45 protein-coding genes and 1 pseudogene (1 of these 46 running past the window's edge) are annotated in these 57,671 nt (G+C 52.3%); 22 read left to right on the top strand and 24 right to left on the bottom strand.

Annotation, left to right across the window (positions count from 1 at the left end):
• The 3 genes from LZ463_RS20240 to paeA form a co-directional block, all read right to left on the bottom strand.
• On the bottom strand, positions 1-430 hold the 5' end (the start) of the coding sequence (locus LZ463_RS20240; RefSeq protein WP_241457816.1) for a GGDEF/EAL domain-containing response regulator. Its footprint begins 1,802 nt before the window's first position; 430 of the gene's 2,232 nt are visible here — the first part of the coding sequence; it begins with the start codon at positions 428-430; its stop codon lies off the left edge, out of view.
• A 153-nt stretch (positions 431-583) separates the two neighbouring features.
• Positions 584-1,858, bottom strand: a complete 1,275-nt coding sequence (locus LZ463_RS20235) for an Hsp70 family protein (protein WP_241457814.1) — start codon at positions 1,856-1,858, stop codon at positions 584-586.
• Between the two features lie 48 nt (positions 1,859-1,906).
• Positions 1,907-3,253: a polyamine export protein PaeA gene (gene paeA / locus LZ463_RS20230; protein WP_241457812.1), complete on the bottom strand. Its 1,347-nt coding sequence runs from the start codon at positions 3,251-3,253 to the stop codon at positions 1,907-1,909.
• 42 nt (positions 3,254-3,295) lie between these two features.
• On the opposite strand from paeA, the gene LZ463_RS20225 reads away from it, so the two are divergent.
• Positions 3,296-4,534: an MFS transporter gene (locus LZ463_RS20225; protein ID WP_241457810.1), complete on the top strand. Its 1,239-nt coding sequence runs from the start codon at positions 3,296-3,298 to the stop codon at positions 4,532-4,534.
• Between the two features lie 71 nt (positions 4,535-4,605).
• Here LZ463_RS20225 and LZ463_RS20220 read toward each other — a convergent pair whose 3' ends face one another.
• Complete coding sequence (locus tag LZ463_RS20220) at positions 4,606-5,931, bottom strand: dicarboxylate/amino acid:cation symporter (RefSeq protein ID WP_241457808.1); 1,326 nt, start codon at positions 5,929-5,931, stop codon at positions 4,606-4,608.
• Between the two features lie 145 nt (positions 5,932-6,076).
• On the bottom strand, positions 6,077-7,546 hold the full coding sequence (locus LZ463_RS20215) for an aminotransferase-like domain-containing protein (protein WP_241457806.1): 1,470 nt from the start codon (positions 7,544-7,546) through the stop codon (positions 6,077-6,079).
• A 219-nt stretch (positions 7,547-7,765) separates the two neighbouring features.
• Here LZ463_RS20215 and LZ463_RS20210 point away from each other — a divergent pair, with 219 nt between their 5' ends.
• Positions 7,766-8,083: a hypothetical protein gene (locus LZ463_RS20210; protein WP_241457804.1), complete on the top strand. Its 318-nt coding sequence runs from the start codon at positions 7,766-7,768 to the stop codon at positions 8,081-8,083.
• Here the strand turns inward: LZ463_RS20210 and LZ463_RS20205 are convergent, their stop codons facing one another.
• Positions 8,084-8,938: a hypothetical protein gene (locus LZ463_RS20205; protein WP_241457802.1), complete on the bottom strand. Its 855-nt coding sequence runs from the start codon at positions 8,936-8,938 to the stop codon at positions 8,084-8,086.
• Between the two features lie 353 nt (positions 8,939-9,291).
• Between LZ463_RS20205 and LZ463_RS20200 the strand changes: the two genes are divergently transcribed.
• Positions 9,292-11,019: a DUF1800 domain-containing protein gene (locus tag LZ463_RS20200; RefSeq protein ID WP_241457800.1), complete on the top strand. Its 1,728-nt coding sequence runs from the start codon at positions 9,292-9,294 to the stop codon at positions 11,017-11,019.
• Positions 11,020-11,086: 67 nt separating this feature from the next.
• The gene (locus LZ463_RS20195) at positions 11,087-12,487 is read left to right on the top strand and encodes a DUF1501 domain-containing protein (RefSeq protein WP_241457798.1); all 1,401 of its coding nucleotides are present in this window, start codon (positions 11,087-11,089) and stop codon (positions 12,485-12,487) included.
• An 8-nt stretch (positions 12,488-12,495) separates the two neighbouring features.
• Here the strand turns inward: LZ463_RS20195 and LZ463_RS20190 are convergent, their stop codons facing one another.
• Positions 12,496-13,095 carry a chromate transporter gene (locus tag LZ463_RS20190; protein WP_241457796.1) on the bottom strand — a complete coding sequence of 200 codons (600 nt, stop codon included), beginning with the start codon at positions 13,093-13,095 and terminating at the stop codon, positions 12,496-12,498.
• Positions 13,092-13,658, bottom strand: coding sequence for a chromate transporter (locus LZ463_RS20185; RefSeq protein ID WP_241457794.1), 567 nt, complete (start codon positions 13,656-13,658; stop codon positions 13,092-13,094). The genes LZ463_RS20190 and LZ463_RS20185 overlap by 4 nt, the downstream gene beginning before the upstream one ends.
• 303 nt (positions 13,659-13,961) lie before the next feature.
• On the opposite strand from LZ463_RS20185, the gene LZ463_RS20180 reads away from it, so the two are divergent.
• A complete protein-coding gene (locus LZ463_RS20180) occupies positions 13,962-14,789 on the top strand; it encodes a DUF2314 domain-containing protein (protein ID WP_241457792.1) in 828 nt (275 codons plus the stop codon).
• Here the strand turns inward: LZ463_RS20180 and LZ463_RS20175 are convergent.
• On the bottom strand, positions 14,786-15,274 hold the full coding sequence (locus tag LZ463_RS20175; protein WP_241457790.1) for a phage regulatory CII family protein: 489 nt from the start codon (positions 15,272-15,274) through the stop codon (positions 14,786-14,788). The two genes, LZ463_RS20180 and LZ463_RS20175, sit on opposite strands and share 4 nt — an antisense overlap.
• Before the next feature lie 115 nt (positions 15,275-15,389).
• Here LZ463_RS20175 and LZ463_RS20170 point away from each other — a divergent pair, with 115 nt between their 5' ends.
• The 3 genes from LZ463_RS20170 (at position 15,390) to LZ463_RS20160 (ending at position 18,042) form a co-directional block, all read left to right on the top strand.
• Complete coding sequence (locus LZ463_RS20170) at positions 15,390-16,322, top strand: hypothetical protein (RefSeq protein ID WP_241457788.1); 933 nt, start codon at positions 15,390-15,392, stop codon at positions 16,320-16,322.
• Between the two features lie 4 nt (positions 16,323-16,326).
• On the top strand, positions 16,327-17,142 hold the full coding sequence (locus tag LZ463_RS20165; RefSeq protein WP_241457786.1) for a DUF2491 family protein: 816 nt from the start codon (positions 16,327-16,329) through the stop codon (positions 17,140-17,142).
• A 93-nt stretch (positions 17,143-17,235) separates the two neighbouring features.
• A complete protein-coding gene (locus LZ463_RS20160; protein WP_241457784.1) occupies positions 17,236-18,042 on the top strand; it encodes a hypothetical protein in 807 nt (268 codons plus the stop codon).
• Between the two features lie 4 nt (positions 18,043-18,046).
• Here the strand turns inward: LZ463_RS20160 and LZ463_RS20155 are convergent, their stop codons facing one another.
• Positions 18,047-18,949, bottom strand: a complete 903-nt coding sequence (locus tag LZ463_RS20155) for a methylglyoxal synthase (protein WP_241457782.1) — start codon at positions 18,947-18,949, stop codon at positions 18,047-18,049.
• A gap of 188 nt (positions 18,950-19,137) precedes the next feature.
• On the opposite strand from LZ463_RS20155, the gene LZ463_RS20150 reads away from it, so the two are divergent.
• Positions 19,138-19,899, top strand: coding sequence for a tetratricopeptide repeat protein (locus LZ463_RS20150; RefSeq protein WP_241457780.1), 762 nt, complete (start codon positions 19,138-19,140; stop codon positions 19,897-19,899).
• Positions 19,900-20,317: 418 nt separating this feature from the next.
• On the top strand, positions 20,318-21,226 hold the full coding sequence (locus LZ463_RS20145) for a proline dehydrogenase family protein (RefSeq protein WP_241457778.1): 909 nt from the start codon (positions 20,318-20,320) through the stop codon (positions 21,224-21,226).
• 84 nt (positions 21,227-21,310) lie between these two features.
• Here LZ463_RS20145 and LZ463_RS20140 read toward each other — a convergent pair whose 3' ends face one another.
• The 6 genes from LZ463_RS20140 to LZ463_RS20115 all read right to left on the bottom strand — a co-directional run bounded on the left by LZ463_RS20140 (position 21,311) and on the right by LZ463_RS20115 (position 28,508).
• Positions 21,311-23,707, bottom strand: coding sequence for a sensor domain-containing protein (locus LZ463_RS20140; RefSeq protein ID WP_241457776.1), 2,397 nt, complete (start codon positions 23,705-23,707; stop codon positions 21,311-21,313).
• A complete protein-coding gene (locus tag LZ463_RS20135) occupies positions 23,704-24,987 on the bottom strand; it encodes an HD-GYP domain-containing protein (protein ID WP_241457774.1) in 1,284 nt (427 codons plus the stop codon). Before LZ463_RS20135 ends, LZ463_RS20140 begins: the two co-directional genes overlap by 4 nt.
• A gap of 222 nt (positions 24,988-25,209) precedes the next feature.
• Positions 25,210-25,665 carry a YybH family protein gene (locus LZ463_RS20130; RefSeq protein ID WP_241457772.1) on the bottom strand — a complete coding sequence of 152 codons (456 nt, stop codon included), beginning with the start codon at positions 25,663-25,665 and terminating at the stop codon, positions 25,210-25,212.
• A 33-nt stretch (positions 25,666-25,698) separates the two neighbouring features.
• On the bottom strand, positions 25,699-26,388 hold the full coding sequence (locus LZ463_RS20125) for a nitroreductase family protein (protein WP_241457770.1): 690 nt from the start codon (positions 26,386-26,388) through the stop codon (positions 25,699-25,701).
• A 44-nt stretch (positions 26,389-26,432) separates the two neighbouring features.
• Entirely contained in the window at positions 26,433-27,452 is a 1,020-nt protein-coding gene (locus LZ463_RS20120; protein WP_241457768.1) for a transporter, read from the bottom strand.
• A gap of 96 nt (positions 27,453-27,548) precedes the next feature.
• Positions 27,549-28,508, bottom strand: a complete 960-nt coding sequence (locus tag LZ463_RS20115) for a LysR family transcriptional regulator (RefSeq protein WP_241457766.1) — start codon at positions 28,506-28,508, stop codon at positions 27,549-27,551.
• Between the two features lie 268 nt (positions 28,509-28,776).
• Between LZ463_RS20115 and LZ463_RS20110 the strand changes: the two genes are divergently transcribed.
• The 3 genes from LZ463_RS20110 to LZ463_RS20100 all read left to right on the top strand — a co-directional run bounded on the left by LZ463_RS20110 (position 28,777) and on the right by LZ463_RS20100 (position 32,942).
• Positions 28,777-31,659, top strand: coding sequence for a TonB-dependent receptor plug domain-containing protein (locus tag LZ463_RS20110; protein WP_241457765.1), 2,883 nt, complete (start codon positions 28,777-28,779; stop codon positions 31,657-31,659).
• Between the two features lie 285 nt (positions 31,660-31,944).
• Complete coding sequence (locus tag LZ463_RS20105) at positions 31,945-32,244, top strand: hypothetical protein (RefSeq protein WP_241457763.1); 300 nt, start codon at positions 31,945-31,947, stop codon at positions 32,242-32,244.
• Between the two features lie 266 nt (positions 32,245-32,510).
• Positions 32,511-32,942: a helix-turn-helix domain-containing protein gene (locus LZ463_RS20100; RefSeq protein ID WP_241457761.1), complete on the top strand. Its 432-nt coding sequence runs from the start codon at positions 32,511-32,513 to the stop codon at positions 32,940-32,942.
• Positions 32,943-33,017: 75 nt separating this feature from the next.
• Here the strand turns inward: LZ463_RS20100 and metH are convergent, their stop codons facing one another.
• Entirely contained in the window at positions 33,018-36,767 is a 3,750-nt protein-coding gene (metH, locus tag LZ463_RS20095; RefSeq protein ID WP_241457759.1) for a methionine synthase, read from the bottom strand.
• A gap of 428 nt (positions 36,768-37,195) precedes the next feature.
• On the opposite strand from metH, the gene LZ463_RS20090 reads away from it, so the two are divergent.
• From LZ463_RS20090 to LZ463_RS20085, 3 genes and pseudogenes are all read left to right on the top strand, one after another.
• Positions 37,196-37,834 (top strand): response regulator, encoded by a 639-nt coding sequence (locus tag LZ463_RS20090; RefSeq protein WP_241457757.1) that lies wholly within the window; start codon positions 37,196-37,198, stop codon positions 37,832-37,834.
• A gap of 226 nt (positions 37,835-38,060) precedes the next feature.
• Positions 38,061-38,333: pseudogene (locus tag LZ463_RS29300) on the top strand (DUF4214 domain-containing protein); the annotation flags it as partial.
• Positions 38,334-38,504: 171 nt separating this feature from the next.
• A complete protein-coding gene (locus LZ463_RS20085) occupies positions 38,505-41,492 on the top strand; it encodes an autotransporter outer membrane beta-barrel domain-containing protein (RefSeq protein WP_241457755.1) in 2,988 nt (995 codons plus the stop codon).
• A 327-nt stretch (positions 41,493-41,819) separates the two neighbouring features.
• Here the strand turns inward: LZ463_RS20085 and LZ463_RS20080 are convergent, their stop codons facing one another.
• Together LZ463_RS20080 and LZ463_RS20075 are read right to left on the bottom strand one after the other, a co-directional pair.
• Entirely contained in the window at positions 41,820-42,776 is a 957-nt protein-coding gene (locus tag LZ463_RS20080) for a TerC family protein (RefSeq protein WP_277624117.1), read from the bottom strand.
• 3 nt (positions 42,777-42,779) lie between these two features.
• On the bottom strand, positions 42,780-43,472 hold the full coding sequence (locus LZ463_RS20075) for a Bax inhibitor-1/YccA family protein (RefSeq protein WP_241457753.1): 693 nt from the start codon (positions 43,470-43,472) through the stop codon (positions 42,780-42,782).
• A gap of 164 nt (positions 43,473-43,636) precedes the next feature.
• Here LZ463_RS20075 and nhaR point away from each other — a divergent pair, with 164 nt between their 5' ends.
• Entirely contained in the window at positions 43,637-44,548 is a 912-nt protein-coding gene (nhaR, locus tag LZ463_RS20070; protein ID WP_241457751.1) for a transcriptional activator NhaR, read from the top strand.
• Between the two features lie 78 nt (positions 44,549-44,626).
• Here nhaR and LZ463_RS20065 read toward each other — a convergent pair whose 3' ends face one another.
• The 4 genes from LZ463_RS20065 to def form a co-directional block, all read right to left on the bottom strand.
• Entirely contained in the window at positions 44,627-45,199 is a 573-nt protein-coding gene (locus LZ463_RS20065) for a FlgO family outer membrane protein (RefSeq protein ID WP_241457749.1), read from the bottom strand.
• Positions 45,199-45,876, bottom strand: coding sequence for a hypothetical protein (locus tag LZ463_RS20060; RefSeq protein WP_241457747.1), 678 nt, complete (start codon positions 45,874-45,876; stop codon positions 45,199-45,201). Before LZ463_RS20060 ends, LZ463_RS20065 begins: the two co-directional genes overlap by 1 nt.
• Before the next feature lie 208 nt (positions 45,877-46,084).
• Positions 46,085-47,041, bottom strand: coding sequence for a methionyl-tRNA formyltransferase (gene fmt / locus LZ463_RS20055; protein ID WP_241457745.1), 957 nt, complete (start codon positions 47,039-47,041; stop codon positions 46,085-46,087).
• Positions 47,041-47,565, bottom strand: a complete 525-nt coding sequence (gene def, locus LZ463_RS20050) for a peptide deformylase (RefSeq protein ID WP_241457743.1) — start codon at positions 47,563-47,565, stop codon at positions 47,041-47,043. The genes fmt and def overlap by 1 nt, the downstream gene beginning before the upstream one ends.
• Before the next feature lie 161 nt (positions 47,566-47,726).
• Between def and LZ463_RS20045 the strand changes: the two genes are divergently transcribed.
• From LZ463_RS20045 to LZ463_RS20025, 5 genes are all read left to right on the top strand, one after another.
• Complete coding sequence (locus LZ463_RS20045; protein ID WP_241457741.1) at positions 47,727-48,824, top strand: LysM peptidoglycan-binding domain-containing protein; 1,098 nt, start codon at positions 47,727-47,729, stop codon at positions 48,822-48,824.
• Positions 48,825-48,865: 41 nt separating this feature from the next.
• Positions 48,866-49,939: a DNA-processing protein DprA gene (gene dprA / locus LZ463_RS20040; RefSeq protein WP_241457739.1), complete on the top strand. Its 1,074-nt coding sequence runs from the start codon at positions 48,866-48,868 to the stop codon at positions 49,937-49,939.
• A gap of 88 nt (positions 49,940-50,027) precedes the next feature.
• Complete coding sequence (locus tag LZ463_RS20035) at positions 50,028-50,492, top strand: Smg family protein (protein ID WP_241457737.1); 465 nt, start codon at positions 50,028-50,030, stop codon at positions 50,490-50,492.
• Between the two features lie 167 nt (positions 50,493-50,659).
• Entirely contained in the window at positions 50,660-53,278 is a 2,619-nt protein-coding gene (locus LZ463_RS20030; RefSeq protein ID WP_241457735.1) for a DNA topoisomerase III, read from the top strand.
• A 123-nt stretch (positions 53,279-53,401) separates the two neighbouring features.
• Positions 53,402-56,173: a DUF1631 family protein gene (locus tag LZ463_RS20025; protein ID WP_241457733.1), complete on the top strand. Its 2,772-nt coding sequence runs from the start codon at positions 53,402-53,404 to the stop codon at positions 56,171-56,173.
• A gap of 50 nt (positions 56,174-56,223) precedes the next feature.
• On the opposite strand, the gene LZ463_RS20020 is transcribed toward LZ463_RS20025, so the two are convergent.
• Positions 56,224-57,144, bottom strand: a complete 921-nt coding sequence (locus LZ463_RS20020) for a cation diffusion facilitator family transporter (protein WP_241457732.1) — start codon at positions 57,142-57,144, stop codon at positions 56,224-56,226.
• Between the last annotated feature and the right edge of the window lie 527 nt (positions 57,145-57,671).

Raw genomic sequence — 57,671 nt, 5'->3', positions numbered from 1 at the left:
GTGTCAGTTCGTTCTTGGTTTTATAGTCATTGATGTCGTAGTCGCGTATCGCCTCTTCTTCGGGCGCATAGCCGGGCTGGCCGGTGCGCAGGATGATACGGGTGTCGCCCCAGCCAAGTTCATCACGGATGTAACTGACCAGTTCCAGGCCGGCATGTTCGGTTTCCATGACGACATCGAGCAGGATGACAGCGATATCACTTTCGGTGGCAAAGACCCGGCGTGTCTCGTCTTTGGAATAAGTGTGGATGAATTCCAGGGGACGGTTCAGTATCTGGACGTACTGCAATGCAAAACGGGTGGTCTTGTGCACATCATCGTCATCGTCAACGATGGCGATCTTCCAGCTACGGGCATGTTGACTGGCCGTCGATACATCTTCGGTATCTTCAACGATAAAAAGCTCATCCTCATCGTGTTCACTTGACATGCCTTCTCCGGTTAGAAAAGCCTGCAATTGCTGCCATCAGTATAGTTTAAGTTTAGTGTCCGTAAGCCCGCCTGCCCGCAGCGCGGGCAAAAACATTGTGACTTTAAGTGAAATATATTAGTCCGTCTTTACAGCAGGCTTACAACTTGGCAATCAGGCAAAGCGGCGGCTGGCATCCATGCCCAGGCCTGCGCCTATGCTGCCAAACAGATCGCCTTCCACTTTGGCAGCGGCTGGCACGATGCTGGCGATCTGCTGGCGCAGACCACGCACGCCGCTGGAGCCGCCGGTAAAAAACACGGTATCGACCTGCTCCGGGCGAACACTGGCCGCTTGCAGTACGGCTTTGACGGTTTCGCCGATCTGGCCGGTCAGGTGGTTGATGGAGGTTTGCATGCCATCCTGGTCCAGCTCTAGCTGACAGACTGCACTTGGCTGTTTGCTACGCAGTCGCTCGAGCGGCAGACTGATGGCCGCCTGATCAGACAAGAGGATTTTTGCTTCTTCCGACTTGATGGCCAGCCAGTGGCCGTCGCGTTCTTCCACCAGGTTGAGCAGGCGCTCGAAGCGCTGGCGCAAGTCGGGTGTATTGATGTCGCGATAGACTTCTTGTAATTCGCGCCAGATTTTCTGGGTATACACCAGGTTGATCGTATGCCAGGTAGCCAGGTTGAAGTAATAGCTTGATGGCACTTCGATTTGCGAGCCCAGTCTGCCGCCCAGGCCCAGTAAGGGCATGACATGGGTAAGACTGAGGTATTTGTCGAAATCGGTACCGCCTATATGGACGCCGCCATTACCGAGGATATCGTCCTTGCGGTCCAGGCGGTTGATGCGCTGGGGTGACAGTCGCACCAGGGAAAAATCCGAAGTACCGCCGCCAATATCGGCGATCAGTACCAGTTCTTCCTTGCTGATACGTGATTCATAATCAAAGGCGGCGGCAATGGGCTCGAACTGGAAGTGCACTTCCTTGAACCCGGCCGCATGGGCGATTTCTTCCAGTGTGTTTTGCGCCAGTTGATCAGCCTTGCTGTCATCATCAATGAAATGTACAGGGCGGCCCAGCACTGCCTGGCTGAAATGACAGCCCGCAGATTTTTCTGCCCGGCGTTTCAGTTCACTGATGAATTGCGCCAGCAGTTGGCGAAATGATATGGCCTTGCCCTGCACTTCTGTCTGGCCATCCATCAGGCTGGTGCCAAGCAGGCTTTTCATCGAGCGCATCAGGCGGCCTTCATAGCCGGCCAGGTAATTGCTCAGAGCAGCCCTGCCGTAAGTGATTTCATCATCTTCCGCATTGAAGAACACCACGGACGGCAAAGTGACTTTGTCCCCTTCCAGGGCTAATAGCGCGGGACGATCTGGCGTATGCCAGCCCACAGTTGAGTTCGAGGTGCCAAAATCTACTCCACAAGCATGCAACATGAAAATCCTGAAAAACAAAAGCGCGAACAGCTGGTTCGCTGATAAAAATTAGGCCGATGTGGTATCCGTGACATCGGTACGGACCACCAGCAATTGATCAATCCGGTAATGGTCGATATCGACCACTTCGAATTTATAGTGTCCGACCATGACAAAATCCGTGCGCTTGGGGATTCTCTTCAACATGGTCATCATGAAACCGGCAATGGTCTCATAGCTGTCCTGCTCAGGCAAGCTGTCTATGTCAAGCGCACGGCAAACATCTTCTATGGTCGTGGCCCCGTCTATCAGCCAGGAGTTGGCGTCACGCTGGACTATCTGGTCTTCGAGGAAGGGATGCACCAGGTTGCCCATCAGGGTACTCAGCACATCATTGAGGGTGATGACACCGACAACCAGCGCATATTCATTGAAGATCACGGCAAAGTCTTCACGGGTGCCCTTGAACTGTTCCAGCATTTCCGACAGGGTCAGTGAATCCGGCACGGCCAGGGCGGTACGTATCGATAATTCCTGTACCTTGGTGAAAGCCTGGTTGGTCAATACCCGCTTCAGGATATCCTTGGATTCCACGTAGCCAACGACATTGTCGATGTTGCCATCACAGACCAGGAACTTGGTATGTGGATGTTCGGCAATCTTTTGCCTGATGACGACATCGCTGTCCTGCAGGGTAAAGTAGACAATGCTATCACGCTGCGACATGGCCGAGGGCACGGTGCGACTTTCCAGCTCAAACACATTGCCTATCATGTGGTGTTCACTTTCCAGCAATACGCCGGCTTGTGCACCGGCGTCGACCATGGCATAGATTTCATCCGAGGTGATCTGTTCATTCCGGGCGGTGGGCAGGTTCAGCAGGCGCAGGATCAGGTTGGACAGACCATTGAAGACCCAGACCAGAGGTTTGAACAGACGCACACACAAGAGTATCGGGCTGACTACCAGCATGGCCACGGTTTCTGGTGAAATCATGGCAATTTTTTTTGGCAGCAAATCGGCAAACAGGATGAACAGGGAGGTGACAAACAGGAAGGAGGTGACAAAACTGACCGTTTCTACCCAGCCGACGAGTCCAAAGACAGAGACAAACACTTTTGAAATATACGGCGTCAGCGCCTGTTCACCGAGAATACCGCCGAGTATGGCAACGGCATTGAGGGCAATCTGCACGACGGTAAAAAAATGCCCCGGCTCCTGTTGCAGGGCCAATACCCTGGTGGCGCGCAGTTCCCCCTCGCCTTCCAGTATCTGAAGCTTGACCTTGCGCGCGGCGGCCAGGGAAATCTCGGACATGGAAAAGAAAGCGCTGATGGCGACCAGCAAGGCTAGGATCAGGAAATGGTCAAACAGGGCCATATTATTCTCGTTGCGGATGTGCTTAGCTGTAATCATATACTATTGGGCTTTGATCTTTTCGCAAGAAAGTGTCCAGATATGAGTAGTTCTGAGCAGCTGGCCCCGGCAGCACCGGTATTGCCTACCAACGTACGTTTTGTACTGATCACGGTTTTTCTCGACATCCTTGGCATAGGCCTGATCATTCCCGTCCTGCCCAGACTGGTGGCCAGCTATACCCTGCAGGCAGACAGTCAGGCCTACTGGTATGGGGCTATCGTGGCAGTGTACGGGGTGATGCAATTCATCTTTGCCCCCATGATAGGAGCGCTCAGCGATCGCTATGGCCGCCGGCCTGTATTGCTGACTTGCGTATTTGGCCTGGGCCTGAATTTTTTATTGCTCACGCAGGTGAGCAATATCTACTGGATGCTGGTCGTGCGGGCTATCGGCGGTATTACTGCCGGCAACCTGTCGGTGGCGAATGCTTATATCGCTGATGTCTCCAGTCCGGAAAACCGCAGCCGGGCGCTGGGCAAGATAGGCGCCATGTTCGGCCTGGGTTTTATTTGTGGCCCTGTCATCGGTGGTGTGCTGGGTGAGGCGCATATTCATTATCCGTTTTATCTGGCGGCTGCGGTGTCGCTCGGTAATGTCATGTACGGATATTTTTCTTTGCCGGAATCACTGCCTGCCAATCATCGCAAGAATTTCCATCTGGCAGCAGCCAACCCTTTTGCCGGTCTCAAGGGCCTGGCCCATCTGCGCGATGTTGGTTCCCTGGTCTGGGTGTATGCATTGACGATGTTTGCCCAATTCACTTTGCAGACAACCTGGGTATTGTCGACAGAGCTCAGGTTTGGCTGGACACCGATGCAAAATGGCCTGTCCCTGTTCATGGTCGGTGTCTCCAGTGTGATCATGCAAGGGGTTTTCCTGGGCCGTTATATCAAGCGTGTCGGTGACGCCAACGCGGTACTGATAGGCCTGGCATCGTCGACCGTGGCCCTGACCATGTACGGTCTGGCCAGCCAGGGCTGGATGATGTATGTACTGATACTGTGTAATGTACTGGCATTCGCCACCGGCCCTACCTTGCAGGGATTTTTTTCGCGTGCTGTTGATGCCCGTTCACAGGGGCTGGCAATGGGTTCGCTGACTGCACTGGCCAGTATCATGAGCGTATGCGCGACATTGATAGGCACGTCCCTGGTCGGACAGGTCAGCCATATTCCGAAAGGCAGTATCCTGCTGGGCGCGCCTTTCTTCCTGGCGGCGACGGTACAACTGACGTCCCTGATGCTGGCACTGCGTTACCTGAAGCGCGTTGATCAATAAGTCAGGCCGTTAGTGGCAAGCAAAAAAAAGCGGACATCAGTCCGCTTTTTTTTTCAAGACATAGTGGCAGCTTACTGACGTACTGCGACATGCAATGGCGCCTGATCGAGCACCATTTCCGGTTTTTCTGCTTCTTCTATTGATTCATTGTTCAGGCGTTTCTGCATTTTGACGATATCAAGGTCATTGCCCCATTTGCCAACCACGATGGTAGCAACACCGTTACCGATCAGGTTGGTCAGTGCCCGTGCTTCTGACATGAAACGGTCTATGCCAAGGATCAGGGCCAGGCCCGCAACCGGTACACCACCGACGGCAGACAGCGTGGCTGCCAGCACGATGAAGCCGCTGCCGGTGATACCTGCTGCCCCCTTCGATGTCAGCAGCAATACTGCCAGCAGTGTGACTTGCTGCATCAGTGTCATCGGTGTGTCGGTTGCCTGGGCGATGAAGACCGCAGCCATGGTCAGGTAAATTGACGTGCCGTCAAGATTGAAAGAGTACCCGGTAGGAATCACCAGGCCGACCACGGATTTTTTCACACCGAGATTTTCCAGTTTTGCCATCATGCGTGGCAGCACCGATTCAGATGAAGAAGTACCGAGTACGATCAGCAATTCTTCCTTGATGTACTTGATGAACTTCCAGATGCTGAAACCGTGGAATTTGGCAATCGTCCCCAGCACGACAAAGATGAAGATCAGGCAGGTGGCATAGAAGGTTCCCATCAGAAAGCCTAGTTGAACAAGGGAACCTACGCCGTATTTGCCAATGGTGAAAGCCATCGCACCAAAGGCGCCGACAGGGGCTGCTTTCATGATGTAACCGACGATGACAAACAGCACGTGAGAGAATTTTTCCACCAGATCAAACACCAGGGTGCCGCGACCGCCAAAACGATGCAGGGCAAAACCAAAGAAGATGGAGATCAGCAAGACTTGCAGGATTTCACCTTTGGCAAAGGCATCGGTAAACGTGGTCGGGATGATAGCCATCAGGAATTCTGTCGTGGTCTGCATCTTGCCAGGACCGGCAAAGGCAGCTACACCCTTGGTATCAAGCGTGGTGACGTCGACATGCATGCCGGCACCTGGTTGCACCACATTGACAATGATCAGGCCGATGATCAGCGCCAGTGTACTGACAACTTCAAAATAGAGCAGCGCCATGCCACCGGTCTTGCCGACTTTTTTCATGTCTTCCATACCGGCGATACCAACCACGACGGTACAGAAAATAATCGGTGCGATCATCATCTTGATCAGCTTGATGAAGGCATCACCAAGCGGCTTCATGGCTGCGCCGGATTCAGGGTAGAAATGGCCGAGTATCACACCGCAGATAATGGCGGTGATGACTTGAAAATACAGGGACTTGTAGAAGGCTTGAGCTTTCATCCTTGGTCTCCATTGGATGGTGGGGAATCTCGCTCATTTGAAAAATCAGGCTGGCGAGCACATTGCGGAATTTGTTTCCGTCATGTGCCCATTATGGAAAATGCCTGAGACACTCACAATTGTGGCTTTCCACAGTGCCTAATATTTATGCAGCAATATGCTGGGCTACGGATGGTTTTATTGCCGCCTGGTGATGGATGATACGGCCCAGCAAACGCATGGCGTCGTCGATATCCTGTGAATATGGCATGCCGCAATTCAAGCGCAGGAAATGATCAAAACGATTTGAATTGGAGTACAAAAGCCCTGGTGAAATCAGTATGCTGTGCTCCAGCGCAGCAGTAAAAACAGCCTTGGAAGAAGTCTGTGGCGGCATTTCTATCCACAATGAAACACCACCGGCTGGCATGGTCACACGCGTGCCTTCAGGGAAATAAGTGGCGATTGCTTCAGCCATCTTCTCTCTTTGCGCTGCCAGGGTAGTACGTAGTTTCCGCAGGTGTCTGTCGTAGGCTGAAGACAACAAAAAATTTGCCGTGACGATTTGCGATAATTCTTCGTTGTAACGCGTGTGCGCATATTTCAGCATGTTCACCCTCTCCTGCCAGCGACCCGCCAGTATCCAGCCCACCCGCATGCCGGGTGCCAGGATCTTGTGGACCGAGGCGCAAAAAATCACGTTGCCGCTATGATCCCAATGCTTCAATGCGGTAGGTATCTTGTCACCATCGGCCAGTGCACTATACGAGTCATCTTCGATCAGCGGGATATGTTGTGCTTCACATAAGGCAACCAGTTTTTGCTTGTGCTGGTCAGGCATGATGCTGCCCAGCGGATTCTGCAGATGTGGCACTACCACCACGGCCTTGATATTGTCATAGGTGCGCATGGCCAGTTCCAGTGCTTCGACAGAAATGCCGGTACTGGGGCTGGTCGGTATTTCCAGTGCCTTCATGCCCAGGCTTTCCAGCACTTGTAGCAGGCCATAAAAGGTTGGCGATTCCACCGCAATCACATCACCTGCCTGGGCAACTGCGCGTAGTGCCAGGTTCAGCGCTTCTATGCAGCCATTGGTGACGATCACTTGTTCGGGGGCGGCGCTGATACCGGAGTCGAGGGCACGTTTGGCCAGTGCCGCTTTTAATTCGCGGTTGCCGCCGGGCGAAATAGGCTTGGTCAGTAATTCCGGGTAGCGACGCAAGGTGGCAACCGTCAGGCTGCGCAATTGCTCATGCGGATACAAAGCCTGCGCACCAGTGGCCCGCGCCAGGTTGCATTTGATGAGTCTTTGGCCCTGGGCAATGATTTCCGAGACACGCTCATGGATGCCGACAAACTGGGCCGGATCGATGATCTTGCCTATCGCCGGCTCCTGTGCCGGTACCAGTCTGACGCGGCGTGGCTGGCGGACGAAATAGCCTGAGCGTGGCCGTGCTTCCAGCCACCCTTCGGTTTCCAGCTGGCGGCATAACTGCAAGGCCGTTGACAGGCTGACACCGTGAACCTGCATCAGTTTGCGTACGGAAGGCATGCGGTCGCCTAGCTTGAGCGTACCGCAGCGGATGGCATTGAGGTAGTGGTCGGCCAGTTGCCGGTAAAGAGGTTGGGTTTGCATAATCTATATTGTCAGGCTGGCAGGGATTGGCAAATCTTTCAGGCTTATCTGAACGATAGGCCAAGACCCCCTTGACTGCACAGATACAGTTGAGCAGCAAACGTACAGTAACAGATAATAATTGACTTGTCTGATGCGATACAGATAGCTTTTTTCTGTGTCTGTGCGGAGTTGTGCTGGCGATTTATCCTGAAAACTACTTTTTTCAGGAGCCAAGTCATGTATGTCAGCAGATTCAACAAGGACCAGAACCTGCAATATCTGTTACGGGCGGGCAGCAGCCTGTACCTGAAAAGCGGCTGTCTGCAATTGATGATCGCACCGCAATTTCTGGAAGGTGTGGCATGGCAGGCCGACACCACCCTGACTGCCGGCACGGTGCATCAGGTGGAGTATGGTGGCTGGATACAGTTGCATGCCTTGCAAGCGGGTGAGTTGCATATCAAGCAGGCAAGCACCAGATTGTGGCCGCAGGCAGTGACAGCCATCTGGGGGTTTTTGTCCCGGGGTTTGCGGGGGCAGACCTGGGTTCGCTGATTACTTGAAAAATTCTTTCAGCAAGAAATTTTCCAGTTCGGCACTATCGGCAACGCGGGCCGACAGGCGCACGACGCGGCCCAGGCGTTGTGATTCCCAGTTGAAATCGCCCTGGTATTCCATACGTATGATTTCTATCATGCGGCGCACCACGGCGAGATGGACATCGCCACCCAGTCCGGCGTCTACTTCAAAGAACTGCTTCCTGCCAGAGGCAATGGCACGGGTATTCCAGCCATGGAAGGAGAAAGTTGCCATACGGGTACTGGTGCTGATCAACTGAAAGACACCGCTGCCGCCACGTCCATTGGCCTGTTGCATGCTACGGCGCACATTTGCTTCGGCGATCTCTTGTGGTGACATGCCGCGACCCGCCTGACGGGCACCCTCATTTTCCTGTGCGGCGGCTTCATCCGCAGCACGGCGGCGTTCGCGTGCCGCGTTCACCGAGGCCATCATGTCCATTTCGGGCGGCGCATTGACTTGTGGCGGCGGTTCGGGTGGCGGGACCGGTGATTTGCTTTCAACCAGAGGAGGCAATTTCGGTTGCGTGATCGCATTTCTTGAAGGTGGAATGCGCACGGGCGTTGATTTTGTCGGCTGCTTTTTGGGAGCAGTCGCCTGTTTGGGCTGTGCAGTCCTGTCCATCAGCAGGACCAGCGGCGCATTGGCGCCAGCGTTCTCACCTTTTTTCTTGTTGACCACGTGCATGCTTAACAGAAAATACAGCAGGACCGCATGTACAAGCAACGCCAGCAAAATGCCAAACATATTCGCAGGGCGAAACCGGATATGCAAATGAACCTCACCCGGCAGGGTAGCTTCATTTTCTGGTGCTTCTATGCTCAACTTCATGGACTTTATGAACCGGTGTGCTCAATTTCAAGGTGGCAAGCATACCTCAACTAAGGTGCCTCCCTGTAACAAAGATTGTCTGGAGAGGAAATTCACCTGCACAGGCGATTCCCGTAAAACCGAAAGTGTAACAAATGATGCCCGCTTATTCGCTTTCCGCATGCTGATAACTCAGCATTTTTGAAGAAAATGTAAGGAAAATCTTCACATATCATGACAACTACTTACAAATCGGTAATGGTAGCGATACATGCCTGTCCTATTGTGGGAACTTGAACGCAGCCGCAAAAGCAAATACCGGCTGCGATTGATGACGGTCACTCGTTCACACTCATTCACACTAGGGGGTTGATATGGAAGAACAATTGCTTGATCTGGACAATCCAGACGGCGGCGATACCGATGTACTTGATAAACCAGCCGGCCTGACTGCAGCCGCCCTGGCATCTGCAACTTTGCTCAGTGCCTGTGGCGGCAGTGGTAGCAACCAGTCGGCAGATAATGCAGTGACCAGTCCTGCTGCAGCCCCTCCTGCCCCAGCACCGGCTGCCAGTATATCGGATGTCGAAGCTGCGCGCTTTCTGGCGCAGGCTTCCATGGGCGCAAACCGCGCTGCCATCGCCCGCGTGCAGGCCCTGGGTTATGCCGGCTGGCTGGACGAGCAATTCAGCTTGCCCGGCAATGGCAGTCGCTGGGACTGGCTGGTGTCCAAGGGACTCAATGCCAGCACCTATCGCAATACCCAGGCTGGTTTTGATTCAACAGCCTGGCGCAAGCTGATCAGCTCCCCGGATACCCTGCGCCAACGCGTCACGCTGGCGCTGTCAGAAATCATCGTGATTTCTGTTGATGGCCTGATCGGTGGTGGCTGGAAGGCTTTTGCTGCGGCTGCTTATCTGGACATGCTTGAAGCCAACTGCTTTGGTAATTACCGTGATCTCCTGTACAAGGTATCGACCAGTCCGGCCATGGGTGAATACCTGACCTTCCGTGGCAACACCAGGTATGACGTTTTGTCGGGTGCTTATCCTGATGAAAACTATGCCCGTGAAATCATGCAATTGTTCAGCATAGGCCTGATCAAACTCAATCTTGATGCTACACCGCAAATGGTCGATGGCAAACCGGCCGAGACTTATGGTCTGGATGACATCACTGGTCTGGCCAGGATATTTACCGGTTGGGATTTCGACCTGGCCGGTGGCAAGGCTGATAACCCTGATTTCATGCGTCGTCCCATGACGCAGGTTGCCATCAAGCATGAGACCGGTGCGTCAACATTTTTAGGCAAGACTGTGCCGGCCGGCCTGAATGGACCTGACTCCCTTAATGCGGCGCTCGATATCATCTATGCCCACGCGAATGTTGCGCCTTTCATCAGCCGCCAGTTGATACAACGACTGGTGACCAGCAATCCCTCCCCGGCTTATGTAGCCAGAGTGGCGACGGTTTTCAATAATGACGGCAGTGGCAGCAAGGGTAACCTGAAGGCTGTCGTCAAAGCCATCCTGCTCGATGATGAGGCACGTATCGGCAGCAATCCTGCTGCCGCTGCATTTGGCAAACTGCGTGAACCCATGCTGCGTTTTCTTGGCTGGGCCAGGGCTTTCAATGCAACTGCCTCCAGTGATTTATGGAATATCGGCACGACCAGCGACCCGGCCACCAGATTGGGACAGAGCCCGCTGCGTTCACCATCGGTCTTCAATTATTTCCGCCCTGGTTATGTGCCGCCGAACAGTGCCATTGCACAGGCCAATCTGGTCGCTCCTGAATTCCAGATCACCAATGAATCGTCAGTCGTTGGTTATGTCAATTACATGCAGAAAGCCGTCAGTAACGGCATCAGCGATGTAAGCGCTGATTACAGCAGCCTGATGCCGCTGGCAGATAACGCAGCAGCTTTGCTGGCGGAACTGAACCTGGTGCTGGCCGCAGGCCAGATAGGCAGCAGCAATCTGCAAAACCTGGTGAATGCGGTCAACAGCATGCCTTCAGGCACCGACAATCGCCGCAAGCAGCGTATTTATGCTGCGCTGACCCTGGTGCTGGCTGCACCGGAATTCATTGTGCTCAAATAAATAAGCGCGACAAGTCAGGTCAGATAATTTTCCCGCAGTTCATTGTGCAGTTTACAGGGAGTAAATAATGAATAATTCAAAGAATATCAATGCATCACGTCGCGCATTTTTGCAGCGCGCTTCAGCCTTGTCCATCGCCGGCGCTGCGACGCCATGGGCTCTTAATCTGGCTGCCATGGCAGAGGCTTCAGCAGCCAATGCGGACGACTACAAAGCCATCGTCTGTGTGTTCTTATACGGCGGCAATGACTATGCCAATACCCTGGTGCCATATGACAGCCCCAACTACAATGCCTATGCCCAGCTGCGCCCTACCCTGGCCTATGCACGCGACAAACTGACAGGCACGGTGCTCGATCCCATGGCGGTGCCGGTTGACCGCAATGGCGTCAGTCATCAGTATGCACTAGCGCCGGAACTGGCTCCTCTGCTGCCGATCTTCAATGCTGGCAAAATGGGTGTTCTGCTCAACGTCGGTACCCTGATTCAACCAACCAGCAAGCTTGAATACGGCAACAAGATCGTCCCCCTGCCCCCAAAACTGTTTTCGCACAATGACCAGCAATCGTTCTGGCAGTCTTCGGCGGCAGAAGGGGCGACATCCGGCTGGGGTGGCCGCATGGGGGACCTGTTTGAAGCCGGTAATGGCAACGCTACCTTCACCTGCGTCAATGTATCGGGTAATGCGGTCTACCTGTCAGGGAACACTGCGGTGCAATACCAGGTATCGACCAATGGCTCCGTTCCTTTCAATGGCTTACAGACGCCCTTGTTTGGTTCTGCTTCGTGTTCAGCAGCCCTGCAAAGCCTGATTACTCAGTCCAGGCCGCACCTGTTCGAGAATGAATATACCCGCGTCACCCGTCGTTCCATCGATGCCAATGCTGCCCTGACGACAGCACTGGCCGGAGCACCCAATATCAGCACGCCCTTTACGGCGACCAATGACCTGGCACAGCAATTGAAAATGGTGGCACGCATGATTTCTGCCGCCAGCGCCCTGGGCGCAAAACGCCAGGTATTTTTTGTTTCCATGGGCGGCTTCGATACCCATGATGGTCTCTTGTCCACCCATCCCGGTTTGTTGAGCAGTGTGGCTGACGCATTGACATCCTTTTACAACGCGACCGTAGAGCTTGGTGTTGCCAACAAGGTCACCAGTTTTACCGCATCGGATTTTGGCCGTACTTTAACGGGCAATAACGATGGCTCTGACCATGGCTGGGGCAGCATGCATTTCATGCTGGGCGGCGCGGTGAATGGCAAGCGTTATTACGGTACCGCGCCACTGGTGGCCAATGGCGGCGATGATGATGTTGGTCAGGGACGTCTGTTGCCGACCACGTCGGTGGACCAGTATGCCGCCACATTGGGCAAATGGCTCGGTGTATCAGATACGGATCTGCTGAGTATCTTGCCCAACCTGAAGAATTACAATGTCAGTGCGCGCAATCTGGGTTTTGTCTGAGCAGGGCTTCAGATCAGGCCGAACCAGCCAAGGGTGGCACCCGCCGCCAGCAGCCACAGCAAATGCAGGCGGGTGCGCCAGACCACCAGCACGCATACCAGCGTCAGCAGCCACAGTGGCCAGTCCTTGCTGGCCTGGTTGTGCGAAGCTGCCATGATCCAGCCAGTGGCCAGCAGCAGGCCAATCACGATAGGCGCCATGCCCAGCTTGAAGGCGCGTACGCTACGCAGTTCCCGGTTGGCATGGCCCCAGCTGGCTGCCATATAGGTCAGCGTAGTGCTGGGCAGCATGATGCCCGTCATGGTGATGAAAACGCCAAGCAGGCCGGCCCACATGCCACCGGCGTTCATGCCTACATTCCAGCCCATCAGGGCAATGAACAACACATTCGGTCCCGGCGCTGCCTGGGCGATCGAAACCGAGGCATTGAACTGCGCATCGGTCAGCCAGCCATTCTGGCTGACCAGGTAGCGGTGCATGTCTGGCAGGGTTGAAATGGCGCCGCCTACCGAAAGCAGCGACAGCATCATGTAATGCATGAAGAGTTGCAGCCAGTCGTTCCAGTCCAGGCTGATGTGCAGACCGGTATGCAGGACATCAGGTGTCATTTCAGCCTCCGGTAAGTCAGCAGGCAAGTCACCGTGCCCAGCGCCAGCAGAATGTAGGCAAGCGGCAGGCGCAGCAGGGCGATGCCGGTAAAACAGAGGGCGCTGAACAGCAGGGCCGTGGTCCTGCCCAGGGGATTATTCTTTAATGCAGGCACCAGTTTGAGCGCAGTAGCGATGATCAGGCCGGCAGTCACGGCACCCATGCCGCGCAGAGCGCCAACCACTTGCGGGTATTGGGCGAACTGGGCATACACGATGGCCAGCATCAACACGATCAGCAAAGGGATGGACAACATGCCAGCCAGTGCCGCCATCGCACCGGGCAGGCCAAAATAACGGTGGCCTATCATCAGTGACAGATTCACCACATTCGGGCCGGGCAGGATCTGGGCGACAGCCCAGTCTTCGACAAATTCTTCCATCGTCAGCCAGCGTTTGCGCTCAACCAGTTCACGCTGTACAACTGCCAGTACCCCGCCAAAACCCTGTAATGCCAGCAGGGTGAAAGAGATATAGATATCCGCCAGCGATGAGGGGCGCTGGCTCGTGGTTTCTGTGGACATGATGATGGCGGCTGGAGGTTGAGGCAGACCATCATTGTAGTGCAGCGAAAGAAATGCTGCTGGGCAAAAATTTCAACTATGTACGCATCACTAATTTACTGCCCATTTGCTCAATTATTTAACCATATCAAATTTCCCTGGCAGGGACCAAATGGTCGCCGTGTGCCTGATTACAGACTGGGAATACGGGGTTACCCGTTATGCAATGGCAGTAAGGACTTGTATCATTTGAAACGAAATTCCCCGCTTCCCTGTTTGTCAGTCTGATTCAGCTACAGTCATTCTATTTTTGAGGTCATACCCATGAGCGAAGCAAAAGTGTTGATGTTCGAAGGTGATAGCCCGGCCATGTCTGCAGCTGCACAGCAGGCGCGCAAGACTTTCAAGTATCTGTGGCGCGAACTGTCCTGGGAGTACCGGCGCATTATCCCAGGCCTTGGTATGGCGGCGGTCAAGGTGGCCTTCCCTACAGGTCTCAGCGAGGATGGTCCCGAGGTCGAACACATGTGGGTGGGCGAACTGCAGTTTGATGGCGATGACATCAGTGGTGTGCTGCTGAATAATCCACAGTGGTTCGACAGCATCAGTGCCGGTGCCCCAGTGACTGTGGCGCTGGCAGAGATTGGCGACTGGATGTACACCATCAATGGCCAGGTGTATGGCGGTTACAGTATTGACGTGATGCGCACCAACATGTCGGCAGTCGAGCGGGCCGAACATGACCAGGCCTGGGGGCTGGAATTCGGCAAGCCTGGCGAAGTAAGGGTGGTACCCGCTGCTGACAAGGAAAAGCAGGGTTTCCTGTCGAGCCTGTTTGCCAAAAAAAGCAGCCCTGCCGCTGTTGAGCACGATGAGTTGCCTGAACATCCCATGAGCGAAAACATGGCAGAAAAGATGGATCAGGGTCTGGCAGAGCAACCGGCTTTTGCCAGCAGTGTTGATGAGTTCGGCTGGACCCTGTTGCAAAGAGACGCCCTGGCAGGCAATCTGGCGCCGGTGACTTTGCTGGTCAAACATGGCGCCGACCCCCTGGCCCGCAATCCCAAAGGCGAATCAGCGTTGGACCTGGCGCGCAAGATGGGCTGGCCCAGGATAGTGAATTTCCTGGAACAGGCGGCAATAAAACATTAGTCCTTTTGCCTGTGGTGAGCCCGTATACGGGCGCGCCATTCTCCCAGCACCGTCAGGGCACTCTGGAATTCCCGTTCTATCAGGTCAGCTTCGGCGTCGGTGATGACACCATCCAGCAAGGCCGTTGATACCGCTTCTGCCACATCACCAACACGGCTCATGACGCGGCACACGGTTTGCGACAAATCGTCTTCGCTGACTTCATTGGGTTCGGGGATGACAAAGGCCGCCATGCCATGCCTGCTCAATAAGGCGTGCAGGGGCAGGTGGGCATCCTTGACACCGGCTTCATGGCAATGCTCAACAATCACTGACAGCTCTTCAAAAGACGGGTAGTGAGACTCTATGCCCGGTGCCAGTTTATTCCGCAAGACATTCACTGACACCCCTATTTTTATTGCCAATGCTTCCAAACCGCCAGGATAGGCGCGCGCTATTTTGTACAAGGCGTCATGTTGATTCATATCTGAATATTTGCGTGTCATGGTGAAACCTCTGATTTATTACCGATGAACTTTGTGTTTTTGCTCACTATGATGACATCCATCAAGCGATGAGGGATTGTACAGAGAGCTTAATAATATTTCTATAGATGAAACCATGAACAGACTGAATAACAAGTTAATCGTGATATTGCTGGCAATCGCCCTGCCTTTGTCGTCCGGCCTGTCGTATGCGGGTTCACGCCCTTCAGGTTCATCGGGCGGATTTCGCGGCGGTTTCTCTTCGCAAAAAAATGTCAGCAAGCCTGCTCCATCCAAGTCATCCAGCACCGGCTTTGGCAGTTTTAATACCAGCAAACCGGCTGCCGGCAGGAAGAGTGACTCTGCACTGAACCGTGACCTGGAAAAGAGCCAGGCGCAGGCAAACGCCCAGAAAAGCATGGATGCACGCAGGCAGGCCAACAGTCAAACTGCGAATGCCAGCAATAACCAGTTTGGCAGACCAGGCGGATATGGCAATGGCAATACGCAAACTACTGCAGCGACTGGCATGCCCCCGCCAGTGCCGTCAGCAGCGCCAGCAGTCGCTGCAGCGCCGATGTCGGCACCTGCGCCTGTCGTTGTGCAAAAAAGCAGCGGCATTTTGCCTGCCGCTATCGTCGGTTTCATGCTGGGCGGCATGATGAGCCATCCCCAGGCTGCTGAATCCAGGCATGGACAACTGGAACCCATCGCCAATCAGAGCGGTAGCGGCAGCAACAACGGTGGCACGGTATCAGGTCAGGGCGGCGGTGTCAGCAATGATGGCAAGCCAGCGATAGGGTCAGATACAGAAGCAACTGGCAGTGACCTTGGTTTGTCAAAACAGAAACAGAATGACGCAGCAGAGACCGGCGCTGTCTTGAAAGACAAGACCAGGACAGCAGCGGCTTCTGTACAGGAAGAAGGTCTGGGCTGGAAGTTGCTGAGACTGGCGCTGTGGAGTTTGATCATAGGCGGCTTTGCCTGGGTGGGCCACAAGATATGGCGTCGGATGAATCGCAGCAGTCAGCAAGAAAAAGCAGCTCATTATAGTTTGGGAGGAAATTAATATCATGGCCTGGAAAGATGCCTATCAATACGTAGGAAAAATATTCGGCAAGCTCGACAAGGACGAACAAAACCCGCGCGACATGCATGCCGAAAATGGCAGGCAGGATGCCGCCCTGCCACTGGCAGCACGCATAGGCAGTGTGGTCAACCTGCAGAAAACACCGCTGATACGGGCAATCAGTCAGGGCTCACTGATTGCCATGCCGGATGAGGCCGAGACTCGCATCGTCGCCATCAGCCGCGTACAACTGCCTATCAGCGGCAAGATGTATCGCTATTACCTGAACCGCGATGCCGATGGTGGCGAAAAGTTTATACAGTTGTATTGCGACGCCAATAATGAATTGCAGGAACTGCTGTATTGCAGCCACCTGACCCGGCTGATACCTGAAACAGTGGAAGACCAGCAAGCTTTCTTGGGCGAGAACGGCGCCGGTCTGGGGGACCGCAGCTACAGCCTGTGGCGTGAACAACTGGCTGAGATAGGCTGGGATGACGCCACGCTCGACAGTGTATTTGCCGATGCCGACAGCCTGACTTATGAACGCGATGCCGGTGACCCTGCGCAGGAATTTGTCGCCCCCTTCAAAGGTGTGGAAACCCGCATTGACGACGCGGCCGGCCAGCATGGCCTGCAGCAGGAAGTGGTATTCATGCCCTATCGCAGAAAACTTAATGAAGCAGGTGACCAGACTGAATTATTACTGATCAGCACAGAGACTTTAAGAAGCAGGGATGGCGATGGCAGAGTACGCGACATCCATGTCGATTTTATGATTGCCCTGCCACTGGAGGCGGAAAGGCTACTGGTGCAATAGCACCGGACTTACGCAGCACTAGCAACACCTGTATTACTGAAACCAAAGCAAGACCAACCAAATTTACCGCGTCACACACTGAAAGGAAGTAACATGAGCAACATGAATGGCTGGGGCCTGACCGCACGTTTGATTTCCAAACATTTTGGCGCTCTCGGCGACAAAATTTCTGAAGCCATCGCCAATTTTGATCCGGAAACGGCAACCGAAGCAGACCGTGACAGACTGGCTGCCGCCTTGCGTGAAACCGCACAAAAACTGGCGGCAGCACGTTCTTCTTTCGACAAGGAACATGGTGACGTCGTACGTTTGCGTGAGCTGATCGCCAACGATGAAAAAGCCTCCGCAACCCTGGCAGATCGTCTGGCTGCTGGCAAGATTTCTGAAGCGACGGTCAGCCTGTTCTGCGATGAACTCGAAGCCAACAAGGCACGTCTGCCGCTGGAATTGCAGGAAGAAGCGGATGCCAAAGAATACATGGACGAATTGCAGAAAATCGTCGATGCCTTCTCCAAACAACTTGCCGACTTTGATGCAGCGGCGAAAAAAGCCTTGCAAAATCTGGCAGCGGCCAAAGCGCAAAAAGACTTGCAGCAATTGCGTATGGATCGTCAGGAACAATTGAGCAGCCTGTCGAGCATGGCCAGCCATTCAAGCGCATTGAATGCCCTGACACGCCGGGCGCAAACAGTCAGCAATGAAGCAGCAGGTTTGCGCATTGTTGCCGACATTGCGCAAAAACCGATAGATCAGGCAGCCGAGATCGACGCCATCCGCAAATCCGTGGCGCAGGCCGATACCAGCGGCGAAACCACGCTGGAAAGATTGAAGCGCTTGTCCGGTCAACCGGCCGCTGTACCAGCTTTACCAGCCGCAACAACGACAGCAACGGTCGCCTGATTCACTAGACCTGACTGCTGGCAGCCACACGCCCTGCCAGCAGAGTCAACCAGCGGTCGGCACTGCTGATTTCACTCGTGACCTGTGAAAAATCAGTGACAGTGCGGGCCGCTCTTTCCAGCAATTGTATATCTGCTTCATGCTGGCGTGCCACATGCGGATCTTCGAGAAACAGTATGCGTCGTATCTGCCTGTCCAGCACCAGTTCGGCCAGTTGTGCATCACCGCCGAGCGGGCCGGACAGATAGGGTTGCACCCAGTTTCTTCCAGCCTCTTCTCCCTTGATTTTTTGCGCCAGCCGGTTGAGCAGGCCGCCGGTGGTGCCGGTGGCATAACGGTGGGCAAAATGATCAAGCAGGTCGAAATGTTTTTCTGCCATGGCCAGCATGCTGTCTTTCATCGCATCATGAGCAATCAGGGCAATGCCTTCATTGGCCAAATCGAAGCTGGTGTTCAATTTATTGTCTATGGCGGCGCCTGCCGCCATGGCTTCCAGCTCCAGCCATTCGCGCGCACTGGCCAGGGTGGCCAGGAAGGGTTTGCGGTGTATCACACATTGCCGTTTCAGGGCCTGGGCTTCAGGGAAAATCGATGAATGATCGACCGGGTCAATCAGATAAATCACGGCGTCGACAGCACGCGCCGGATCATTGTCTACGACCCGCGACACCAGTTTCATCAGACCGCCATCACGGCCATAGGGAAACCGCTCCACTTTGGGGCAGCTTTCCATTAAGCCATGCGAAATAATGGCGTCCAGTGTACGTCCGACGATCACCATTTCTGCCTGCAGATGCTGGAGAGCCGGGCCGGCGCCATGTAATAGTTGTACCAGTGCCGAATTGGGCGCATCCTGGTGGGCGCGGTTGGCAATTAATCCTATGCGTAGCTTTTTATGCTGGGTCACGACGGTCCACTTTCAAGGCTGGTCAAAAGAATGGTAAGAGAATGGTAAGCCCGTGTAGTTTACCTCCCTTTGCTTACAAAGGCAGACCTGGCGCTACATTTTGTTACCTAAACCAACAGGCGGGAAACACCATGGCAGTATTACAGGCGTAGCATCATGATCCATGCGGTGAGACAGCTGAGGATAAAATGAAAAAATGGCGGCATCTGTTCGTAGTATTGACGATCATGTTGTCCTGCGCTTCTGCTCTGGGTGACGATGATTTTGATGATGAAATGCAAGTCAGGCGTTGGGCCCTGCTCGGTGATACCCAGGCACAAAACATGCTGGGCCTGCTGTACCTCGAAGCGGACACCGATATGCAAAACCTGCAGGAGGCCGCCTACTGGCTGGAACAGGCTGCTGACCAGGGCCATGCCGGTGCGCAGGCCAACCTGGGCATACTCTACCTGACCGGTGAAGGTGTGGAAGTTGACGAAGGCCAGGCGTTTACCCTGTTCCGTCGCTCAGCCATGCAGGGTCTGACATCGGCGCAACTGGCACTGGGCTATATGTATGCCACCGGCAAAGGGGTGGATGCCAATCCCGAAGAAGCGGTGTTCTGGTATCAGCAGGCTGCACAACAGGGCAATGCCAGCGCCCAGCATCATCTGGCACTGGCCTACCAGGACGGCGAAGGAGTGGAGCAAAGCGCCGACCAGGCTGCCCGCTGGGAATTTCTTGCAGCGAAACAAGGTTTGTCTACAGCACAATTTCAAATGGGTCTGCGTTATCTGCGCGGTGACGGTGTAGAGCGTGACATGCTGACCGGTTACCATTATTTGCTCAAGGCCAGCGCCAAGGTGGGCAGCATGGCGATGGATAGCCGCGAACTGGTCAGCAATGACCTGACGACCGAGCAAATCAGCGAAATCCGTGATGACGCCCGTTACTGGAAAACGCATCTCTGACACCATGTACCGAGAGCCAGGCCTGCCCAGAACGCCGCATGTATTTGCGGCGTTTTTTGTTTATTCGATTGATGCATTCCCAGAGCGATGAAGGCAGGCAATAAATTGGATTTGCGCAATTTCAATGAGCAATGTATGCTCGGTGACGCATGATCGTTTACCTCAAAAATGACAGTTGAGGTAGTCAAGAAGATCAACGGATAAAGCTGAGAAAAAACAAATGCATCGCGCCGCCTGGCCTCCTCTCTGACTGAAAGCACATTGCTGTAGCGCTTAAGCGCTGATCAGCATGCTGCTTTGTACCGGCTCGGGCATACCCGAGCCGTCGATTTCCCTCGCCCTCATTGATCCTCTCTATTGCTCAGGAGCGGGCGAGGTATTTCTTCTTTACTCTTCTTTATTCATACAGGAAGTTGACATGCAATTATTTAATGCTCTCATGGCGCGGGCCATGCCATGGATTCCTCGCGCACTCATACAAAAAATTTCACGACGCTATATTGCCGGCGATAATCTCACTGACACAGTGGCCTGCGTCCGTCAGTTGAACAGGCTGGGCTTTGCAGTAACAATCGATGTTCTGGGTGAGTCAGCCTCAAACCTGCAACAGACTGCTGATACTGCCCGTGAATACATGCGTGTTTTGATGGCTATTCAAGATCAGGGATTGAACGCCAGTGTATCGGTCAAGCCGACTGCTTTGGGTTTGCTGCTTGACATGCAGGATTGCGCGCAGCACATGGGCCAGATTCTTGCCTGTGCAAAGCGTCATCAGACCTCTGTCTGCATGGATATGGAAGATGTGAGCTGTACCCAGAAGGAGATTGAACTGTTCACCAGTTTGAACACGAGGTACAGCAATGTAAGCCTGGCATTACAGGCGTATTTGCTGCGCACTTATCAGGATATTGAATCACTTGTCGCGGCTCGCAGCAGCATGCGTCTCTGCAAGGGTATTTATCTTGAAGACCGATCCTATCTTGTAGATGGCGCATGGCGTGACAGAAGCGCGATCAACCCGCATTTTCTGCACCATGTTGCGCGCTGTTTCGACACAGGCAGCTTCATTGGTATTGCCACACACGATAGCGCATTGATTGACCAGGTCATTGAACTGGTGCACGATCGTCGCATTGGGACAGATGCCTTTGAATTCCAGATGCTGCTGGGAGTTTGCGAACCCTTGCGGGACAAACTGCGGGGCATGGGTTTTCGCGTGCGCGTCTATGTGCCCTATGGCGAGGATTGGTATGGTTATAGCATACGCCGGATAAAAGAAAATCCCGGCATCGCAGCGCATATAGTGCGATCCCTGATCCGTCGTTAACTTTCCTGAACCGTCGTTGCGCCGGTTTCAAGATGTCAATGCGATACTGAAACCGGCGCACCTGATTTGAAAAGCTTGAACAATTCAACGCAAAAATTGCTGTTCAAATTCTTCTGCTGACATGGCATGTGAAAAAAGATAGCCCTGCATTTCATCACATCGCAACTGACTCAGGAACTGGCGTTGCTGCTCAGTCTCCACCCCTTCCGCAATGACACGCAATTTCAGGGCATGGGCCAGATGGATGATGGCGGTGACGATGGCCGCATTGCTTTCATCCGTCGGTAAATCATCGACAAAAGAGCGGTCTATCTTCAACTTGTAGATAGGGAAGCGTTTCAGGTAGCTGAGGCTGGAGTAGCCGGTACCAAAGTCATCAATGGCCAGTTTGACGCCGAGATCAGCCAGCGACTCCAGTTTCTTCAATGCCTCGGCCACATCCTTGATCAGGATGGATTCGGTCAGTTCCAGCTCTATGCAATGGGGTGGCAAATCATGCTGTTCCAGGGCGGCGGCAATGCTGTCAACAAAATTGGCTTGCTGGAATTGCAGGGCAGAGACATTGATCGCCACACGTATGCTATTGCCAGCCTTGTTCCAGAGTGCGGCCTGGCGTATTGCAGTCTGCATGACCCAGTTGCCTATCGGTACGATGACACCAGATTCTTCTGCTACCGGTATGAACTGGGCTGGGCTGACTTCACCAAGATCCTTGTCTGTCCAGCGTATCAATGCTTCCACGCCGAGCAACTGGCCGCTGGCAATATCTGTTTGCGGCTGGTAATGAAGGCGAAACAGTCCATGTTCCAGGGCCTGGCGCATGGCATGATCGAGTTTCATGCGCGATAGCAGGCCGATATTCATCTGACGCTGGTAAAAACGGAAATCCGAGCGGCCGCGCTCTTTGACATGGTACATGGCGCTATCGGCATTCTTGATCAGATCGGCCATGTTGCTGCCATCTTCAGGGTACAAGGCGATGCCTATGCTGGCCGTGACCGTGAAGTTCATGCCATCGATGGAAAAAGGGGCAGACAATTCTTCCAGTACCCGTCGTGCACAGATTTCAGCACCTTCGGCGCTGGCTTCATGCAGGAGCAGGACGAATTCATCACCGCCAAGCCGTGCGGCCGTATCAAGCTCACGTATGCAATTTTTCAGGCGCTCGGTGACTTGCAGCAAGACCCTGTCGCCAAACGGATGACCAAGCGAATCATTGATTTGCTTGAAGTGGTCAAGATCAAGAAACAGCAACGCAAACGTACAATTATGGCGGCTGCTGAACGTGATTGCCTGCTTGACCCGCTCAGATAATAACAGCCGGTTAGGCAGGCCAGTCAGTACATCGGAAAAAGCCAGTTCTTCTATCCTTTGCTTGGCTGTATGGGTTTCTGTCTTGTCCTTGAAAAAGCCGATGTAATTGAGTGCCTTGCCATCGGCATCCTGCACCTTGACCAGGGATATCATGCACAGATAGGCATGACCATTCTTGCGTCTGTTCCACAATTCGCCCTCCCAGAATCCCAGGGATTCCAGCTCCTTCAGCAGGTTTTCCACCTGTATGGCATTGCCTTCTTCCGAAAAAAATTCCCTGGGTGTCTTGCCCAGCATCTCCTGTTCCGTGTAACTGCTGAGGCGTTCAAAACTGGGGTTGGTGGTGACGATTTTCTGGTCGGCATCGGTGATGAAGATGGCATCCGTGCTTGATTCAAATACCTTGGCAGCCAGCCGCAAGCGCGCTTCATCAGCCAGTCTTTGCGTGATGTCGCGGTAGGAATAGACGCGTCCTATGGGACGGCCCCGCGCATACTGCGGCAGGGTGACGCGCTCCAATACCTTGCCTGAACGCAGTACCAGTACATCGGTGGCTTCCATCAAGGGAGAACGGCTGATGGTTCCCAGTCTTTCCGTGTACTGGTTAACGTCAAGCATGCACCGATCCATCCAGGCATAGATGGCATCATCATCACGCCGGGTCAGCAAATCATCAGGCAGACCCCATAGCTCGGCGAACAAATGGTTGTAACTGCGTATGGCGCCGTCAAGATCAGTAACCAGTATCCCGTCGGCAGTCGATTCCAGTGTGGCGCGCAGTTCGGCAATCAGTTTTTCTAGTTCATTTTCCACCTGACGCTGGCTGGAGCGATCATTGATGGCAACCACATAGATGGTGCTGTCCACACCGGTCTTCACCAGGGTAACCCGTCTTTCTACCTGGACGACAGTGCCATCAGCACATTGCAACAGGGTTTCCGAGTAAATATTTTCTGACAGGCCGGCCGCCACGTCTTCCCAGAAAAAAACATCTTCAGGTGCGGCCGCCAGGTCGACGATACCCTTGCCTGTCAGGCTGTTTTGCGGCAGCCTGAGTAAATGATGGATGGCATTGTTGGCAGCCAGGATGCGCAGCTGTATCGGATCGACCAGGATGACCGCCTCGAGCAAGCCTTCTATCAGTGCCTGCCAAGGATGGGATTTCATGGCTTGGCTCCGCCGTCTTCATGTTGCTCTATCTCTAGCCCGCGCTCGAAGAAATAACATAGCCGCTTGCGCGGCGACAGGTAGTCATAGGCTGCTTTTGGCAATTGCAGGGGTTTCAGGCTGCGGTGTATGCACAGGCTTTTTTCCTGTTCCAGGTTGATGACCAGCGCTTCTTCTCGCGGCACCGATGGATTGTGGATCACCACCTTGGGTTTGATGGGCCGTGCCGAATTGACCGACACCACCATGGCGTAACGTTCATCCGTCAACTGCACGACGGAGCCGGGCGGGTAGATGCCCATCATGCGTATGAAAGCCGTCAGGGTCGCCGCATGGAAGCGCGCCTTGTGCTGGGTAAACATTTGCGACAAGGCTTCATGTGGCGTGATGGCAAAAGCCGGATTGGCCGGATTGCAAAGATTGTCGTAATGATTGACCAGGCTGACGATGCGGCTGATGAGACTGAGCTTGTCCCCACCTACGTGGCTGGGATAACCGCTACCGTCGGCATGCTCATGATGCTGGGCGATGACCAGCAGGGCATTGGCGGACAGGCCCATCTTGCGCGCCAGGTTCAGGCTGTGCAGCACATGTTCCTGGTAAAGCTGGCGTTCGGCATGATTGAAATGCTCATCCTGCCAGCGCAGACGGTCGGGCAGGTCAATCTTGCCTATGTCATGCAACATGGTACCGACGCCGAGATCCAGCATGTCTGTCTTGCTCAAGTGCATGGCGCGACCGAGCAACAGAGAGATGACGGTGACATTGATGGAATGCAGCGACGTCTTCTCACCGGCTTTTTCAGACAGCAGACGTATCGCTGCTTCATCTTCGCCGAGGATTTCACCAAGAAAACCCTGTATCAGTTTTTCTGTCAATTCTCTGGCCTGGTCAGGCTGGGCATGGACGATATCGCTGACCTGCTTGAACGTCTGTGCTGCCTGGGAAAACTGGCGCTCACAGACTTGCAGACTGGCTTGCTGGCTGGCCAGCAATTCACGCCTTTGTCTGGCGGCAAAAGCGGCAGCGCTTTCGACCGGCGGTGCTGCCTTGTTTTCTGTATGCACAGCAGCTACTGCGCCGGGGGCGGGTGCGCTCTTGTCCGGCGCATAGCGTATGCGCTCCAGACCCAGAGCGCGTATGGTGTCTATTTGCCCCTGGTTGCTGATTTTGAAATTGGATACGGGAAAAGGATGATCCATCCAGCCAACGTCCAGATAGACAAACATGCCTATGCGCAGTTGCGACAGTTCAATAAACTGTGTATGGATATCAGTCATGACGCCTGCTTCCGGAAGACAGACCCTTGATTGTCATTGTTCTTGGAGGTGCTGAATCTTTGCTGAAAGACGCATGCATACCGCTAAACGAATAACAGCCAGTTTATGTCATGTTACAACAGCTTTTTGTATGCGCGGCAGCAATTCCGGCAGAGTGTGGGTTTTATACCCCAGTTTGTATTATTTCACCAGGCTCATGTCATTTTGATCAGCCTGGCAATTTCAGGGTTTGTTGCAGTCGCAGACGTCATTGCCTTTGTCAAAGACGATGCGCCAGACGCCCGGGCTTTCCTGACGCCAGATTGAGGTGAATGTGGCCACCAGCTTGCCTTGCGGATCACGTACCGGGCCACTGCTCAGAGCCAGTTTACCCGATTCCAGCACTTCCACCGTTTCCGGCGCCCAGGAGAAGGGCGCAGACGCCCCCTCATAAAAGCGTTTCCAGGCAGTCGCAACTTCTTGTTTGCCATGCAAGACTTTTTTGCTGGAAAAAAAGATGGTTTCCTCTGCCAGAAATTCGCTGAAGGCCTGATGGTCACGTGCTTCCATGGTCTTTGCAAAAGCTGCTTCGGTCTGCATGACTTGCCTGACCAGTTCCGCGTTCTTGTCACTGGCCGTGGCGGCTGTCGTGAGCAGGCAAGCTGTGCAGAGCAGGATCAGTGACAAGAGCTTGGACATGGTGTTTCCTTCCATGGAATAGATAGTCGGTGATCAGAAAAAACTGGCGATCTGGTCCAGGGTTTTTTTCTGTATGTTGGGTACCATGCAGTGCTCGGCCGGGTAACCGGCCACTAACAGGATATACGGTTTTTCATTCTCAGGGCGTTGCAATAATTGGTTCAGAAAACCCATGGGGCTGGGCGTGTGTGTCAGTGTTGCCAGGCCAGCATGGTGCAGGGCAGAAATCAGAAAGCCGGTGGCAATTGATACTGATTCGGGGACGTAATAATTTTTAACGGCGGTGCCATCATCCATCAGCGTCGATTTCTGGCCAAAGATGGCGATCAGGTAAGGTGCTGTCTCCAGGAAGGGCTTGTCCGCGTCTGTCCCCAGCGGGGCCAGGGCATCCTTCCATTCCTGCGGCGCACGTCTTTCATAAAACTCGCGCTCTTCGATTTCTGCTTCCATGCGTATCTTGTGCTTCAGGACAGGGTCGCTGACGACAGCAAAATGCCAGGGCTGGTGGTTGGCGCCTGAAGGTGCTGTACCGGCAGTCAGCAGGCAGGTTTCTATGACGGCGCGTGGTACCGGGCGATCAGAGAATTCCCTGATAGTTTTGCGCCGCTTCATGTCCAGGTAAAAACTTTGTGCCCTTTCCAGCATTTCCTGCTCGGCATATTCCTGGTAGGTCGACAGCGGGATGAATTGTGGTGATCCCTGGTTGAATGACAGTTTGCTCATTGTATGATCCTGGTCATGACGGATGGAAGATGTGTCTGCTTTGCTTAATCCCGGCGGTTTTTCCTGAATGCGAGCCAGCCGGCAATGGCAGTAAAGGTCGCCACGATTGCGACCACGATCCAGAAGCCGTTTTCATGCTGTGCCAGCGGCACTCCACCGACATTCATGCCCAGCAGGCCGGCAATGATATTGATGGGCAGGGCCAGCACGGTGACGATGGTCAGCACGAACAGTGAGCGGTTGTTTTGTTCGTTGACGCTGGCAGCAATTTCTTCCTGCAGGAGCTTGATGCGTTCCTGCAAAGAGGCCATGTCGCTGAGAACCACGGCAAATTCTTCCGTCGATTGTCGCAACTCCTGCACATCACGTTCTGCGACCCAGACTGGCGGTCTTTGCAACAGGCGGAACAGGGCGGCCGGTTCCGGCGCCAGCAGTCTTTGCAGGCGCACCAGCACGCGACGTAACTCGCCCAGATTGGCGCGTTTGTGATTGAGGCGGTCAGCCAGCAGGTTGTCTTCGATATCATCGATTTTCTTGATGATATTGCGCACGATGCCGATCAGCACATCGGCCTGGTCGCGCAAGAGGTGGGTCAGCAATTCTGTTGGCGAACTGAAGTGTTCGGCGAGGTTGACGGCATTGCGCAAACGGTCGACCGACTTCAATGGCTTGCGGCGGGCGCTGATCATCATATTGCTGCTGACATTGAGCCACAGTGTCGCGATGTCCGATGCTTCAAAGGCAAAATCATGCAATACATCATTGACCACGGCAATCAGGCTGTGGTCGGCATGTTCTATGCGGGTGGAGCGTGAGCCTTCGTGCAGGGTTTCAAAGAATTCATCGGGCAAGTCGGCATGTTCACGCAGCCATTTTTCTGCTGCCACATTTGATAAATTGAAGTGCAGCCAGATGAAGGAATCATCGCGGGCAGCATGTCTCGATTGCAGCCACTCTATCGCATCACGTGTCTGTATGAGCTTGCCAGGCTGGTTATGCGCAAAGATATAGCCGCAGATTAAGCCTGACTGATCTGAGCCGTACGATAAGTGATCTGTTTGCATAAACTACCCAGTCTTGAGGACAGGGCATATTGTAAATCAGCCAAGCGCAGTCTTGATGACTTGCAGATGAAAACCTGCAAGTACATCTGCCATCAATCAGTTGATCAGCATGTTCTTGTAGGACAGCGAAGCCTGGCGTATGCAGTCCTGGAAGGTCATGGCCGCGTGTGACAGCGGGCGGGTCTTGGTCCAGATCATGCCCACGGGGCTGGGCAGGTGCCCGAGGTTGAGTGGCAGTATCTGCAGGACACCTTCAGCCACCAACTGGCGTGCCGCCGACAGGGACAACAGGCCCAGACGCGGCGGTTCCATCAGCAAGGGCACGTTGACCGAGCGCGATACCGACTCGATGACGTCAGTCGGTTTGTTCAGACCGTTCTTGGCCAGCAGGTTGATCATGCGCTGATGGGTTGGTGATTCTTCCACCGACAGGATCCAGGGCAGGTTGTTGAGGTCCATCCAGGTCAGATTGTCCCTGCGCGCCAGCGGGTTCTTGGCAGAGGTGACGATGACCAGAGGATCATCATATAAGACCTCTTCCTGCAAATGTTCGGCTGCACGCTCTGAAAACACACGTCCTATGATCAGGTCTATCTTGCCTTCGCGCAGATCCTGCAATTGCTGGTCTACCGTGCCATCCATGATGCACAGGGTGACATTCGGCCAGCTGGCCTTGAGTATCTTGACGGCCTTGGGAATGATCGTGGTCGAGACTACGCTCAGGATGCCCACGCTGACCTTGCCTACCGTACCGGTGGCCAGCGAGCGCATTTCCTGGTGGGCTTTTTGTAAATTGAATAAGACTTCCCTGGCGTGCCGTATCAGGCATTCACCTGAAGGTGTTGGTTTTATACCACGCCCGGCACGTTCGAACAGCTTGACACCAATGCCTTCTTCCATTTCGCCCAGCATCTTGGAAACAGCCGGCTGGCTGACGTGCAAAGTGGCCGCAACCTGAGCAACCGTCTGCTTGTCAGCCAGTTCCACCAGCAAGCGCAGGTGCTTGATCTTGAGGTGGCGGGCAAAATACTTTTCTATGGGCAAGGTATCAATCATAACGATAATTATATACGTATTCGTCAAATTCTCATTGGACGGTAATGAAATTGTAATGGGATCATACTCGCGTGAAACAAAGTGTAACAGCTTCCATGTAGGCACATGACTGGCAGACGCCCGGTATTGTTGACAAATCTACATGTGACTTTGTTTATGCATCGTAGTGGTTCGACCACAATTTGGCGGCGCAGTTCACCCTGACTGCGCCCTATCAGCCTGATTTTGCAGTTTGAGCCTGTTTATGATTTCCCCAAGGAGATACTGGATGTTTTATCAAGAAAAAAAATGTGCCTATGCCGTCAAACTGGCATTGGCAATGTTGTCCGGCGGTATGATGGTTGCAGCGCAAGCGCAAACTGTACAAGCTGAATCGGCAGAAAAAATTCAAAAAATTGAAGTCACCGGTTCGCACATCAAACGTATCGATAAAGAAGGTACTTCACCGATCCAAACGCTGACTGCAAAAGATATCAGCCAAAGCGGCGCAACCACGGTTGCTGAATTGCTGCGCACGATTCCTGCGCTGGGTAGCGGCAGTGCATTTGATGCAGTTGATGGCGGCTTCTCCCGCGGCGTGGCAACAGCCTCACTGCGTGGTCTGGGCTCCAGCTCCACCCTGATTCTGTTGAATGGCCGTCGCATGACGCCATCGGCTTACGCCAACCCTAACCAGGGTCAATCAACTCTGTACGATATCAACAGCATTCCACTGTCCATGCTGGAACGCGTAGAGATTTTCAAGGATGGCGCATCCGCTGTATACGGCTCTGACGCGATTGCCGGTGTGATCAACTTCATCACCAAGAGCGATTACCAGGGCATACAAATGAATGCCAGCATTGGCGCCAATGACAATAACCAGTTCAAGAAGAAAAGTGTCAGCGGCTTTGCCGGTTTTGGTAACTATGGATCAGATGGCTACAACGTCACTTTCAGTGCCGAAGTGTCCAAACGTGACCGCGTAGCGATCAAGGATGCCAACGACGTCGAAAAAGATCTGTACAGCATACTCAACAGCCGCCTGTCGCCTTATTCCAGCAGCATCAGTAACCAGCCTTTCTTCTATCGTGAACGTACACCAGGCAGCAAGACTTTCTTCTCTGCCAATGATGCAAACGTGGTCAACCGTACCAATTGCGACCCATCCCGTTTGATCACTGGTGGCGCACAATACAATATCGCCACCACCAGCGTCTTGTATGGCCGTCAGTTCTGTAATTACAACCTCGACGATTTTGCTGAAGTACAGGGCGCAGGCCAGGACATCAGCGCGATGTCACGCGGTATCTATCAGATCAACGATACCATGTCCGCTTTTGCTGAAGTCGCCTACACCAAGACTGACCGTGATTACACCGGGGGTTCACGTTCCATTGATGGCCGTACACCATCTACCGCTTTTGCCTTGTCTGGTGCAGGCACGCCATTCCAGGCAATTTTGCCGGTAGGCCACCCAGACAATCCATTCCCGACCAGCCGTGCGGCAGTTGTTTACCGTTTTGAAAATATTCCTGGTGGCAGCAATACGACCAATGAAGCCCTGCGTTTTGCCTCTGGTCTGAAAGGCAGCTTCAGGAACTGGGACTGGGAAACCGGCGTACTGTGGAATCGTTCCGAGCGTACTGACATTTCCAACGGCTTCCTGCTCTTGCCAGAAGTACAAAAACTGATCGATCAGAACTTGTCTCTGGATGCCGTTTCCAAGATGCCTAATCTGAGCCGTCAACTGAAGAGCGTTGGCGTAGCAGAAATTTCCCAGGCTGACTTCAAGGCCAGCACAGAATTCGGCAGTCTGCCAGGCGGCGCAATTGGTTTCGCCTCCGGTGTTGAATTCCGTCAGGAAAAAATGACACTGACACCAGACAACCTGACCAGCTCCGGTCAGGTTCTGGGTCTGGCTAATCAGTTTATCCAGGGCCAACGTAATGTAACTTCCGCCTTCGTCGAAGTACGTACACCGTTCCTGAAAAACTTCGAAATGGATTTTGCTGGCCGTGTTGATAAATATCCTAGCTTCAAAACCAATTTCGTACCAAAAATCGGCGCAAAATGGACAGTCAATGATTCCCTGGCCTTCCGTTCCACTTATGCACAAGGTTTCCGCGCACCAGCACTGGTACAAGTGACTGCCGGTGGTACCCAGACTTTCCTGAACAACCTGGTTGACCCTATCCGCTGCCCGGATGGTAAAACACCGCTGACTGGTGCTGACAACACAGATTGCTCCAGAAGTATTTCGACGCTGATTCGTCAGAATCCTAACCTGAAGCCAGAAACTTCACGCAGCTTCTCGCTGGGCATGGTTTTGTCGCCTACACGTGATTTCGATATCCTGGTTGATTACTACAATATCCGTAAGGAAGATGAAGTTGCTGCGCTGTCTTCTACACTGATATTGAATAATCAGGATGCTTATCCAGGCACAGTGATTCGCGATACCAACCCTGTCAATTTCGTTAAAGACAAGAACGGTAACGTGATTCCTAACTCAGGCCCGCTGATTTCCCTGCTGCGTAACTACATCAATCAGGGTAGTACGGTAGTCAGCGGCGTGGACGTTGAAATGGCCTTGCGCAACAACCTCGGTAGCGCCGGCAAACTGGATACACGTTTCCGTACTTCCTACACGATAGAATTCCGTCGTGCAGAAAAACCGGGTGACCCTGAAACCAACCTGGTTGGTACACGTGGTGGCATTTCCAACTTCTCCACCAGTGTTGGCGACATCCCGCGTCTGCGTGCCAGCCTGTCTTCCTCCTGGACCAAAGAAGCGCATACCGTCAATGGCGCCATCAACTTCGTTGGCGGCGTATCCCTGATGCGTTACACCAATGCAGCTGAAACCTATCCGGTTGCGTATTGCCACTATGGTTCCGGTCAGCCAGCAACAGCAACATCCCTGGGCGGTGTTGCCAAGTACCTGACCTATGTACCTGATTGCGCAGTTGCAAGCTGGACTACGGTCGACCTGGGCTACACCTACAAAGGTTTCAAGGACGTCACCATCGGTGTACGTGTACTGAATGCACTGGATTCCAAAGCACCGTATGATCCAAGCTCCAGCTACACAACAACTGGTTACAACGACACACTGCACAATGCTTATGGCCGTGCATTCCGTCTGAACGTAGGTTATGTATTCAAGTAATTCATGATCAATGACTACGGTCGTAGGTACTTGAGATAGTAGTCAGGATGTAAAAAAGACAGGGGCGCAAGCCCCTGTCTTTTTTTGTTACTGTCATGCGCGCGCCGGTCACATATCTTTCACTCTCGACTCCACTGTGACAGTCCACGAATGAATTTGTTGTCCTGCGGGCAGTGGGATTCAGTATAATCGTGTCAAGTCGGGCCACGACATAAGAAAATTCTTGTCAAAAATTGATCCCGTTCCAGAAAATACGCTGTCACAGCCCTAAGTAGAAAGCACGCCATGTTGAGTTGGTTTAATGCAAAAGCAGAAAAAGAGTTTGGCCTGCAACTTGCAGAATTCGTCATCAAGGAAATGCCAACAGAGCTGAACAAGAAAAAGCGGGACAAGACTGTCATTAAGCGGCAAAAGATCATGCAGCAAGTGGCCGTCCAGATACTTGAGTTCAAGCGCGACCATAAGCTCAATGTGTATAAGAAAGCACAATTGGGTAACAGCTTCCGTTGGCGCCTGCTGGAAGAACAATTTGATCAGGATGTGGTCAGTGAGTTGACGAATATTGTGGTCAGGGAAATGGGTTAAATCGAATACGGTCAAGTAACCTGTGATTGCGCTAATATTTTCAGTCGTTCATTAATAAATGTTGCAATTTCATTCGCTTTGAACATTCTTGCGTCAATATAACCGTCGATATTGAATATACCGTCTACCGCACATCAAATTGGTGACCCCATGTTGATTTGCACTGAAAATTGCCCCACTTTGCTGGATAAATTGCATCTAAATTTGACCCACGTTTAGCACACAATCCTACTTATCTTGATGAGTAGGGAGCAGGAGTGATTGACGTGGCATTACTAGGTATTATTCGACGCTGGCACATTCGTGACCAGATTCCATTACGGGAGATCGCCAGACGACTTGGCATCTCTCGCAACACTGTCCGGCGCTATCTGCGCTCTGAAGTCACTGAGCCTGCCTATGCAGAACGACAAACAGCCAGTGCCATCGACAAATATGCATTGCAGCTTTCAAGCTGGTTTAAGACAGAGACGGATAAAAATCGGAAACAACGACGCAGCCTAAAACAGCTTCATCTCGATCTGAAAGAACTGGGATTTGAAGGGTCGTATGACCGGGTGGCAGCTTTCGCCAGGAAGTGGAAGGTGGATCAAACTGACCGGGTCAATTCAGCTAGCAAACGAACACTAATACCATTGCACGAAGTTGTTTTACTATCCACCAGTCCATTCTACCTCCTTGAAAGGCACCGAAATTGATGGATAGTCTATAACAAATTATCAATACACACTAAACCACGTTCATCATAATAAATGATGTAAATACCTATGCGCTTACAGATTCGGCGCCAGCCAGCGTTCGACATCTTCCCTGGAGACCCGTCTGCGGGTAGCCATATCCGTGACCTGATCATCGGCAATTTTACCCACACTGAAATACTTCGATTCAGGATGGGCAAAGTAAAAGCCCGATACTGCTGCACCCGGTATCATCGCCCATGACTCGGTGATGTACATCTCTATTTCTTCACACTGCATCTGCCTGAACATGTCGGTCTTGACTGTATGTTCAGGGCAGGCCGGGTAGCCAGGTGCAGGGCGTATGCCCTTGTAGCTTTCCTTGATCAGCTCTGCATTGCTGAGCGCTTCATTGGCAGCATAACCCCACAGGTCTTTGCGCACGCGCTCATGCAGGTATTCGGCAAAGGCTTCGGCCAGACGGTCGGCCAGGGACTTCAGCATGATGCTGCTGTAGTCGTCATGCGCATCTTCAAAGCGTTTCTCATGCTTTTCTATACCCAGGCCAGCAGTGACAGCAAACATGCCTATATAGTCCTTGATGCCGCTGTCTTTGGGGGCGATGAAGTCGGCCAGGCACTGATTAGGCCTTTGCACACCGTCAATGATGGGTTTTTCAGTCTGCTGGCGGGTGCCGTAGTAGGTAAAGGCGACCTGATCGCGGCTATCGTCGGTATAGATTTCTATATCGTCGTCATTGACAGTATTGGCGGGCAGCAGCGAGACCACACCATTGGCCGTCAGCCAGCGGCCTTCTATGATCTTCTTCAGCATGGCCTGGCCTTCTGCATAGACCTTGCTGGCAGCTTCGCCAACCACCTCGTCGGTGAGTATGGCAGGGAAGGGGCCGGCCAGGTCCCAGGTCTGGAAGAACGGGCCCCAGTCTATGTAATTGGCAATCGTCGCCAGATCGACATTCCTGAAAATGCGGCGGCCGATGAATTTGGGTTTGACCGGTGCATGGCTGCCTGTGAAATCGACTTTCATTTTATTCGCACGTGCCTGCGCCAGCGTCACCATGGGTGTGGCCTTTTTATTAGCATGCTGGGTGCGGATGCGGTCATAATCACTACCGAGTTCGGCGATGTACTGGTCACGGCTTTCTGGTGTCAGCAGCGATTGCGCCACCGACACTGAGCGTGAGGCATCGGCCACATACACAACAGGCCCCTCATAGTTGGGGGCGATCTTGACGGCAGTATGGGCGCGGCTGGTGGTCGCTCCTCCGATCAGCAGCGGGATTTTTAACATGCGGAAATGCGGGTCGCGCTGCATTTCTTTCGCCACATAGGCCATCTCTTCCAGCGAGGGTGTGATCAGGCCGGACAGGCCGATGATGTCGGCATTTTCAGCCTTGGCCTTGGCCAAAATTTCCGAGCAGGGCACCATCACGCCCATGTTGACCACTTCAAAATTATTACATTGCAGGACCACCGTGACGATGTTCTTGCCTATGTCATGCACATCACCCTTGACCGTGGCGATGACGATCTTGCCCTTGGGTTTGTTGTCGCCACTGCGTTTCTTTTCTTCTTCGATGAAGGGGATGAGGTGGGCGACCGCCTGCTTCATGACGCGAGCCGATTTGACCACCTGCGGCAGGAACATCTTGCCTTGGCCAAACAGGTCACCAACCACATTCATGCCATCCATGAGCGGGCCTTCGATGACCTGAATAGGGCGACCACCATCGGCCATGATGGCGGCACGGGCTTCTTCGGTATCTTCGACTATCCAGTTAGTGATGCCGTGCACCATCGCATGGGACAGGCGCTTTTCTACGGGTTCATTGCGCCATTCCAGCGTGGCTTCTTCCTTCTTGCCACCGGCTTTCAGTGTGGCAGCAAATTCGATCATGCGCTCCGTCGCATCTTCACGGCGGTTCAGTACCACGTCTTCGACACGCTCGCGCAATTCCGCATCAAGTTCACTATACACACCAACCATGCCGGCATTGACGATGCCCATGGTCATGCCGGCCTTGATGGCGTGGTACAGGAACACGGTGTGTATTGCTTCGCGCGCGGGATCATTGCCACGGAAAGAGAAACTCACGTTGGAGACACCGCCACTGATCTTGGCACCGGGCAGGTTGTCATGTATCCAGGCGGTGGCTTCGATAAAATCGACGGCGTAATTATTGTGTTCTTCGATACCGGTTGCGACAGCGAAAATATTCGGGTCAAAGATAATGTCCTGTGGATCAAAATTGAGTTTATCGACCAGCAGGCGGTAGGCGCGTTCACAGATTTCTATCTTGCGTGCATAGGTATCCGCCTGACCGGTTTCATCAAAGGCCATAACGATGACGGCTGCACCATAGCGTTTGCACAGCGTGGCCTGACGCAGGAATTCTGTTTCGCCTTCCTTCATGGAAATCGAATTGACGATGGCCTTGCCCTGTACGCATTTCAGGCCTGCTTCGATGACGCTCCATTTCGATGAATCGATCATGATGGGCACGCGGGCGATGTCAGGCTCGGACGCAATCAGGTTCAAAAAGCGCGTCATCGCCGCCAGCGAATCGAGCATGGCCTCGTCCATATTAATATCGATGACCTGTGCACCGTTCTCTACCTGTTGGCGAGCCACTGCCAGCGCTTCATCATATTGCTCGTTCAGGATCAGGCGTGCGAAGGCTTTGGAGCCGGTGACATTGGTACGCTCACCGACGTTGACGAACAGCGAACTCTCATCGATGGTGAATGGCTCCAGACCAGACAGGCGCATGGCCGGGGGAATAACCGGCACATGGCGTGGTGTCTGGCTTTGCAATATGTCAGCAATTGCCCGGATATGGTCAGGCGTGGTGCCGCAGCAGCCACCAGCGATATTGATGAAACCGGCTTCGGCAAATTCCTTCAGCAGGGCTGAGGTATCGGCTGGCAATTCGTCAAAGCCGGTATCGCTCATGGGATTGGGCAAACCGGCATTCGGGTAGATACAGACAAAGGTGTCTGCAATCTTGGATAATTCTTCAGCATATGGGCGCATCAGGGCGGCACCGAGGGCGCAGTTCAAACCTATGGTCAACGGTTTGGCATGACGCACCGAATTCCAGAACGCAGGTACGGTCTGACCAGACAGGATACGGCCAGACGCATCGGTCACCGTGCCCGAGATCATGATGGGCAGGCGCTTGCCGGTTTCTTCAAAAAACTGGTCGATAGCAAACAGGGCTGCCTTGCAGTTCAATGTATCAAAGATGGTCTCTACCAGCAGTACATCGGCACCACCTTCGACCAGGCCTCGGGTTTGCTCCAGGTAGGCCGCTACCAGTTGATCAAAGGTGACGTTACGCGCAGCCGGGTCATTGACATCTGGTGAGATCGAGGCTGTTTTTGGTGTAGGGCCTAGAGCACCTGCCACGTAGCGTGGTTTGTCCGGTGTCGAATATTTATCGCAGGCAGCCCGTGCAATCCTGGCTGAGGCGACATTCATCTCATAAGCCAGATGCGCCATATGGTAGTCGTCTTGCGCAACAGTCGTTGCGCCAAAAGTGTTGGTTTCTATCAGGTCGGCGCCAGCAGCCAGGTATTGTTCATGGATTTCTGCAATCACCTGCGGCTGGGTCAGTGACAGCAATTCATTATTACCCCTGACGAAGAGTTCGCGCACTGTTTCAGGGCCGCTAAAGTCTTTGAAGCGCTCACCGCGATAATCTTCTTCGGTCAGCTTATAGCGCTGTATCATGGTGCCCATCGCACCATCGAGTATCAGGATGCGCTTTTGCAAAATTTCGCGCAAACGGGTTTCGAGGGTAGATACAGGCAGTGTCGTCGTCATGATGTTTACTCACATAAATGCAAAAACCCGATCGGCTCATACTGCTGGCGGATCGGGCGACATCCTTTTAGCAGCATTTATTACGCGCCCGCAATCTGAATCTCAAATCGGCGCAACATGAGGTAAATTATACGTCAAATCAAGGGCTTATGTGTTTTTGACCTGATGCATGTCATTTTTTCGCCATGACAATTTATGTTGTCTGCTGATTTTATGTAAATTTTTTGAGGTATGCTGGCTTGTGCGTGGTGACATTTACCAACAACTTGTTGAACTATTAAGACGCCTGCCATCTAAGGTGGGTGGCAAGGGGCAGTTTTTACTTGCCTGAAACTGGTGACGGCTTCAAACTTCTGTCTATGCAATCTACAATCAATTGAAAGTCACAAAGGACTATAGTGTTTCACTCTGTGAGTAAGCAGGTTCCGATGAATATCTCAGCACTCATTATTGAAGATCATCCGATTTATCGCGATGCCTTGCTGCTCTTCATGCGTCATTTGCTGGGGGCGGCGCAAGTGGCGGCGGTCACTTCAACTGAAGAAGCACTGGCGCAATCAGCCAGTCATGCCGGGCTGCGCCTGATTTTGCTCGACCTGCGCTTGCCAGGCATGAATGGCGTAGAAGCCATCTGCTCCCTGCGCAAACATTACCCAGATGCCGCAATCGTTGTGGTTTCTGCTTCCGAAGACCGGCGCGAGGTCGATGCAGCCCTGCGTGCCGGTGCCAAAGCCTTTATTTCCAAAGCCGTATCGACCGATCTGATGATAGAAGTGGTGCGCAAAATACTGGCCAATGAAGTACTCGATACGAACTGGATTACCTTGCGCGGCAAGCAAGCCAACAAGGAAGAACCCTTGCTCGCGCTGACACCAAGGCAGCAAGAAACCTTGACCCTGCTATGTCAGGGCTTGTCCAACAAAGAAATTGGCCTGCGCCTGGACTTGGCAGAGATTACGGTCAAGATGCATGTGACTTCCATTTTCAGGGTTCTTAACGTCGTCAATCGCACCCAGGCCGTACTGGCTGCTCGTAGTCTGGGCTTGTATACCCCAGATCAAAACTGAGCATTGGTTGATTGCAAACTTACAAATTAATAAAAAATTGTTACAATATGTAAGGTGACACTGCTTCTGGACAGCTTTGCAGTTCGGCAAGTCCGGTCTTGTCACAATGGTAAAGCCAATTTCCTGCTTTCTGGTGGATATTCGGCCAGCCAGAAGGACATGCTCCGATCTGAGTTGTGACATTCCCTTATGTTCTCTTCTTTCCTTTTTCTAAGGCTGATTTTTCATGGGCATCAATGCCAGTACCATACAAAAACTGTACATCGCTTACTTCAACCGGCCAGCCGACGTGGCTGGTTTGAATTATTGGGAAGGGCAGCTTGATGCCAATAGGATTTCGCTAGGTGCGCTGGCACAATCGTTCAGCGAGCAAGTCGAATACAGGAATATTTATGGTGGCAAGAGCAGCTCCGATGTCATCAGTGCCATATACAAAAACCTGTTTGCCCGTGCAGCAGACGCTGAGGGACTCGCCTATTGGGCTGGTCAGATTGATGGCGGCAAAGTCAACTTCGGCACCGCTGCACTGGCGATACTCAACGGTGCCAGCCCCGGTAGTCAGGATGATAAAACCATACAAAACAAGCTGAGTTTTGCTACAGATTTCACAAACAGTCTGAATACAGATGCAAAGATAGCCAGTTATAGTTCAGCATCGGGTTTTGATTCCATGCGTATAGCATTGGCGTCTGTTACCGCGGATAGCACGCCAGGGCAGTTAACACTGAATAAAGCCATTGTGATTAAAGAAGCATCCGGTGGAATTAATGCGGCCGAAAAAGCAGCAGGCATGGATGTTCTGATTGATCTGGCAGGTATTCAGGTTCAAGCGGGATATCAATTGGAACTGATGAATGGCAATAGCTCATTTGCCCGCCCTATCCTGTACACATTGAATACGACAGATGCCATCAATCAAAAAGTGAGCATCAGGATACCGGCTGGTACTGACTGGGGGACGGACGGTAGCAAATTGCTGGGTGTCAGGATAGTTGACCTGAAAGGTAACACGGGCAAGATTGGTGGATTATTGAGTGTGCAACTTGATACAATTCCCCCGCTTGCTCCAAACTCTTTGAGCATGGAAGTCAGTTATGCGCAGAGTAGTACCTCTTCTTCAAATTATGAAGTGGTGGCTAAGGCTTTGCATATTGACTTACCCGGTGCCTTGGAAGCAGGTAGCAAGCTTAGCTTGCAGTTGGGTGGCGTGAGTCTGCTGAATCTTGATGCTGCTAATTCTAATGGCACTAGCCTGGATTTTAGTTTTGACAGCGTCCTCGGCAAGCGCATTTATGACGGCTTCAAGGCTGACAAGAGCTTGAATCTTGTCATTACTGACCAGGCCGGGAATCGTGTCGAAACAAATCTTTCAGGACTCCCCGCTACTATCGCTCACCAAAAAGTGGAAGCTGCCAAGAATATCACTGTGACGCCTGTCGGGGGTACGCTGGTTGATAATTCGCTCAACAGTACGAATACGAATTTGATTGTTGACGCGGATGTCAATTCAAAGCTGCCGCTTAATAATGCTGAATTATTATTGAATGGACAGGTTATTGCCAAAGCCAGCGCCGCGCAAATCTCTGGAGGGAAAATCCATTTCGATTTGAATACCACCAACAACAGTGATTTGCAAAAACTGGTGTCCAGTAGTGGATTTATCTCTGTCCGCGTATGGGACTATTTTGGTGAATCGGCAACCAGTGAAATCAATCGACCACTCAGTGTTAAATATGACGGCAACATCACGACTAATCCGAACACGAGTTCTGGTGGAATAGGCAACCCTGTCATCGATAATGGAACTGTAGCGACGCTGACAGCACCCGACAACATCAGGATATCTGCCATTGGTGGCAGTATCAGCAGCAATGCACTTAATGCCAGCAATATTGATATGGTGGTTAATGCAAGTATTGCCCCTGGCCAGGCAACCGGTGGCAAAGCAGAATTAAAAATTGGTTCTAAAGTGATTGCTGTCGATACTGCCATCAATGCGACAAAGAACGAACTGCATTTTGATCTTGGTACCAGTAGCAGCGCGGCATTGCAGTCCACGATTAACACCGGCGGTGCAGTCAGTATTGTGCTGACCAATGCGGCAGGACAAACAGTCAGCAGTACCAATAATCCCTGGTTGAATGTTGATTACACGCCACTCGCGATCGTAACTCCCCTGAGTATTGTTGCTGCCACGGATGGCCTCAATGCGCAGGAACTGGCGTCTCCGATTAGCGTCCAGGTTGATTTGAGTAATTTGCAAAGTGCCCAGAATTACAGCATCGAGCTGTTGAAGGATGGTGCTTCATTCAGTACACCGGTGATTCATGCGATTACTGCTGCAGAGGCGAACGCGCGCAGCGCGAGTTTTAATATTCCGGCAGGGGCAACATGGGGGAGTGATGGAAACAAGCAATTATCTGTCAAGCTAAGTAACATCATTACCCAGGCCAGTACTATCACTGCGACCAGCAATGTTGTCGTGGATACTACCGCACCGGGTGCAGCAACAGCTGTTACTTATGTCAGGCCTGCTGTACATGGTGACCCATGGGGTCTGGAGATTACAATTCCGGCGGGGCAAATGGCGGGTGGTAAGGCCGTATTGAACGGTTTGGTTACTTATGTGGATAGTACGATTTCGGCTTCAGATACCAAGGTGACTTTTACTGTCCCGGACAATGAACTGTCGCATGCGACATTTAATAATGGGATAGATTTTTCCTTGTTCGATGCAGCAGGTAATCTGACAACTGGAAATATTTATAAATTACCGCAAACCTATACTAACCAGGGTGGTACCGTATTTAATGCACCAACAAATATAAAAATCTTTCCAGTTGGTGGTAACGGGATAACGAATACGATCAATGCAAGCACCAGCAGTTTGCGAGTTACGGCAGATATCACGCCAGGACAAGCTACTGGTGGGATGGCGACTTTATTACTATATGGTGATCATGAATCTATATATGTTTTCGACAAACAGATTCTGGCAGGGGATACATCGATCAGTTTTGACGTCACGACGGACAGTCCATTTGCTTTGAAGGCCTTATTCGGTGGAAGCTCCGCAATCCACGCCCGTGTCACTTTAGAAGATGCCAAACACACTAGCGTTGAATCAGCGGAACATCCTGTCTTGGCGACGGCTTACGTTAATGGCGAAGCAATTGCAGGTGGTCTGACTGCGCCGACGTCTATCAAGTTGACTGCGATAGGCGGAAACGTGACCCCGATGCAAGGTAATACGGTGACGCTGAATAACACCAATGTCGGTTTTACAGTAGAAGCAAATATAGTCCCTGGTCAGGTTGCTTTGGGTAAAGCTGAATTGTGGATAGGGAATAAATTAATCGGGACGAATGACTATTTACAATTGACTGATACAAATGTTAAATTTTACAGCTGGTCCATACCGGAAAGTGCTTTGACACCGTCCTATTTGCAGTTTGCATTGCAATTTGGTGGCGACTTGATCATCAAACTTTATGATCATGCCGGGCATGTGGTTAGTAGCACACCCGGCAGTTTGAACGTAGTGACCAACTACGCTTCTGGCATTGCAACTCCATTACATGACGCAGCATCCAATCTGGTCAGTATTGTTGGCCAGCCAGTTCCAGAACTATATACAGGCGATGTGTACTTCACTTGAAAGTTTTTAGTCAAAAAAACAATTATTTAACCAGGGAAGTCACTTGCTGCTCGCTCTGGCGACTATCCTTAAAATAGGGAGGACAAGGGGATTACATCTTGAGCCAGGACACAAAAGTAGATTTTGATCTGGATGTGGCCGGCAATGTTGTTTTATAAAACACTTCAAGAAGCATTGCTATGGCTTCAGTCGTGATGATTGACACATGTTGAACGGCGTGGGAAAACTCTTCCAGTCCTTACCTGGGAACTGATTTAAAAAAGGCACATCACGGTCTTGCTGTGATGTGCCAAAGGGACTTCAGGGGGAGAACTGTGCTGGCCCGGTTTATGTGGTTTTTTTACGGCTGACAAACAGGCTGGCGATGATGGAGCTGGCAAGTATGGTGCCGATGACGATCAGCGATACACCGGTTGGCACATGTATCCATTTCACGATCAGCATCTTGATACCGACAAACATCAATACAAAGGCCAGGCCGAATTTCAGCAGGTGGAAGCGGTCTGCCATATCTGCCAGCAAGAAATACAGGGCGCGCAATCCCATGATGGCAAAGATATTCGAGGTGAAGACGATGAAAGGGTCAGTCGTCACAGCGAAAATCGCCGGGATGGAATCTACAGCAAAAATCACGTCCGATATTTCTATCAGTATCAACACCAGGAACAGGGGCGTGAACAGGCGCTTCCCGTTTTCTCTGATGCTGAATTTTTCCTGATGAAAGCTCTTGGTAAAAGGCAGCAGTTTCTTGGCCAGTCGCAAGACAGGATTGGCTTCCAGATCAGGCTCTTTTTCTGCTGCAACCAACATGCGAAGACCTGTAACCAGCAAGAAAATACCAAACAGATACAAGATCCACGAGAATTGAGCAACGACCCAGCTGCCAGCCAAAATCATGATGATGCGCATGACGATGGCGCCCAGCACGCCATATAACAAGACTTTGCGTTGATACTGAACCGGTACTGCAAAGTGACCGAATATCAGCAGGAAGACAAAGATATTGTCGACAGACAGCGATTTTTCTATGACATAGCCAGCAAGGAACTCCATGGCTTTGGTCGTCGCAACTTCACGGCCGACGGTATCGGACAAATAAATCCACAGGCCAAAATCAAACAGCAAAGCCAGGCTGACCCATACCACCGACCATGCCGCCGCTTCCCTGATGCTGACTTTATGGGCGCGTGAACCACCAAGGGCCAGCACGTCTATTGCCAACATGAGCAAAACAAAAGCGATAAAGACTGCCCACATCCAGGGCTCTGCGACGGAATGTATCATTTCTTATTCTTTCTCAATCACGCCCAACAATTGCAGCAGGCTGGTAAACAAATTAAAAATCGTCACGTAGAGACTGACGGTTGCCATAATGTAGTTGGTCTCGCCACCGTGGATGATATTGCTGGTTTCAAACAGGATCATCCCTGACATCAGCAAGACCATCATTGCGGAGATGGCCAGTGACAAGGCCGGTATCTGGAAGAACAGAGCACCCAGGCTGGTCACGAACGCGACGATCATGCCTATCATCAAAAAGCCGGCCATGAAACTGAAATCACGCTTGCTGATCAGGACGTAGGCTGACAAGCCCATGAAAATCAGGCCAGTCATGGCCATAGCCGTCATGACGATACTGCTGCCACCCGCCATGCCAAGATAATGGCTCAGTACAGGTCCGAGGGTGTAACCCATGAAGCCGGTCAGGGCAAAGACAGAGGCAATGCCCCAGGCACTGTTTTGCAGCTTGGTGGTGGCGAACAGCAGGCCGAAATAACCGACCAGTGTCAATAAAATACCGGGGCCGGGAATGGCGAAGGCGACTGTCGCACCAGCTGTGAGGGCTGAGAACAGCAAGGTCATCGACAGCAACATATACGTATTGCGCAATACCTTGTGCCCCGAAACGGCCTGGGTATCGATATAGCTAACGGTTTGCGCATTGTGCGTGTTGTGTGTATTGCGGCTCAAGATTTTCATACTTTTCTCCTGAAATGTGGAGACCAGGTCATTACTGTGCCTGGCCTCACCTTCTCAACAGAAGGTAGAGATAGTGTAGGCCTTCAGGATTAACAATAAAAGTCGAATATAATTGATATTTAATTCGAAAAAAACGATGTATTTAGAAGCTGATCAGCGAACCCATGCCCACACTCAATTACAAACATTTGCACTATTTCTGGACCGTAGCCAAAGCTGGCAGTATTGCTCGTGCAAGTGAGCAGTTACATTTGACGCCACAAACCATCAGCGGCCAGCTCAGTCTGTTTGAAGAGATCCAGGGCGAACCCCTGTTTCGCAAGAGCGGGCGCAATCTTGAATTGACGGAAGCAGGCCGTCTGGTGCTCAGTTATGCCGAAGATATTTTTGCCTTGGGGCAAGAATTGGAAGAAGTTTTGCATCATCGCCCCACCGAACGCACGGTGCAATTGCGGGTAGGGGTGTCTGACGCCTTGCCAAAAACAGTCGCTTATCGACTGCTGGAGCCGGCACTGAAGTTGCCACAAACCTTGCGCATCAATTGTCGTGAAGGAAAACTGGAGGTGCTCCTGGCTGAGCTGGCAATCCACAAACTTGATGTGGTGATGTCCGACAGCCCCATGTCGGCCAGCGCCAATGTGCGTGGTTACAGCCACCAGTTAGGAGAGTGTGGTATCAGTTTCTTTGGTACGCGGGACCTGATGACGAGTTATCCGCAAAAATTTCCGGGAAATCTGGAAGGTGCTCCATTTTTGTTGCCTGGTGAAGATGCTGCCTTGCGGGCCCGCTTGTTGCAATGGTTTGACCAGCAGGGCTTACATCCCCGGATTGCCGGTGAATTTGACGATAGTGCGCTGATGAGTGCTTTCGGTCAGGCGGGTGCCGGTTTTTTTGCAGCGCCGACCGTTATTGCTGACATGGTCATGCGCCAATATGATGTGCAATTATTGGGGCAGACGGATGAAATTCAGGAGCAGTTCTATGCCATCTCGGTACAGCGCAAATTGACCCATCCTGCCGTACTGGCAATCAGTCATGCTGCGCGCAGTGATTTATTTGCGATGGAAGGTGGCTGATAGCGCCAGCTGTAAAATTGAAGAAAAATAAAAAAGCGTCAGCATGAGCTGACGCTTTTTGGGGACGCTTTGCCGGGATTATCGGCGACCGAGCAAGGTCTTGATATTTTTATCCATAGGGATAGCGTAATCGACAGAACTGATGACGGTATTGTCCGCAGGACGTACCAGCTTCAGGTTGACGAAAACCAGCTTGTCACTTTCAGCATAGGTACCGACGATGACTGCCTGGGCGCTATGGTTTTGTGCGACATCCTTGATTTCACGTGTCAGCAGTAATTCACCGACATTTTGACGCATGAATACCTTGTCACGGAATTTCATCTCCACCATTTTGTAGCCCGAACGGGTGAATTGTCCGGAGATATGTTCTGCGACGATACGGCCAAATGGAGAGGATTCTTCCAGGAAATTGATGTTGGCCAGCGTCGCAATAATCAATGGGTGAGAAGGATCAATTCTCAAGCCGGCATTGGCAATCAGGGCTGATGCTGCACGCTGATTGGCCGGAATGAACTCATTGCTTTCAGCATCTTTCCAGGTCGGCACCGGAGAGGCTGCCGCTGGTGGAGGGGTATTACCCAAACCCAGGCTGGAACAGGCACTTAATGCAATTGCAGAAGCAATGACGAGGGCTGCACTTTTTATCATTATTGACCCCCAACCACGCGGAAGTTGAAATCGGTATCTTTATTGTAAAGTGTCCAATCCAGGTCAGCAACGTAGTAAGCATCGGTACGACGTGCTATGTATTGTGAATTCTTCACCAATGAAGTGGTGACGATCAGTTCGTGTCTTGGGGTAGCGCCCTTGGCATACTCCTGGTTAACCCAGGTTGTCCAGTCGTAAGCGCCGGTCAGGGCCAGGCCGCCAAGCAGTGCGTCTGTTTTCACTGGTATACCCAGGCCATGTACGGCAGCAATGCCTGCACCAATGGCGGTCACGCTGACAAAACGCTTGTTTTGATGACGATCTGGTGAAAAACGAACCAGCTGTGTTTCTATACTGATCACCTGGGCAGTACCGTCATTGATTTTCCTGACAACCACACCCTGATTGACCAGGGAAGTAATAATCTCGTTGTAGAAAGCCTGGGTAAACTGACTGTCTTTGTCAGGTGGCATGACATAAACAGGTGCGCCTATCTTGTCAGTCCCGAGTTTGATTTGCTCTGCTACATCGTTAGCAATGGTGAGCCAGTGCGACGCTGCTTGCAGTTTGTTTTGCGTAGTCGTGCGGAAATTTCCTGCAAGCGGGGTTTCGCTGTATGGGGTTGTACAACCGGCCAACAGCGCGGCTGCCAGGGCTAAGGGAAGAAGTTTCTTCATGAGCTCACCTTTTTTTAGGTCTTAGTCAGAGTTTTTGTTATCGAAACCGATAATGGCAACAATTCAATGTAAGAGAATACAACAAGTAGCGGCAGGCAACAAAGATTTTGCTTGCATACAGGCATTATTCGGAGCATTTGGGCCGATATAACGTCCACTGTTACATTTGGAAATGGAAGTTGTAGCTTTTTTGCTTCACTTTTTTCATTTATTTGAAAAAATGTCCTTCATTTAGCGCAAATCCTTTCAGAAATTCTGCGGCTGAGAGACGTTTGCCACCTGGTTTTTGTAATTCTATTAATTCCAGGGCATCTTTTCCACAGGCAACAATGATACCCTTGCCAGCCTGTGCCGACAGTATCTGGCCCGGTTGGTCCATGCTACCGGTCTTGACTGCCTGGGCGCGCCAGATTTTGATGGTACTGTCAGCGTATTGCGCATGGGTACCTGGGAAGGGATTGAATGCCCGTATCTTGCGTGCCAGCACTTCAGCTGGGAGCGCAAAGTCGAGACTGGCTTCTTCCTTGCTGATCTTGGAGGCGTAATTGACGCCTTCAAGCGGTTGTACCGTCGCTGGCAGGTCGCCGCTTTGCAGACGTTTGAGTGCCTCAACGATCATCTCGCCACCCAAGGTGGCAAGTTTGTCGTGCAGGCTGCCTGTTGTATCGGCTTCCGTGATGGAAATGTTGGTTTTTAGCAACATTGGACCCGTATCCAGGCCCTCTTCCATTTGCATGATGGTGATACCGGTTTCCGTATCTCCTGCTTCTATGGCCCTGTGTATCGGGGCGGCGCCGCGCCAGCGTGGCAATAGTGAGCCGTGAATATTCAGGCAACCCAGGCGTGGTATCTCTAATATGGACAAGGGCAGGATCAGGCCATAGGCAGCCACCACCATGACATCATGCGCTGTGTTGCTGATTAAGGCATGCGCCTCTTTGGCGACATCAGGGTATTTGCCATCCAGCCGCAAAGACACGGGTTGGGCAACCGGTATGCCGTGTTGCAGGGCAAACTGCTTGACGGCAGATGCCTGTAATTGCATGCCTCGCCCGGCGGGGCGATCAGGCTGGGTCAACACCAGGGGGATTTCAAAACCGGCTGCGTGAATAACCTGCAAGGCTGTTGCCGCAAATTCGGGTGTGCCAGCAAAGATGACGCGCATTACCGTACTGCCCGTTTGCGTTGTTCTTCGCGTTCTTCCTTCAGCATCTTGGTCTTGATACGATTACGTTTCAAGGGTGACAGGTATTCGACAAACACCTTGCCTTTCAGGTGATCCATTTCGTGTTGTATACAGACAGCCAGCAATTCAGTGGCATGGATTTCAAACGCCTTGCCATCAACATCCACTGCTCGTACCTTGACCTCGGCCGGGCGTTCTACACCGTCATAGATGCCGGGTACGGACAGGCAACCTTCGTCATAAACCTTTTTTTCTTCACTGGCCCAGAGGATCTCAGGGTTGATGAAAACCTGGAGCTGATCATTGGTTTCAGATACATCGATCACCACCACCTGCTCGTGCACGTCTACCTGAGATGCTGCCAGACCTACACCGGGTGCGTCGTACATGGTTTGCGCCATGTCTGCTACCAGGGTTTTCAGGCGTTCATCAAATTGTGTTACCGGTTTTGCCACTTTATGGAGGCGCGCGTCGGGATAGCGCAGTATATTTAGTATCGTCATAAGACATTTCACAACAAGCAATAGTGCTTATTGCGCAGTTTTTCTTGCTAGTTCAAGGATTTATGGGCAGAATTTGATTCAATTTGGCAAGTTTTGCAAGATAGCGCCTGCCTGCGCGCCTTGATTTGCCGTATTGCCGTATTTTGCATCGGATATTATTCATGAAAAAGTTTAGCACAATCGCTTCCATCTTCGCTGTCACACTGCCTTTACTGTCATCTGCGGCTTATGCTGGTGGCGGCCAGGCGACGACAGAACAGGCGCAAGCCATCGCCAGCAAGAGCAAGTGCGATTTCTTGCCAGAGGCGCCGGACAAGCATGTGGTAGTTCGCGGCGACACCTTGTGGGGTATCTCCAGCATGTTTCTGAAGAACCCCTGGTGCTGGCCTGTGGTCTGGGGCATGAATAAAGAAGATATCCGCAATCCGCACTGGATTTACCCTGGTCAGATCGTGTATTTCGACCGCGTCAATGGTCGTTTGCGTCTCGGTAACCCAGGCGGTATTCCAACAGTCAAATGGAACCCTAAATCCAGGGTGCAGGGGCTTGGCGAGAACGCCATACCTGCCATACCTGCCTCTGTGATTGAGCCCTTCCTGTCCCAGCCCCTGATTCTGGAAGACAATGACCTGGCTGTTGCGCCTCGTATCATTGCTACCAAAGAGGGTCGGGTAAATCTGGGGATAGGTGAAAAAGCCTATGTCCGTGGTGAGCTCGATGGCGGCACATCCTTCCAGGTATTCCGTCCCGGCAAGCCTTTGCATGATCCGGTGACCAAGGCTGTCATTGCTTACGAAGCCGTTTATCTGGGTACGGTCAAACTGGAACGCGAAGGCACGGACGAATCTGATGTACATACATTTAATGTCGTCAGGGCCAAGGAAGAAATGGCCGTAGGTGATCGTCTGATGCCGATCCCGCCATCACCTATCCTGAACTATGTACCACACCCGCCGGCTGAAGATGTTGATGCGCGTATTGTGTCGGTCTACGGCGGCGTCTCTGTTGCCGGGCAGAACCAGATTGTGGCCATCAATCGCGGCAAGGACGAAGGCCTGAACCTGGGTACCGTGCTGGAACTCTACAATTATGGTGCTGTGATTCAAGACAAGACAGATGCCAACAAGAGCATCAAATTGCCAGATGAATCCATAGGCCATCTGTTCATATTCCGTGTATTCAATAACATCTCTTATGGCCTGATCATGCAAGTTACCGATGTAGTGAAAATCGGTGATGCTGCCAGGACCCCAAGGTAAGCGCAGATAAGCGTAAATAGCGACGACTGGCGGATTTGCACTTGGATTGGGTAAACTGGTTGCGCCTGGAGCAGACTCCAGGTGTCGGGAATGAAACGGCGCGCAAGCTGCTCAGTGTATTTGGATTACCTGAGCAGATATTTGCTGCCAGTCACTCAGCCTTGGCAGCAGTCGTTCCAGACCGCATAGCCAGGGCAATCCTTAGTACCCCTGCTGATTTCGCGGAGCAAGTTGACAAGACCGGGGCCTGGCAAGCACAGCCAGGAAATCTCATCCTGACACTGGCAGATGCCACCTACCCGCGCCTCTTGCTGGAAATCCCTGACCCGCCCCTGATGCTTTATGTAAAAGGCCGGGCAGACTTGCTAGATGTTCCCGCCGTGGCTGTGGTTGGCAGCCGTAATGCCACAGTACAGGGCATACGCAATGCCGAGCAATTTTCCGAAGCCTTGAGTGTTGCCGGCCTGTGTATCAGCTCCGGCCTCGCAGCAGGTATTGATGCGGCGGCGCATCAGGGAGCTCTGCGTGGTAGTGGCTCTACCGTTGCCGTGATAGGTACCGGTGCTGATATTGTGTACCCTGCCCGTAATCGCAGCCTGGCCCACTTGATTGCCGAAGGCGGCTGCATTGTCAGTGAGTATTCACTAGGTACGCCAGCGCTGGCGCCTAATTTCCCAAGGCGCAATCGCATCATTTCCGGTTTGGCCAAAGGCGTATTGGTGGTCGAGGCGGCCGCGCAATCAGGGTCCCTGATTACGGCGCGCATGGCGGCTGAGCAAGGCCGTGAAGTGTTTGCCATCCCGGGCTCCATACATTCGCCCTTGTCCAAAGGCTGTCATCAATTGATACGGCAGGGGGCAAAACTGGTTGAGTCAGCCGACCATATCCTGGAAGAATTGCAGTTTTCTATTGCCAGTAAGACGGCTATGGCAGCTACCGAAGATGTCATTGAACATGAACTGTTGAAAGAAATCGCCTATGACCCCATCCATCTGGATATGCTCGCCAGCCGGACGGGCATGGATATTGCCATTTTAACTACCGAGTTGCTGGGGCTGGAACTAAATGGTCAGCTTGAAGCCTTGCCTGGCGGCTATTTTCGCCGCCTTGCCTGAGACAGGATTAGTGCTGAATTGGCAAGCAAATAGCACAGAGTTTTCACGGGGGCTTGTTTGAAATCGCCGCAAAGGCTACAGTAGCACCATGTTTGATATTCTTGTTTACCTCTACGAAACTTATTACCGTCCGGATGCCTGTCCAGATACGGCGGCGCTGACAAAAAAATTGTCAGCAGTGGGTTTTCCTGAGGAAGAAATTTCCGAGGCGCTGAACTGGCTGACAGGTCTGGCCGTGACATCGGGTGAGCCGGATGCTGCGGCACCATTGTCCACCGGCTTCAGGGTGTATGCCCAGCAAGAAATTGCTGTTTTGGGTACTCCGGCAATCGGTTTTATTCAATTTCTCGAATCTGCGGGTTTGCTCAACGCCAGTCAGCGTGAAATCGTGATTGAAAGGGCATTGGTTGTCAATGAATCACCATTGCCTTTGGATAAACTGCGCATCATCGTGCTGATGATGTTATGGAGCCAGGGCAGTGAACCCGATATGCTGATGTTTGACGAATTATTGTTGTCAGATGACGACAGCGTGGTCAGGCTTTTGCATTAATCATTTCTAAAATGCAATTTTTGTGACAAAAATCGCCTAAAGATTGCGGTTTTTCGTCTATCGCGCTTATCATTCCCCGCAAATTTAGGTTAGTCTTACGCTTATTTTGCGAAATGTTGCCTATTAGACATTGGTAACAACGCTTTACATTATTCGAGAATCCCGAAATGACAAAAACGCTCATCATTGCCGAAAAACCCTCTGTCGCTAATGACATAGCGAAAGCGTTGGGTGGCTTTACCAAGCATGATGATTATTTTGAGTCTGACAACTATGTCTTGTCGTCAGCAGTAGGTCATTTGCTCGAAATCACTGTCCCTGAAGAATACGATGTCAAACGTGGCAAATGGAGCTTCACCCATTTACCAATGATACCGCCGCATTTTGCCCTGAACCCGATTGCCAAAACCGAATCGCGTCTGAAGGTGCTGAGCAAGCTGATCAAGCGCAAGGATGTCACCGGCCTGATCAATGCGTGTGACGCGGGCCGCGAAGGTGAATTGATTTTCCGTCTGATTGCGCAGCATGCCAAGGCAAAGCAACCGGTCAGCCGTCTGTGGCTGCAATCGATGACAACAGGGGCGATACGTGAAGGCTTTCAGAAATTGCGTAGTGACAATGAAATGTTGCCGCTGGCCGATGCAGCACGCTGCCGTTCGGAAGCTGACTGGCTGATCGGTATCAATGGCACCCGCGCCATGACTGCCTTCAACTCCAAGGAAGGCGGCTTTTACCTGACCACAGTTGGTCGCGTGCAGACGCCGACATTGTCTATCGTGGTCGAGCGCGAAGAAAAGATCAAAAAATTTGTTTCCCGTGATTTTTGGGAAGTGCGCGCAGAGTTTGTCTGCGCTGCGGGTGTATATGAAGGTCGCTGGCAAGATCATCAGTTCAAGAAAGACGAGCATGATCCTGAGAAAAAGGCAGAACGCCTGTGGAGCAAGGCTGCTGCCGAATCCATCGTTACTGCCTGCCGTGGCCGCCAGGGTAATGTTACAGAAGAATCCAAGCCAGCCACGCAAATGGCACCGGCCCTGTTTGACCTGACCAGTCTGCAGCGTGAAGCAAATGCGCGCTTTGGTTTCTCTGCCAAGAATACCCTGGGCTTGGCGCAAGCCTTGTATGAGAAACACAAGGTGTTGACTTATCCGCGTACTGACTCCCGTCATTTGCCGGAAGATTATCTGTCCAGTGTCCAGGAGACTTTGGGCAATATTGCAGAAAGCAATAATTACCATCAGTTCGCATCGCAGATCCTCAAGAACAAATGGGTCAAGCCAAACAAGCGCATCTTTGACAATTCCAAGATCAGTGATCACTTTGCTATTATCCCGACTGGCCTGGCGCCCAAGAGTTTGTCCGAACCCGAACAAAAACTGTATGACCTGGTGACCCGTCGTTTCATGGCGGTGTTTTTCCCGGCGGCCGAGTTCCAGGTCACAACCCGTATTACAGAGGTATCCGGCCATCAGTTCAAGACGGAAGGCAAGGTCATGACCAATCCAGGCTGGCTCGCCATTTATGGTAAAGACGCACTGGAAGACAAAGACGGTGAAAGCAAGGGCACTCTGGTCGCTGTTGCCAAGGGCGAGAAAGTATTGACGGACCAGATTACTGCCAATGGTCTGGTGACCAAACCACCTGCACGCTATAGCGAGGCAACCCTGTTGTCAGCGATGGAAGGCGCCGGCAAACTGGTCGATGATGGCGACCTGCGTGAGGCCATGGCAGGCAAGGGGTTGGGGACCCCGGCCACCCGCGCCGCCATCATCGAGGGTTTGCTGACGGAGAAGTATCTGTTGCGTGAAGGGCGTGAAATGATGCCTACCGCCAAAGCTTTCCAGTTGATGACCTTGCTGCGCGGCCTTGGTGTGGATGAGCTGACCTCGCCAGAATTGACCGGTGAGTGGGAATACAAGCTGTCGCAAATGGAAAAAGGCAAGATCAGCCGCGAAGAATTCATGCGCGAGATTGCCCAGATGACCCAGATCATCGTCAAGCGCGCCAAGGAGTATGACAACGACACCATTCCCGGTGATTATGCGACCTTGCAAACACCTTGCCCGCATTGTGGTGGCGTGGTCAAAGAGAATTATCGTCGTTTTGCTTGTACCAAATGCGAATTCTCGATGAGCAAGACTCCTGGCAGCCGTCAGTTTGAGGTGGCAGAGGTGGAAGAACTGCTCAGCAAGCGCGAGATTGGCCCGCTACAGGGATTCCGCTCCAAAAGAGGCTTGCCATTTGCCGCTATTCTCAGGATTGTGCCTGATACCGAGCACAATAACCTCAAAATGGAATTTGACTTTGGCCAGAACCAGGATGACAGTGACGAAGGCGAACCGGTTGATCTTTCCGAACAGACTTCTATAGGCCCCTGCCCCAAGTGTGGTAGTGGTGTGTATGATATGGGGCTGGCCTACGTCTGTGAAAAAACCCTGGTCAAGCCCAAGGCTTGTGATTTCCGCAGCGGCCGTATCATTCTGCAGCAAGAAATCCTGCCAGAGCAAATGAGTAAATTGCTCAATGATGGAAAGACTGATCTGTTGCCTGGTTTTATTTCCCAACGCACACGCCGTCCTTTCAAGGCCTTCCTGGTGCGAGGCAAAGATGGCAAAGTCGGCTTTGAGTTTGAAGAACGCAAGGCCAAAGCACCTGCGGCGGCCAAATCCAAAGCGAAAGCCGAGCCTGACACAGAAACCACGGTTGCAGTGAAAGCCAAGGCGCCAGCCGCGGCCAAAGCAGCGCCTGCAAAAAGAGCAGTAGTCAGAAAAAAGAAGGCAGCCTGAGCATTTGCCCTGCCTTAGCCGGGATAGATTTCACGCGGGAAAGAGTCATATTTGGCACTTTTCTGGCAGAGTCAGTCATTTTCGCGTATTGTTAAAAGGTGGTCTTCTCAATATAGGGTGCACATGGTCGCAAACGAGTCTTTATCCAGTGCTCGCGCTGAATTTACTCATGCATTTAATCATGCAGTACCCGGCATTCTGCCCGAAGCTTTGGAAGCATTGCTCGCCAAGGCGAATTACAGCGGTACTTCTTCTGCTGAGAAAAGCCGTATCGTCAATGCGCGCGCCATTTTGCCTGAAAAATGGGATGCCATTTCCCGCGCCATGCCAGTACACCTTGCGCAATTATTGGATCGCAGTATCACCACCGCCTATAGCACTTTCAGGCCAGCCTCTGCTTTAGCCCAGGCAACGGAACTGGCTTTGCTTGATTCTTCTACCTTTGAGACTACGCTGCGTTTCAATGAAATGACGCAGAATTTCCGCGACAAGGCGGGGCAAACCCTGCTGGATTTGAATATCCGCATCGCGGTCTTGTTTGGGCAGGACGATATACGCGAGCGGGAAAATCCCTTCCGCCCCTATTTACTGGCGCGTTGCATTTTCCTGGCGGTGGAAGAACAGAAACTGCTGCCAGAGACTGAAGCCATCCTGATCGAACAATTGGGTGAAACCATGGCCAGCACCATGCCTGCCATCTATGAAGCAGCCAATTCTGCATTGGAAAGACAGGGCATCAGTGCGAATCTGACGCTCAAGATCAGCAAGGCACCTGAATCCCAACAGACACGTGGCCCAGCCGCTGGCGCTGGTGGCGGTTCTGGTGGCTCTGGTGCTTCCGGGGCCGCAGGCGGACAAAGTGCCTATTCGACCATGCAGGCGGGCGTCTTTCCTGGTGCACAAGGGGCAGGTCAAGGGCAAGCTCAGGTGCAGAGTCAGGGGGCCTTTCCGGCAGCACAACAGGCGGCCATGGCCAGCCCTGGCGTACGCCTTGAACAATTATTTCAGACCGTGCGAGGCAAACCACTGACCCTGCCTCGGGCCACTCCCGTACTTGCGCAGCATACGGATGGCATGCAGGCTGCAACCATGTCTTACGGAGGTCTCCCTGCACCTGGCACTTCGTCAGGCAATGCCGGGCCTGCCTGGCTCAGTAGCGTCAGCGCACTCGGTGGTGTATTGCGACAGGCCTTTGGTGAAACTGCCGCACTATCAGCATCTGGCTTAAAAAGAGATAAGCACGCGGAAGGCAGTATTCCTTTCACTGCCAGGGAAAATTCCCCGGTTGCCTCAGCCAATAGCGATAGTTCGGGGCGTGCAGGTCAATTTGCCCATTCCGGTTTGCCGGCGTCAGTTGGCACGGGTAATCCCGACATGATACAGGTGCCGGCTGCGTTGGTCGCTTCCCATTTGCAGAATATAGAAAACCAGTTAAAACCAAGAGCAGAAACGCAGTTGCCGCCAGAACTGAGCATGGGACTTTCCAAGGTCCTTGGACAAATGCATAAGGTTATGGTGCCAGACAATGCATCCATGAGAGACGGGCAGGGAGAAATCCGTAACCTGATACGCGAACAGAAAGATGCTCTGTATAGTCTGGCCAAAGATACTGAAGAGCAGATGTGCATAGATCTGGTCGCCATGCTGTTTGAGGTTATGCTGTGCGACGAGTTAGTGCCATTTAATATACGCATCAGCATGGGGCGCCTGCAGTTCCTTATACTGCAACTGGCGCTAAAAGAAAAAAATCTGCTCAGTGACAGCAAACATCCGGCTCGCCTGTTGTTGAACCGGATTTGTTCCATCGCCTACAGCACACAGCGAATCGGCGATGTGGATAACCATGTCACCGAAGAAATTGCCCGCATCATCAAGACACTCATGCGGCATGACAGTGAAGTACCGGAATTATTTTCACGCATACAAAACAGGTTCGAAACCTTTATTGCGCGTGAATTGCGCACTAACAATCAACATATACACCGTACCGTAAAGGCCCTGGGTGAGGCAGAAATTCGCTTCATGCGTTTTGCCTGCATTGCCGTGGCGATCAACAAGGCCATGCCAAAAGTGAATGTGGACATGTCTTTCCGCAGCTTTCTCAGGAAAGAATGGGTCAGAGCAATAGAGGTGGCCGAAAGGACCGATGCTGTGCTCGCCAGACGTTATCGCCTGCTGGTGCCTGACTTGTTGTGGAGTGTCCTTCCCAAACTTGATAACGACGACAGGAACCTGCTGTCATCCATGCTGCCCAATATGGTGGGGACCTTGCGTCATGGCATGGACCTGATGGAATTGGAAAAATCCAGTCAGCAGAAATTGCTGAACTGGCTGGCAGAGGCACATGCCAAAGCCTTGCGCCCGGCTGCAGACAGTAAAAAACCACAAGGTCTGAGCTTACCTGCCATGCATGAACGCTTTGAACAATTCACCAATCAGCCGGATACGATAGAGCACTCCGAAGTTCATCATTATGAATCCGCCAGGGAGCTGTATCAACTGAAGGTGTTTGCTGAACTGGGCTTGAAAACCAGAATGCTGGACAAAGAAGTCCAGAAACAGGCCTCACTTGTTGAAGCCATGACCGTCGGCGATGCGCAGGCTGAGCCAGAGCTCGTTCCAGCCTATCTTGAACGCATAGTCTGTGGCGCACTGGTCGATATAAAAGCCGAGAAACTCAATATCAAGGCTTGCTTGCGCTGGGTAGACCCGAATCTGATCTATGTCGTACTGAGTATCAAAGGGGACGAATTTCCTGCCGTACTCAGCATACGTGTGCTGCGTGAGTTGCTCGATGCTGGCAAGCTGCGTTTCGTGGAGGACGAACCCCTGTTTGAGCGCGCCATCCATACCCTGCTCAGGTCTGCTGATGAGGTTGATAATGTGCGGGTTTAGATAAACGCGTATTCTAGCCGCACATTCCTGTGCCCATCATCTTAAGTTTTTCAATCGTCAGTACTATCAATATCAGGTTCAAAGAAGCACCACTTCGCCTGTGGCCAGTTGCTTTGTATGCCATCTTCCACTTCATTGATGGCAGTGATCAGCGCCTGGTCAGAACCCTGCGGGCGCATTTTTGCCTGTACTGCAATCATCAGTTGTTCACCCCATTGCAGGGTAATCAGATTAATGACGTGATCAACATGCGGATGGCTTTCTATATGGGCGCGTATCGCCTCATTGACTTCTGGTGCGGCGGACTCACCGGTAATCATGGCCTTGACTTCCCTGATGACAAAGAATGCAACCGTCATCAGCAGTATACCCACGATGATAGAGCCTATCGCATCCCAGATCGGATTACCGGTAATGACTGACAACACCACCGCAACAAAAGCCACAGCCAGGCCGGCCAGGGCAGCAATATCTTCACCCGCAACCACCATCAATTCAGATTGACGCGTTTCGCGGAACCAGTGAAAAAAGGACTTGCCGCCGGCAATCTTGCGTATCTCCAGCATTGCTCCGTATAGCGAAAATGCTTCCAGCGCGACAGAAATACCGAGCACCACCAGTGCCACGACAGGGTTCTTCAGCGGCTCAGGATGTTTCAGACGCTCTACACCCTCCATGACAGAAAATGCGCCACCCAAAAAGAACAGCAGCAAAGCCACCATCATGGCCCAGAAATAAACCACACGGCCATATCCCATGGGATGGGAAGCGTCCGGTGCACGCTTGGCTTCTTTCAGGCCCACCAACAAGAAGACTTGGTTAATGCAGTCTGCAGTGGAGTGAATCGCTTCCGCCAGCATGGCCCCGGAAGCCGTAAAGATCGCGGCCCCAAACTTGGCCAGGGCAATACCGCCGTTAGCGCCCAATGCATAGAAAATTGCCTTGGTAGAACCTTCTGAATTCGCAGACATGAGAATAATTAATAGTGGGAAAAACCTAACCTTACTTGATTTCTCTGCAAATAATCAATCAGGCATTCTGAATGTTTGCCCTTGCAGAATTTGTTTTTTGTGGATGCATATAGAGAGAGAGCTGTTTGCTTGGATAAAGCCATCTCACTTTGAGAAGCGATGCCAGCATGTCGCAAAGCCTGTTTTGCGCCGACAGAATCTAAGCAGCTTGCAAGCTGCGCAGTGGAACGGTAGGGATGGGGATAGGTTTCGGCTGATCAGCGAAATGCAATCAATATAGAAACCCCTCGGGATCGTCGCTCCTGCGCAGGCAGGAGCTCAGCGTCGTCCGTGGATGAGCGGCGAGGCAAGCTACTCAGTCATGCGCCAAACACCAAGAATAGTAGGGTGCGCCATGCGCACCGTTCCCCCACTTCATATATACAGCCAATAGCTTGGTTCCTATAAGTAAGCGATCAACCAAAGACCAGTGCGCGCAGCGCACCCTACAAAGATAAAAGAACCTGCTAAATAATTTAACGCAAAGG

The sequence above is a fragment of the Undibacterium paludis genome (genome assembly GCF_022568815.1).
GTDB lineage: Bacteria > Pseudomonadota > Gammaproteobacteria > Burkholderiales > Burkholderiaceae_D > Undibacterium.
This window is presented reverse-complemented; position numbering and strand designations above follow the sequence as displayed.

What these genes read in the sequence shown, in the direction of transcription:
- LZ463_RS20130 (WP_241457772.1), bottom strand. Translation starts at nt 25,665, where the DNA reads ATGTCCAAGCTCTTGTCACTGATCCTGCTCTGCACAGCTTGCCTGCTC.
- LZ463_RS20090 (WP_241457757.1), top strand. Translation starts at nt 37,196, where the DNA reads ATGAATATCTCAGCACTCATTATTGAAGATCATCCGATTTATCGCGAT.
- LZ463_RS20205 (WP_241457802.1), bottom strand. Translation starts at nt 8,938, where the DNA reads ATGAAGTTGAGCATAGAAGCACCAGAAAATGAAGCTACCCTGCCGGGT.
- LZ463_RS20065 (WP_241457749.1), bottom strand. Translation starts at nt 45,199, where the DNA reads ATGATAAAAAGTGCAGCCCTCGTCATTGCTTCTGCAATTGCATTAAGT.
- nhaR (WP_241457751.1), top strand. Translation starts at nt 43,637, where the DNA reads ATGCCCACACTCAATTACAAACATTTGCACTATTTCTGGACCGTAGCC.
- LZ463_RS20150 (WP_241457780.1), top strand. Translation starts at nt 19,138, where the DNA reads ATGAAAAAATGGCGGCATCTGTTCGTAGTATTGACGATCATGTTGTCC.
- LZ463_RS20030 (WP_241457735.1), top strand. Translation starts at nt 50,660, where the DNA reads ATGACAAAAACGCTCATCATTGCCGAAAAACCCTCTGTCGCTAATGAC.
- def (WP_241457743.1), bottom strand. Translation starts at nt 47,565, where the DNA reads ATGACGATACTAAATATACTGCGCTATCCCGACGCGCGCCTCCATAAA.
- fmt (WP_241457745.1), bottom strand. Translation starts at nt 47,041, where the DNA reads ATGCGCGTCATCTTTGCTGGCACACCCGAATTTGCGGCAACAGCCTTG.
- LZ463_RS20170 (WP_241457788.1), top strand. Translation starts at nt 15,390, where the DNA reads ATGAACAGACTGAATAACAAGTTAATCGTGATATTGCTGGCAATCGCC.
- LZ463_RS20225 (WP_241457810.1), top strand. Translation starts at nt 3,296, where the DNA reads ATGAGTAGTTCTGAGCAGCTGGCCCCGGCAGCACCGGTATTGCCTACC.
- LZ463_RS20160 (WP_241457784.1), top strand. Translation starts at nt 17,236, where the DNA reads ATGAGCAACATGAATGGCTGGGGCCTGACCGCACGTTTGATTTCCAAA.
- LZ463_RS20180 (WP_241457792.1), top strand. Translation starts at nt 13,962, where the DNA reads ATGAGCGAAGCAAAAGTGTTGATGTTCGAAGGTGATAGCCCGGCCATG.
- LZ463_RS20220 (WP_241457808.1), bottom strand. Translation starts at nt 5,931, where the DNA reads ATGAAAGCTCAAGCCTTCTACAAGTCCCTGTATTTTCAAGTCATCACC.
- LZ463_RS20110 (WP_241457765.1), top strand. Translation starts at nt 28,777, where the DNA reads ATGTTTTATCAAGAAAAAAAATGTGCCTATGCCGTCAAACTGGCATTG.
- LZ463_RS20235 (WP_241457814.1), bottom strand. Translation starts at nt 1,858, where the DNA reads ATGTTGCATGCTTGTGGAGTAGATTTTGGCACCTCGAACTCAACTGTG.
- LZ463_RS20075 (WP_241457753.1), bottom strand. Translation starts at nt 43,472, where the DNA reads ATGAAAATCTTGAGCCGCAATACACACAACACGCACAATGCGCAAACC.
- LZ463_RS20140 (WP_241457776.1), bottom strand. Translation starts at nt 23,707, where the DNA reads ATGAAATCCCATCCTTGGCAGGCACTGATAGAAGGCTTGCTCGAGGCG.
- LZ463_RS20165 (WP_241457786.1), top strand. Translation starts at nt 16,327, where the DNA reads ATGGCCTGGAAAGATGCCTATCAATACGTAGGAAAAATATTCGGCAAG.
- LZ463_RS20115 (WP_241457766.1), bottom strand. Translation starts at nt 28,508, where the DNA reads ATGATTGATACCTTGCCCATAGAAAAGTATTTTGCCCGCCACCTCAAG.
- LZ463_RS20060 (WP_241457747.1), bottom strand. Translation starts at nt 45,876, where the DNA reads ATGAAGAAACTTCTTCCCTTAGCCCTGGCAGCCGCGCTGTTGGCCGGT.
- LZ463_RS20125 (WP_241457770.1), bottom strand. Translation starts at nt 26,388, where the DNA reads ATGAGCAAACTGTCATTCAACCAGGGATCACCACAATTCATCCCGCTG.
- LZ463_RS20195 (WP_241457798.1), top strand. Translation starts at nt 11,087, where the DNA reads ATGAATAATTCAAAGAATATCAATGCATCACGTCGCGCATTTTTGCAG.
- LZ463_RS20105 (WP_241457763.1), top strand. Translation starts at nt 31,945, where the DNA reads ATGTTGAGTTGGTTTAATGCAAAAGCAGAAAAAGAGTTTGGCCTGCAA.
- LZ463_RS20025 (WP_241457733.1), top strand. Translation starts at nt 53,402, where the DNA reads ATGGTCGCAAACGAGTCTTTATCCAGTGCTCGCGCTGAATTTACTCAT.
- metH (WP_241457759.1), bottom strand. Translation starts at nt 36,767, where the DNA reads ATGACGACGACACTGCCTGTATCTACCCTCGAAACCCGTTTGCGCGAA.
- LZ463_RS20045 (WP_241457741.1), top strand. Translation starts at nt 47,727, where the DNA reads ATGAAAAAGTTTAGCACAATCGCTTCCATCTTCGCTGTCACACTGCCT.
- LZ463_RS20120 (WP_241457768.1), bottom strand. Translation starts at nt 27,452, where the DNA reads ATGCAAACAGATCACTTATCGTACGGCTCAGATCAGTCAGGCTTAATC.
- paeA (WP_241457812.1), bottom strand. Translation starts at nt 3,253, where the DNA reads ATGATTACAGCTAAGCACATCCGCAACGAGAATAATATGGCCCTGTTT.
- LZ463_RS20145 (WP_241457778.1), top strand. Translation starts at nt 20,318, where the DNA reads ATGCAATTATTTAATGCTCTCATGGCGCGGGCCATGCCATGGATTCCT.
- LZ463_RS20175 (WP_241457790.1), bottom strand. Translation starts at nt 15,274, where the DNA reads ATGACACGCAAATATTCAGATATGAATCAACATGACGCCTTGTACAAA.
- LZ463_RS20085 (WP_241457755.1), top strand. Translation starts at nt 38,505, where the DNA reads ATGCGTATAGCATTGGCGTCTGTTACCGCGGATAGCACGCCAGGGCAG.
- LZ463_RS20210 (WP_241457804.1), top strand. Translation starts at nt 7,766, where the DNA reads ATGTATGTCAGCAGATTCAACAAGGACCAGAACCTGCAATATCTGTTA.
- LZ463_RS20185 (WP_241457794.1), bottom strand. Translation starts at nt 13,658, where the DNA reads ATGTCCACAGAAACCACGAGCCAGCGCCCCTCATCGCTGGCGGATATC.
- LZ463_RS20215 (WP_241457806.1), bottom strand. Translation starts at nt 7,546, where the DNA reads ATGCAAACCCAACCTCTTTACCGGCAACTGGCCGACCACTACCTCAAT.
- LZ463_RS20190 (WP_241457796.1), bottom strand. Translation starts at nt 13,095, where the DNA reads ATGACACCTGATGTCCTGCATACCGGTCTGCACATCAGCCTGGACTGG.
- LZ463_RS20200 (WP_241457800.1), top strand. Translation starts at nt 9,292, where the DNA reads ATGGAAGAACAATTGCTTGATCTGGACAATCCAGACGGCGGCGATACC.
- LZ463_RS20035 (WP_241457737.1), top strand. Translation starts at nt 50,028, where the DNA reads ATGTTTGATATTCTTGTTTACCTCTACGAAACTTATTACCGTCCGGAT.
- LZ463_RS20135 (WP_241457774.1), bottom strand. Translation starts at nt 24,987, where the DNA reads ATGACTGATATCCATACACAGTTTATTGAACTGTCGCAACTGCGCATA.
- LZ463_RS20080 (WP_277624117.1), bottom strand. Translation starts at nt 42,776, where the DNA reads ATGATACATTCCGTCGCAGAGCCCTGGATGTGGGCAGTCTTTATCGCT.
- LZ463_RS20020 (WP_241457732.1), bottom strand. Translation starts at nt 57,144, where the DNA reads ATGTCTGCGAATTCAGAAGGTTCTACCAAGGCAATTTTCTATGCATTG.